Raw genomic sequence first — 57,671 nt, 5'->3', positions numbered from 1 at the left:
GCACCAGTACCTAAGCCCAGCACTACATTCAAGATGGCTTTCCAGAAAGTAAATGTAATTTTGTTCATGATTTGTCTCCTTTTTGAACGTTTTTAAACGACAGAGACAAACTCACCCCTACGGGGTAGTTGCCCCCGTCAGGGTTTTTATTTTTAGAGATGAAAGATGAGATGTACGTGTTGTACATCTCATCAGTCAAGTCTTTTGGTTGAGCTATACCCTTAAAGATCTACTTACCAAACCAGCGTTTTTCCTTTACGGATATACGTTGGAATTTCTAGATAAGCATATTCATCGACAGGTTTAGCCGGAGTCGGTTGTTCTTGAGCAGGCTCAGGAACAACAGCAGTCTGAACAGCTTTCGCTTTTTGTTCAGCTTTTTCTTTGATAACGGCCTGTACAGACCGCGCTTTGTTACTCGCTTTGTTCCAAAAGAACAAACCTAAGTTCTGGAACTGCAACGCAAGAAAAGTAAATGCTTTCGCAAATACCATTGCTCCTACGTACAATGCGCCAAGACTAGCTACGATAACAAAAACGAAAGTGATGATGTGCATGGTGTTACTCCTTATAAAACTAAGGGGAGCAACACCCTTGGTCGGGGTATTGTTCCCCCGATTGGGTTTTGAAATGCCATACGGCATATGATTAATGCTGATTGTTTGTGGAGACCAGCTATCTCACATAAAGCCGCAGAGCGACTAAAGAGTCTTTACTATAGCACTTCTCGTAAAATGTAATAAATCGTTCTATCTGCCCGTTCTGGGCACATTTGTAGCTAAGGATTCGTCAATAGACCTTTTATCCTGTATCTGCGTTTATCTGTATCTGTATTCAATTGAAGGAGAAAGAAATGACAGACTTAGCAGAAACCTCTTTGGAACAACAACCAACCAAAAAAGAGCGCAACAATGCGGACCTTTCTCGCCCTGTATTCAAACGAGTGCTGAAAGTGAACAGTCTGCAAGCTCAACGTGTAGTCGAACGCAGCTTTCAGCGCGTTTCCGATTCACTGTTTTCGATTGATGTTATTTTGCGAATCATTGGTGAACAAGATGAAATTGACCAAGTAGAAAGCATCATCCAGGAGCACATCGAGAAAGTATCCGTTGATCTTGATACCGCCACTAATCAGCTACAAAAGCTGATGGAAGACAACGGAATTGAAGGCGCTCCAGAATATACAAGCCCAAACCAGTACGATATCGAGATCAACTCACCACAAGTAGCTCAATTTGCTCACCTAGTGCGCAAGTTAGATAACTTGATGTTGTTAGTCGATACTCTATGGCTAAATAGTATCCTCACAAGCAAACAGCGCAAAGACGCCACTTATCAATGGCAACAACGCTTAATCAAACTTGCTGGCCGAATTATTGGTATTGAGAAGAGAGCTCGCATCTCAGCGCACTCCAAAGGCAAGAAAGATGAAGTTGAAGCAGCTGCTCCAACTCAAGAAACTACTGATGAAGAAATTGCATCCGAAGCCGACAATGCTGAATCTGGGGAAGATGAAAAGGCAGCTTAACGCTTTATGTCGGTTATCTATTGAGAGCCCTTCTACAACAGAAGGGCTTTTTTGTGTTTCTCACTTTCACATGTGAAAGTCAAAAATGTCATCATTAACTTTAACTATTCGCTATTAGCCACGAGTCATCTGGAATGTGACCATTGCGTACTGCGATTTTATAAAAATCGGTAATCGTTGTTACTCCACGTTGCAAGGCATACTCAAGATAGTCACCCGATTGTCTACTTGGAACATATTTGCTCATTTGTTCTGGAGTTTTAATGTAGTGACTCAGCTTGTAATCGACCCAGCCAGTCTCTGCGTTCGGCGTCAATGTCACTGTAACTACCGTGGACATACCTTTTAATCGGAAAGCATAACCTGATTGAATGGGCTCATAGTGTTCTATCGCTTCATTTTCAAACACACCATCAATTGTCCAGCCTCGCTGGTTGTTGCTACCCTTTTCTCCCGAAATCATCTTTAAAATTTCCGATGAGTATTTCAATGTACTGTTGAAGCCATTACCACGACTATCAATTCGTGACGATTCATCATTCATCAATCGTTTGTTAGGGTTTAACAATGCGTACAACAGATTTTTATCTTCTTCACTGTTCAGATCTCCGTACAACTTTTCAAGTGTGTATTCAGGATGACTCTGCGTGTGGAAAGTAATAAATCTATGATCTTTCAATCTCTCAGAGATATGAGTACGGCCAACGAGATTGAATTGCAATAACCAGTCACGGAAAACACACCAGTCATTTAGCACGTCAGCAGGGATCGTTTCCGCTCCCCAAACATCTAGTGAAGCTCTAATTTTCCAATTACTACTAGATGTATCACCTTTGGGCTTGAGATAAATCAATTCTACATCGCGGCGATTAGGATCTACCTTAAATGCTTTTAGGGCAGAATGTTCCATAAGTACTGCGTATACATTGAATGGTGATTCTGAAAAATCGAGCTTTAGAACAGGCACATAATTTTTTCGCGTTGCCGCAGCGTTTATTTCATCTCGTATTTTCTCGAATGACCCAGAAAAATACTTACTCCCTTCATCAAGCATCATAGGCAATTTTGCTTCTGGGTGAGTATTAGACAAAACCACTTCGGCGTCTTTCATTTCTAAACTTGCCCTTTCAATAATTTGAGGAGGTATATCTGGCATCTTTGACGAGAATGTTTGACTGATCGCAGTTCGAATGCTCTCGTGAAGAAAGCACCTTAAAGGTTCGCCTTGGTCGGCCTGCTTTCGAAACTGAGTCGATTGAAGTAAATCTGCGTGTCCTTTATAGCCTAAAGACTGAGCCAGCCAGTCATTACGTTTGAATGCGCTCAGAACTTTGGTTTTGGACTCTTTTGCTATAAGAGATGCAAATGACTTGGCGATATTTTTGAATGCATCCGTTTGAGACGGATAAATTGGGTATGGAGTATCCATAAGTTAATCCCTTCACTTGGCTTAAAATTTTTGCTACGTCCACCTCGCGCAAACACAGCCATTAGTTTCAGGTTAACTGGTTTGCGGTATCACGTTTTGGCACTGGTGGATGCCGAGGGAAACGCTCAAACCTCATGGATTTAATCTAACAGGTTCAGCGAATATTTCAAACAAGAAAAAAGGCGCTCAAAATGGGAGCGCCTTTAATGTGTATACAACTGGTCTTTTTAATAACCTGGAGCACCTGTATCTGGAAGGATGGAGTCTCCCGCATCTTTTCTTGTTTTATCGAGATCAGACCCCTTCAATCTCTCCTCAGCTCGCTCTTGAGCATTAAGTCGAGTTCCATCAACATTAAACGCACTACCAGATCCAGTAAGGCGGTCTAAAGTCATACCAGCAGGATCGTCAAAGTGACCATTAACTCTCAGCAAAGCTAACCATTCATCCAGATTTACCTGTGTCCAGTCAATCTCAGATAAACGATCCAGTGGAATACCATCGCACTGAGGAGCTTTTGCAGGGCCGAAGTTCATTCCTAACTGAGGTCTTACTTGCTCCTGAATAATTCGTGATAGTGGAGAGCTAAAACAGCAGTATGCTTCGCGTTTTTCGATACATGCTCCCAGCACTTTTGATTTGCAATATGAACCAACCTTAGTGCAGCTATTCAATGCTCTTTTTGCATTCAATTCAAACTCTTCTTCTTCACACTTCCAAACTATTTGAATGATCATCATAGCCACAACATAAGCGGTATACGCGGCCATAATACCACTTAGTACACTCGCTGCCTGTTGTCCTACCATTTGCTCCATCATACCTTCCGATGCGCCAGCTGGTACACCAGCGCTTCCTGATGCAGATGCATTCCCTAGAGCTTTACTGGTTATTTTGGTGATTTCATCTTTGAGAGCCTGAATTGCCTCTTTTGCCAAGTCAGTGATTGGTTTAGTAAAGTTGTCAATCGCACCTGTAATGTTCTCAATATATGAAGTGAACGGCTTGGTGATTTCGGTCCAACCACTAATGGCTGGATCACGGATGGCTTGATAAGCACCTTTAATTGCACTGCCGTTATCCAGTGACATAATGGCACCATCCAGTTTAGGAACTGACATCATAAGAGTCAGATAGTCTCCCATAGATAGGCCGCTTGGTTTCTCACAACAATCCTGAGCCCCCCCAACAGCTTTTTTACATTCACCTGGATCGCCACCAAAAGCCTTACAAATAACGTTTTCTGTACCTGTTGGGTTATCGTTACCATCAGTACCAGTACACGCCATATCTTGTGTCATAAACTGAGCAGCATTCAGCAGTGCGGCAGCTCTGGCAAAGTCGGTACTTTGTGTCTTATTAACGTCTAAGCACTCGTCACCCATGCATTTTATTGGCCCACCACATGTAAAGTTTGTTTCTTTGTCTAAAGTAGGTACATCAACATCCGTCCCGCAATCAAAGGTATCTTCTTGCACATAACATGTTCCTGAACTTCCCTGAGCACCTTCCACACACTTAGAACTAACAAAACCGCACTGCGGGTTATCTTCCAGAACCTTACATGAATCAAGGTTGCCACCTTGATTATTTGGGCACTGTATTTCTCCTTGTGGGTCAGTCCAACACTCCATTTGCCCCTTGTAGAAGTCATAGTCAGCTTTTACTCTGACTTTTGTGCATAACTTAGGTATCCCAGGCAAAGGAGGCTCACTCAACATGTCCTCGCAAACTTTAAATCCATTTTTTACTACACAACCAGACGCATTTACATCAGATGGTTGCTCAATACAAGAGAATTGACCAGAAGCAAAACCATCTCGGATACCTACAGCTGCATCGAGACAACTCTGCGGGGTCCATGTGTCTTTGAATACTGCTTTTGAACGATCGTACTTAATTTTTATCCGACCAAAACCTTCACCATTACCAGCAACAGAAACTCTGATTTTAAAACTAACCACATCGCCTGGTTTTGTGTTTTTAAAGTGAGACGTCACATCAGTGTTGGGGTTAGTTTGCCAACTTGTACTTAGCTCACATGCACCGGGAGTTTCTGGGGGGAAGTTACTATTCGGACCTTGCCATACTTTGTTTTCACTGCCAGGAGGACCTACTAATACTTGCATATAGTCATCCCACTTAGCATATTCTAGTGTCGCTGAAATGATTGCATCAGGATTATCAACTCTAACCTGTGTTGCCTGCTCATAGATTGTACACCAGCCTGACCAGTAGTTATCGCCAACTTTACCGATCCAAAGTTCAATACAATCATCCCCACACGGCTTAATGTTAAATGGGCCATCATGGTATTTTATGATTTCAGCGTCATACTCATGCAACACTTCACAATCGGCACTTTTATCCGTTACCCTTTCACAAGTTCTATAATCTGGTATATGCGTTGCAATTGTATTGTTGTTAATGATTGTTTCAGCAGAACAATCACCAAAACCTTCTGATATCACATCAATGTCTTCATAGGTTTTCTTACTAAGGTTCATCAAGGGGTCATTGCTGAAATCAGGCTTTGATTGGTTTGTTGCATCCAAGAGAACTTTGTAGGCTGCTCCTGATATGGTGGGGCTCCCACTATTAGCATCACTCCATAGAGAGCTTTTTGCATTACCACCAATAGAATCCATACCATTGTTGTCATTATAGACACCTTCTAGTTCACCTAAGTTCGGGTTTCCATCTGGGAAGTAATAACTTGAAGGGTCACTATTGGAGCTGCTTGTACCCGGAAATAAATCATTTACATTTATAGTTCCACCACCATTTTGAAATTGACCATTTTCAAGTGTTGGAAAACTAATATTTCCGTTGTTAACTCCTCCTGGAGCGGACTTGAACGAAGACACTAAATCATTTGCTAAAACTTGCGCTTCTCGTCCTGCCTCACTAGCGCTATTGCCGTTAGCATAGGCATGTATCGGCAAGAAAGGGGTTGTCACTATTAGCAGAGAAGCGACAGCCCTCATCAACCTTGTATAATTTCTCATTACTTTATTCCTGTAACCCGTTCTTATTACCCCTCAACATATATCGCCATGATAGTCGCCCGACCGAGTTTCTTTAGACTGTGGAACTGTCCATTTTGGACAACACTGGGGTCGTTTACCTACGCTGCTCATGTCCTCCATATAAAGAAAAAGCCCCAAAACGGGGCTAGTTATTAGTGATTTCTTTGTTGAGCTTTAGTTATTACAACAATCATTCCAGCGCCATATCGTGTAAATAGGATCTTGACCTATTGCTGGAATTGTTTTCCCTATCCCCCACGTTAACGTTGACTCTCCGATAACATGTGAAGAATTTGTTTCTGCGACTGGATGCAATAAGGTAAATTTGTATTGTGTTTTGGGTAATGTTGGGCTTATGACACCATTACACATTGCATCAGAACCCATCGTCTTCCATGACAAACCTCGACGATGCAAAGCTGTTAGAACACGGGTTGCAAGTAGACTACTGTCTTTGATCACCCCTTTTCCACCATTTTGGTTTCCACTTAAAGGGTAAATTGACCCCCAACTACCTGCACACCAAAACAACTGCTTGAGAGGCTTACCAATACTCGCAGCCGCAGCGTCAGCTGTACATGCTGCCGCTGCTATAGGATTAGCGACAGCAGCAGCTTCGGGATTAGTAAAAAATGCAAGTTCATCAGAGTTCCAAGTAGGGTCTAACTCGGACAGGTACATAATATCTAAATCAGAGTAACCATCAGCATTGCAGGTCTTCTTCACGAACAGTTCCAACATTGTCATAAGAGGAAAGGCGTAAAAGTGATAATGCATAAATGAGCCATCACCACCGTCCATCGTTCCTTCTCCATGATGACCTTGGAACGTTCTGTCAAAGGGGAATCTAGTTCCATTAAGCACAGAAGAGCACCCTGGAACTCGTTGAAATTCAACCAAACGAGCAGGTTCCCACATTGACGTAGTTACACCTGGTCGTGGTATCCCATTGTTATCTTGGCAAGCACACAAAGGGCTCCCAACTGCATCAGACGGATAAGAACCACCACCTCCGCTCATTGTTGCCCCTGCCACTCGAATCGGAAATATGCATGACCAACAGATATCAGTAAAAAGTTTAGGGCCAATGACTTCTGCATTCTGGCATCCTGGATCAGCTTTAGCAGTCCCCGCCAAGGCAAATAGGGCCACTAATAAAATTGAATTCAATATTTTATTCACGACATAACTCCAACTCTAACTGGCTCAGATACTTGTGCTTGTTTTATTAATGAGTTCACTTCAAGGTCGAACGTGACGGGTTTGCCATGCAAAAAACCTTGCTGCCACTCTAATCCAAGAAGTTTTGCCACTTCTGATTGAGCTACACTTTCAACTCGTTCTGCAATCGGTGTTATGTTGTTAAGACGACAATACTGAACCGCCGCGTTACCTGCCAAACCCTTCAATTGTCCTATTTCAACTTTGCAAAATTGCCAAGAGTAAGATGTTAGGCGACTAACTGATGAGTGATCTTCTCCAAAGTCATCCATAGCTAAAGCAACATTGAACTGACTAAGTAAGGACCATGCGTTATCCAACTGTTCTGGTGTTACCTTTTCCGTGATTTCTATAACTACTTGGAATGGGGCTTTATCTGTAAGCTCTTTCAACAATTTGAACCACTTCATTCGCATGTCTGAAAAGCTCAATGTCTGTGGCGATACGTTAATAAAAATACTGGGGTAAAGCCTTTCGATAACAGGGACAAGGGGAATCAGAGATTTCATTATCTCTAAATCCACCATACCCCAATTAATCGGTGTTTTGTGGTCTGCTGGACCATAGACTTGACCTTGATGGTGCCATCTAGAAAGTACTTCTGCTCCAACAGTATTGCTACCATTTGAGGTAATCGTCTGAAATGCAGGGATCAGGTTCATTCCACAGCCTCCTTAACATCAAATTCCCTTACCAAAAAGTTATTCCCTTGAGCTGTAATTACTGTTGGCGTGTACTCGACTTGGAAGCGATTAACTACATCCGGCGTAAGCAGATAAACAGGAGCGTCAACTGTGTCCGTAACATGTTTATATGAATCCCAACCACTATCGCGCTCAAACTGAGTAGCAATATATGTGACTCTTTGAACCCCACGTTCTTGCTGCACTTTAGGGACAAGTTCAGTCAACAGTTCCATTTGCTTTTTATCTAAAGGGTCGAAAATGATAACGGCCTGAGTAAACTGACGAGTTCCCGGCTTACACTCTTCGCCGTGAGCGCAAAGTGGATTTATAACCTCACCTTTACGAGCAAACACAACTCCCTCAGCGGTACTTATGTCCTTCGATAGGTATATGCTTGGGTCAAGCAATCGCTCTCTATATCGTGGTGCCCGTGGTCTTTCGTTGAACTGCTGGTTATGCCAAAACCGCTTTACTGCCTGATCTTTCTTTTCTTCCCAGTCAATACCCGCTAGTTGAGCTTTAGCTCTCTCGATAAAGTCTTGCTCCGCAATTTCAACTGCTGGACCTCGAACTCCGAAGTCGCCAGACTCACCAGCATCCACCTCTTTTCTTATCCACTCCAGCGTCGATAAACCTGTAACTTTTGCGAGTTCTTTGGGATCGTGTCCAGGCTTAGTTTCTTCTTCAAGCACGACTATTGTTGGTACTGACGTGACATTATGTTTTTGGAACAAAACAGAGTTGATAACGACATTAGGCACTGGGTCCATTTGCTCTGCTAATTTTTGAACAGCTTTGATGCCATCACCAATGCTCATACCATCCGGAATTCCACGGAAAACCACTACCACATCATCTTCACCTGATGCCGTATCAAGGACGTCTTTCAGCCCTTCTTTTCCCAATGAGTAAGATGCAAAAATAAGAGTGGAGTGCCCTGTGTAGACACTTTTTTCGGCCTGTCTTTCTGCCATTGCTTTCAGCGTGGGGTCAGATTCTTGTAATTGCTGAAAAAACTGACGTGCTTCTACCTGAGATTGATCTAGATTTTTATTCTTCGCCCAAACAGGAAGCTCTTCCATTTGGCGAGCCTTCTCTGCCAACTCTCTTCCTTGCTCGATGATAGCCATATCCTCGCTAGTTAGAGGACTGTTACTAGCAAAAACAGAACTTGAAATGAGGGCCGCAACTAATACAGACAATTTAGAAAAGCGGATATGCGCGGCCAATGATTTGCTCATCTTTTACATCTCCCCAATAGCGTGAATCAAAACTCGATATACTTTCCCCGAGAAACCAATAATGTTTCTCTGGAAGAACACCTTTCCCAAAGAAATGACTAGCAGGAACATTCAACTTATTAGCCAGTTGTAACCCTACTTGTTTAACCTCTCCGTTCACTACAACTTCCCAGTTTTTATTGACTTCAACAGTATCGCCTGGCATCCCGGAAAGGACTTTTAACATCCTTGTTCCATCATCATAAAGTGGCTCCATACCCTTTGCTGAAAAGGCGTAAATAGCATCTCTATGGAGTTCTTTATCTTTTAGGTCGATAAGGTAGACAGAATGATTAGGTAAACATCGCTCTAATTGAGGGTCATAACCGATTCGGTAACGTCCCGCAAAGGACGTCCCAGCAACCCAAAGAAGAGCAAGTACAATTGCAGCCTTTAAAGCAAATCGCTTCCAAGATTCTTTTCTAACAATGAGCTTCATTCCAGTATTACCTCCGAAGGTAAATAAATATCCTCAGGGGCACCTAAAGTAGCGGCACCATCAATAATCAAGTACCCCGCTTCTTTGAGTTTGAAGATTGCGTTGTTTGTTTTAAGCATCAATTGTTCGATCTCAGCCTCATCAGCTCCGGATGGGTATGAGCTCGCAATTTTCGTGAAATCCACAACAACTACTGGAGGCGTTAACGCTAATCGGTCATGAAGTGCTGCGGTTTCTTTGACCATGAAGTAATAAGAACCACCAAATCCACCAGCTGCACCTAACAACGCCGCAATTAAAATTGATTTAAAGTTCATCATCCTTTCCTTTTTAGTTATGCGGCCATGCCACGTTGATGCATTACTTGACGTATTGCGTCAGTGATATTTAAGCCCTGATCTACATACTTATTGATATCTCGGATGTCATCCGGGTCTGTTGAATAAAGTAGTTTTTGGAAATCACCTACAACCAAACGGCCAACACCAATGCCAGCTTTTGATTTAATGAAGATTTCTGAATAAGCACCTAGAATGGTGTGAACAGTTTTTAGGGTATGGAAACCACCTTCGGAAAGAGACAGACGGCCACTTCGTTTTACGGATTCTACTGACTCTTCTGTCTGACCAAGTAGGTACATGGAAGCTGAGTTCTCAGCAATAGCGCGACCCACAGGGTTTTCATACAGGTCGTTGATCGACTGAGTACAAATACCAATACTTCCACCGTACTTCCTTGCCTTACGGTATTGGTGTTCCATAAATGTACTAACTTCACCCTCTTTAAGCAGATCCCATGCTTCATCAATGATGACGACTTTTTTACGGTTACGTTCACCGAGGAACATTTCCTGCTGAATCTGGTAAATCATTTGCAGCAAAACAACCTGACGTAAATGCTTGCGGCCTTGTAGCTCATCAAGCTCCAGGACTGTAAAACGGTTTTGGAAGTTAACGTTATTCGAACCAGAGAAGTAGCTACCGTAACTACCCTTTGATGTGAATGCATATAGCTGTTGACCGATGTCTTTAATTCGTTGCTCATCAGACTCACAACACTTATCAGCGATGTGGTCTACAGTCATATCACGGCCAATAACTTCCCAGAGCTCGTTCATAATTTGCTTTAAACCTGCGAGTTGGTATTCATCCAACAAGCCTTTCTCGGATGCCATAGCTTTGACGATAGAGACAACACCATCCTCTTCTTCTTTCCAGTTCGTGATCAGTTCAAATGGGTTCAAACAAATGTTGGAGCCTTCGGCGAAATGCACAAAGTCCCCTTTCAGCAGTTCACACAGGTCTTTGTATGACTTACCTGCGTCTATAACCCAAACTTGAGCCCCCTCAGACAAGTAACTGAATATCAATTCGTTGGTAAGGAAACTTTTACCCGATCCAGATTCCGCTGCGACCACTAAGTTTTTGTTCGTGTCGCTATCATGCAAAGACAAGCTCATTAGCTGTCCGTTACGAGAAATCAATGCAGAGTGGAAAGTGCCAGTCCCTTTCCACTCGCCAAATACCGGTAATAGAACTGATGCCTGTTCAGTGGTCATGGTTTTATAACGAAACAGATCTTTTACGGCTTTTCGGTCGGTACAGAATGGCAAGCAATTGATAAACATTGGTAACGAGATAAATTTGTCTTCCATCATCTCGAAGCGGTTCTCGCGCCAGATGTTACGCGCCGCTGTTGCTGCTGCTTGAGCGCGTTCAGCTGTAGGAGCAAAAAGCACCAATGAGTAACTTACACGGACAGGTTTTGAGCCTTCTTTTAATGACTCATACAAAACATCAAAGTCATGCTTTTTGTCAGCAAGTACTGGAACAAATTTCAGCATAGGCCCGTATGCTTGGTTTACTGTAAACTGACGTTTTCTTTCAAGTGCATTCTTGGTGTTTTCAACCTCTGGGAAAAACAGGTTTGTCACGACCATGTAGTTTTCACGAATAGCTGAGTTGCCCCCACTGAGATCCCCAACAAAGGTGATTGCATCACCGAAATAGAAAGAGTCGGGCATTTTCTTCGCAGACATAACCTTAACGTGATAATCGCCTAAACGTAGACCGCTCTTATCAACTTCCAAATCTGTGCCGTAATCAAAAATTTGCTCACAAATGGGCTTGTCTGTTTCCCAATCGCAACCATCTGTTCGCCATGATGCCTCAGGCCCCCAATTGAGCATGGTATTCATTGTTCTGATGTAACCGACAGCAGTTAAGGGGACAGGGTGAACACCAATCGTTCTTAGTGAAGACTCAACTTTAGTCCGTAGGTTTGCCAGAGAGTCTAGTTCTTCCTGAGACGGTTCATTGGCATGTTTGATGGGCACTTTTACGGTGACGAACAGTTTTAGGTCGTGGATTAGACCAAGATCAAATGTTCCTTTCTTACATTTGGCAACCATTCTCTCGGTCGTATGTTTTTGAAGAAACTCCATTCGCTGCTCGATTGAAGAGGTCAACAGATCATCTCTGTAACCATCACGTAACCCCATCATTCGATACATTTCATGGTTTAAGTCAGGAGATCGAAACAAGATAAACTGCATGGTGGTTTTGGCCGGGTACTCCTGGTTCATAAAACCATTAACACGCTCTTGAATCTTTTCGTCAGCCCCGCATAGAGGATGGCAGTAGAAACCAAAGCCAATGCTTTTATCATCCATCAAGAAGGTGTAATCATCTTCTGAGTACGCAAGCACGGGGACAATCCCAGCAGCTCTTAAATGCTCTGGGATAAGCTTTTCTTGGAGCTTTTTTCTTATCGTAATAATGTTCATTTATCGCTCTCCAGCCATGTTTTCAGGTCCATATTCTGTGGTCGGCCAGCGTTGACTCGCCCATCAGGTGCAATCAAATAAGGAACACCTCGAATATTTAGTAACTGTGCGGTAAGCAGAGTGAGATCATGACGTTTACTGCTGCATGATGTTGGGTAGGAACCAAGCTTTCTTTGGCTAAGCGCTTCAAACGCTTTATCTTGGTCAGTTATGCAAGACAGAGCGCGAGCTAAACGGTTTGACTTATCACCAAGAATAGGTATCACGACAAACTTAAACGTGTATTCATCTTTAAGAGCTTTCGCCTCTTCCATTAGCTGGTGGCAGGCACCACACTGAGGGTCAACAAAGACCACTACTTCTTTTGGGCCAGTCCCAAGCTTTGCCACATTCATCGCATCTATATCGACATTCATGTCACGTAGCCTAAATCGGTCAGCGACATCGCGCATTTCTGTCAACGTACTGAGAGGCTTCTTTTGCCAGAGATCGTAGATTTGTCCTGAAATAACAAAGCGTCCATTCTCTGACAAAAACACGATTTGACCGTCACTTTCTACTGCATTGATGCCATAAATTGGCAACTCAACCATTCCAGTAATCTTTGCCTCTGCTTTCTGCACATCAGCAGCAGTAAAATCTTTCGCTGTTGCTACAGTACTAAGCAGCATGAGCACTGGTGCTATTGCTTGTTTCAACATACCTATCCTTTAACCGTCAGTTACTTTTTCATCAGTTGGCAGTTTATTCGGGATATGGATACAAGCCTGCATCTGTAGTTGCCCTGTTTGGTCAATTAGAGCGGAGAGACAAAAAAGCCCGGCGAGTGCCGGGCTTGGTTTAGATAGTCATACTTTTATTGAAGGGTCACAGGATCACTGCGACCACCAGCATCATCTATACCAGTCAAAGTAACTTCTGGCATTGCATCATAGCTGCGTTTGCTGATCGTCAATCTTCGTGATGAAGAGGCAACAGGTTCACCATTAAGCGTCCATTCAAATCCTTTCACACGACCATCGACATCATCACATGAGGCATACACAAGCCATGCGAATGTACTTTCTCTGTGGTCGATAGAACAAACCGGAGCTTGGTTTTCGATAACTTTTATCTTCAACTCTTTCTCCACTTCTTTGCCCATTTCAGACTTAATACGGAAGTTAATTGTGTGTTCTCCCGCGTCAAGCGTCATTCTTCCATAACGACCAGTGTCTTCAAGAGACTTCCCATTAACGGTGTACTGCATCACATTAATTCGGTCTCTTGGGTGTCCACCTTCAATATATGGACGAACCAAAACATCCAGAGGTTCACGATCTAGCTTATTTGAACCTGAGTATTCTAGTTCTACCTTATAGTTTTCAGCTTGACCTACCGTTATCGCTAACTGAGCTTCTGCTTCGTTACCACGAGCATCGCGCACAATGACCTTCACAAGGTGCTCGCCCGGCTCTGTGATTTCAAAAGAGCGAGACGTGTCTCGTTGATCTTTAAGCTTTGCACCTTCCGGTAAGATCCATTCGTAGGTAGGCTCTTCAAGCTTGCCTCGGAATCCAACAGGACGAACAGAAGCGCTAACAATAGCTGGTGCTACATCTGCATTTGCTCTGTAGCTGAGTGCAAACTCAGGCCAGACATATTGCCATACGCGAGCTTTGTATACCGTTTCCGATGTAGAAGACTCCTTGTAACCGTCGATCCATGCTGTGTATTTGATTTCAACACGAGCTTGATCCAAGTCTGCTTGATTTGGAACGTACTCAGCAGTGTTGCCTTCAATAATGGTTCCATCAGGAAGCGTGAAGAAACCCTTAACTTCGGCATCCAAATCTCGATAAGGCAGTCGAGTATCTGCGGTTAGTTTGTAAGTAAAGTCTTTCTCTACTAAACGAGGTCCATCAATACGAATACGCGGAGCTTTAACAGCTTTAAACTCTACGGTTTTCTTGGCCTGGCTATACGCATACGCATCATCTTCTGGAGCCATCGTCGAACGTACACGAGCAATTAGCTTAACTCGTTGTGGTTCTTCTCTGGTTAGCGTGATACGTGGAGCCGCAGTAGTGTAAGTCTTACCACCATCTTCTGACCACTCAATCACAGCTTTACTTGCATCAAATGCGTTCTCGCCATCCATAATGGTCGCTGAGTATTCAGAAGAACTACCCACCAAGAGCGTATCAGGACCAGGAACATCAACTTCAAGCGCTTCATACGAAACAATTTCTACATTTTCAGTGTACTTTTCTAAGCCCGAGTTTACGTTTACAACTTTAGCTCGAACTAGATATTTACCAACACCGAAACTCTCTACGAAACTGTACTTTCTACGCTCTTCTGTAGCATGTTCATTCCATGTCTGACCATCGTCATTACTCACTTCCCAGAAGACATCTCCAACTGAACGATAATCAAGCCGATCGACAATACCTAACTTAAAAGCGGCATTGAAAGGAGCTGCACCTGATAAACGACGAGTTGTAACCTCACCATCAATTTTGTTACCACGAAGAACCGTAGCAAAAATTGGGCTTGGAGATGCCTCGATACGTTCATATCCTTCAACTGGGCTAACAAGCTTCGCTTCTGCGGTAAATCGAATGTAGCTAGAGTCTACTTTCGACATTTCAACTGCTATTTCAGCTGAACCGTTTTCTGCATCCACCCATTCTGACATTGGTTCAATCTCTCCTGGAGAGATCTGACGAGACAGACGAACCTTCCACTGCCCCATAGTTGCTTCATCATATTCGTCGTTCCCACGGTACAAATCGCGTATATCGACTTTTACGTTCAGCGTTTGGATATCGAGAACAGTATTACCATCCATTGACAGCATTGGACGAATACCTTTGCTTGGCATTGCAATCAGTCGATATTCTTTAGTGCTCTTAATTTCAGGTACTTTTTCATATGAAGAGTCAACTTGGTAAGTTACTTCTTCCCACAGTTTGCGGTCATCTGTTCGAATACGACGATTCACCTTCATCGCTGTACCCATACCGGATGAATGCACTTCTGACTCAAGTGTTTCATTGTTCCTAGATATAGAAACCCTCAAGTCTGATGGCTTCGCATTCACTTGGACATCACCGAAATAATCACCAGTCATAGGAACGATGTAGATGTTGTCCTTGAAGTGATAATCGGTCATCAGATCAACTTGAGGAACCGCTGGGTCAACAACCTCGATGTTAAAGGTCTCATCCGCTAACGCTACACGAGCTCCACTACGAGAGAAAATGCTAACGCGCCAACTTAAAGGAACCGTTGCTTTTTCTGCCAATGAACCAATTAGTGTTGGTGTGTCGTATCGAGTATCTTGTAGCAGCCCTTCTGGAACTTCTTTCCACTCAAATAAGCAGCTTCTGTGCGCCGCTTCGGATACACGTCCACTCTCATCTTGCTTGGCTTTTTCAGCATCCATCGTCAGGATACAGCTTGGACCTGAGGTTTGTCGTAACTGAACATTTAAGTTCTGGATAACACGGTCTACTTGAGCAATATCTGACTCTGGTAAGTAAGTTACTGAACCCAAAGCAGAGACCACATTTAGCTTTCTGTTACCGCCGCCGATTTTTACCTTATCTTCGCCGTTAAACAGATATACACCATAAGTGACATCCTGTTCACCGATCTGCAATGCTTGACCAGATATACCAGCAACTCGATTACTGTTTACCACTTCGGCTTCATCTGGAATCTGCTCCCACTCAACAAAACATACAGGGTCTTTGATAGGATCTGATGATTGAGCTTCTTGCAGGTTCGTCGAATAGCGACATGGTACACCTGAGTCGGCAGAGACTTGGACATTGAAGTTGTCGATGACTTGTCGAACTTCCCAGGTATTGGCCGTTAAGCTTTCACTCGCTTTCCATGTTTTGATATTGGCTACCAAAACTGGTGAGTTAGGCGCTGTAGTCATAACCAAAAGGCTTGCTGTGCCAGCATCTGCACCATCAACAGCTCGAACTGGAATACTTAATCGTCCTCCAGTAGAAGCAAAGCTATGATTTTTCATAATGTCAGCAGTTTGGCCTGGTTCAACTCGAATACCGTTTACCACCAAAGGAATTTGAGCATCACTTCGCAATGTCACCATTACGTCGTATGAGCCAGTTACGACCGAACCATCACTTAACGTTAGAGGTTCAGTTTCGATGATGTTCTTACCGTCTGCATAGGTAAACTCATACGGAACTGCCGGAATAGCCATATTGCCGTTAAATCCGCCTGAAAGCGTAATTTCACGAGGTTTATAGTTAAACACTACGGCTTTTGTCGCTTCGTTACTCTGGTTATCTACAGCCTTTACGGTAAGAGTATAACTCTCACCTTCTGCCAGCGAAGGGAACATCACAGGGTATTCCAAACGGAATCGACCATTTGACTCTTCACGCCATGACAATTGAACAGATTCATCCGCCGGACCGCCGACTAAAGCAATCGACGTTACCTTCGGTGTACTGTCTAAGTTATCAGAAAGATTGATAACAACGTCATCCAAAGACTGGACATCATCAGTAACATTGACAGATAACGTTGGTGGCGTGTTATCGACTAAGATTTGCTCACCATAACTTTGCGTAGCACTGTTCCCATAGGTATCTATCGCTTCGGCAGACAGGGAATAGTTACCATCGGTCAGACTAGCAAAATCAAACGTCGCAATTTTAGTTTTATAGTCAGGTGAAGTGTACGATGAACGCGGCAGCTCGATCCGTTCTTCACCATTATCAGCATATGCTTTAAACACATTAGTGTCCCAATGACTTATCTGCCAGTTATTGACTCTATCATTATCAATAACCCGTACTGTCATTTGGCCTAATGTTTTATCAACAGAGACATTATCTATTGTTGGTGGATTCATATCCCAAAATGTGTACAGATACCCACCATGCACTGAAAATGATCCATCTTCTTTTGCTACATAATACTGAATTGGGCTGTATCCTCGCCCTGATGTCCTACTTACATTGACCTCAGCCTCACAAAACGTTTCATTTGCAGGGATCACACAAGCTCCAAAACCACTAAGCCAAGCTTTCTGGTTATATGGCCTTGCTTCTGAATGTATACGGACCTTATCCACCACGTAAGGGTGAGAGTAGCGTGGTCTTTCACTTGAGACCCACCCACCATCACTTAGATGATATTCAAGCTTTATTGGTTTAGGACCAAGAGAAGCCCCACCAGCTAGATTAAAATTAAAATCTGCGTAACGATGTGTTGAGTAACCACCAGCTTGGGTGAAGAAATGGAAATATGAGTATTTTTGAGGGTAGTTTAAACTTACATTTCGGTAAATAAATTCATTATCTTCCGAATCATAGGTTGTATCTCCCCATCCATATTTTGTTCCATTAAATGCAGTATGTTCCTGCTTTCTTCGTTTGTAACGAATTTGAACAGGGTTTTCATAAACATTCATACCCGATGTGTAGGGTTTCCAAATGCCTTCGGAACTATCGAATACTTCCGTCCAGACCTGGGGAACAACCTTATCAATCGTTGAAACTCTACTGATTTCTGTCTGGTTTCCTGCTTCGTCACTGATTGAAAAACCAAGAGTATACTCTGCTTGATTTTCAGGAGCCATCGAGCTACTGACTGCACTGCCGACAGGTAAAGATGCCACTCCCTGAACTGTATCCAAGGATGCGTTCGTTTCTCGTTTTTGCCCAGAAGAGTCGATGGTAAAGAATTTTGCTGACGATATACCGCTATCATCATCAATCCCTTCCAATCTCAACTCTTTACCCGCATAACCGTGGTTAAAGACATCAATACTACCCATACTAAAACCACTTCTGACCCACTGAATCTCCCCAGAAATAACAGGAGGTGTGATATCTACAATAATTGGGTATGTATCTGTTTGAACAGAATCTCCAACAGACGTAAGAATTTCTGCCTTAAATGAGTACTCGCCCTCCCCCGGAGCGGCTAGTTCTAACTCCGCACCATAATAGGACTTTCCATTAACTGTAATACGGTCTGCGCCTCCAAGCAGGTGACTCGTAGCCGAATTCACCACTGAACCGTCTGGCCTTACGATAGAGATTTTAACCTTACGGTCGATCCCTGCACTCAACGCGAACTTTATGTTCCCTGTTGGGTTGGCGTAAACGGTGCTTGGAGATAATGTGCGTTCTGCACCATCAGGTGTATTAAAGCTGTATTCTAACAATTCCGCTTGAGCTAATGGTGCAGCAATTGCGGCCATCGCACCAAGCAAGACTGGTAGCCTTAGCTTGAACTTATTCATAATGTTTTCTCCAATAGCTATTGAATAGGGTTACAAGAACCCAATACAGGAGGTTACTGGAGTAATCGGCTATACACAGACTGTGTAACTGCCCAATTTGAGCGTTTTTAAAGCGTTTTTCTGGGAGGGAAATCACTTGGCATTTTCTGACGACTGAAACCAAAAATGCCAAGTATAAAAGGAGGGGTTAAAGTGAGTATTGAGACCTTATAGCCCTAAGCCGTTACTGAACTGAATAGCTGCTGGAGCAATTTTTTCAGCTGACTCTAATGTAGCTGTCATAATCGCTTCTACAACCGTAGGGCTGTTGTATAGACCAACACCACCGCCGATACCCATTGCGAATGCCATGATACTTTGACGAGCGATACCACCAACGATACCTACCAAAATCATTGAACCAGCAATGATGCGACCCAGTGTACCTTGAGTCCAGTCGGTGATGGTGGTCCAAATGTCATCGAACTCTGTACCACCAGTACCAGCGTGAGCTTGGTTCGCAAACATAAGTCCAACGATCATTACTAAACCGACGTAGAAAAGAAGATTGGCTTTATTGTTAGCCTTATTTGTGATTTCCATGATTGTTTTCCTGATTTTCAATCTTAAAAAAGGCAGTTGAGATATTCAACTGCCCGTTATATCAAGTACTTACAAAGTACTGTTAGGTATGAAATCACATACCTAATCCGTTGCTTAGTTGAATTGCAACTGGGGCAACTTTGTCAGCAGTTTCAAGAGTTGCTGTCATGATAGATTCAACAACGGTAGGGCTGTTGTACAAGCCGACACCGCCGCCGATACCCATCGCAAATGCCATCAAGCTTTGACGAGCGATGCCACCAACGATGCCTACCAAGATCATTGCACCTGCGATGATTCGGCCAAGCGTACCTTGAGTCCAGTCAGTAATGGTGGTCCAGATATCATCAAATTCTGTACCGCCTGTACCAGCGTGGGCTTGATTGGCAAACATAAAACTGATCACCAGAGCCAACGCCACCCAGAACAAAAGGTTGACTTTATTGTTTGATGTGGATGTGACGTTCATTTTGCTAAGTTCTCCTATTTAGTTTCTGAATTAGCTTTGGGTTTTATCGTTTGCAAGGGTTTGAGCATAGGTACATCTTGTTGAGTCCCTTCCCCAATTACCCACTTGCGCGGTTCTATTTCGGTGTAAACGTACCCAGTCACAATCAAGTCACCATTGGTATCCTCCCAAGGGGCTACCCATATGCGCATGACCTGTGCTGGAGTACGAATAGGCACCGGACGATTCGGGAGGCGCGGTGTGACGTAATTGTCTATCACTGAATCTCCCGTCGATGATGAGTTGGCTATCTCTCCTGGAACAGAAACAGGCTCTTCTCCAGGCTTTACTGAGCGTGGGATATTGCCATCGTTTGTCGCCGCATAGACATCTCGCGCTGACATACACTGAACACCATCAGGAATACCTGAACAGCTATACTCATCACTGCCGATTGAGGTACAGCCTGATAGCAATAAAGCGCTGCCCAAAATCATCGACACTGTAGATTTTATGGGCTTAACCATTGGAAAGCCCCCTGTGAAACTGCCCTTTCTGGTCAGCTTTTGTGTTTTTTTCGTCATTATTTTGTCCCCTGCGATTTAAGTTTTAGTTGCTGCCCCTTGGTGATAATTACGTCAATTTGACGACCTGCATCGACCTCTATTACAGGGAACATTCCCTCAGCCATATCAAGATAAAACTGAGCAACCTTTTCCATCGCACTTGATGCGCCTTTTGATATACCACTCTGCATAGTGTTTTCATTGAACACGTGTTGATATACAGGTGTGTCTGTTGGATTAGTGTTGATAACTGGAACTGGGTTTGTATCAAGCGCTTGAGCAAAGCCACTCAAGAAACCAGCCGTCAAAGATTTGGCTATCATTGCACCTTGTTTAGATACTAAGCGGCCACGTACACCAGCTTTACCATCTTCACCCACTGCATATCCGTCCAAGCGAGACTCAATTACGCCGCCGTCTTCACGAACACAGGAAATAACCTCGCCTCGTAGATATGCCCTTTCTGAGCTCAGATCGCCGTAACCGGATACAATCAAGAAACACTCACGAACATCGGCTCTGAATCGGTTAGGTAAAATAGCTTCCTTCTGGAGTCGAATTGTTGCTGGGAAAGGGTCTTTTCTTGCTCCCTTTGCGGTAGGAGCATCCATACCAGTGATCGTTACACCAGTAAGAATTGAACCCGCAGGTAAGTAGATAGAGTTGTCTTGGTCCTCCTGCTCTTCCGCCGCTTTCTCTTCTGCTTCGTTGTATTCTGTGTAGTTAACAATTCGAATGCCCGGTTGAGCGGTAGGTTTACCTGATCTATCCGATTCCTTACCCGTTGGTTTGCTGTGAGAGTTAGCTGGTAGTGGAGCTTTCTTAAAGAACTCATTAGGGTCCTTGTAATCAAGCTTTTCGGTAGAGGTGAATCCACCAGCTTGTTGAGCGCCCTGTTCCTCTGTCAAACCAGTCTCAGCGCCACCAGCTGTAGGCTTCCCTGAACGTTTTTCAGCGTCTTTCTGAGCTTTTTCTAAATCTCGCGCTAAGTTTCTATTTTCTTGAGAAAGCTCCTTAACATCGCGTTTCAGCTGTTCGAGTTCCTTACCTATATCAACTGATGCACCAGCCTTCGACTTAGTGTTCTCCAGTTCACGTTTTACTTTGTCCAGTTCACGTCGCAGTTGTTCTTGTTCAGCTTTCGTTGTTTTAAGATTGCCAACCAATGCATCCATACCCGCTTCACGAGTGCCCTTGTCAGTTAATACGTGACGGATGGTTTCTTTACGACTTTTATTGCTGGAGTCACTTGTACCTTCATCAGAAAAAAGACTCACAGCCACAAACAGAACGAAAACACCACCTGCAACAGCAACCCAACGCTTTTTGTTTGGATCGAGCTCGTTCCACCAATTCATATTAATCATCGTTTACATTCCTCCGCTCAACAGTGAAGGACGACGAGTAGCCGATTCGGTTTTCTCGCGCTGTTTTACTGCCACGTACACTTCGGTTTTCTGACCTGGCTCAAGAACCTTATGCGGCCATGAAGTCACACCAGCAACACTCCAGTTTCCGCAAGATTGCTCTTTGAACTCAATAGGTTCACTTGTGACGTTTCGAGCAATACCTACAAATACAGTCAAATGATGCCCCATCATCATTTGTCCATTTGCAAAATTGACTGAAATACCAGGCTGCGCACACTGAGGTAATTGAACATTGCTTGGAGTTCGATTCATGGAGTAGCCATTAGGGATTTCACCAAGAGCCAGTTTTCTGAATACTGTTCGAAGTGTTTCGATATATGGCTGACTTTGCTCCCAGCTTTTAGCTTTGTTGTTTGCAAACATGCCAGGTATTAAGCTGTTATTGTCGAGCTTCAAAAACACTTCACGAGGTGGGATTCTTTGAGGAACCATTGTTAAACTCAGCGCACGAGCTTCTGAGCCCTTTTCTGTAATGAACATGGTTACTGGGTATTCTTTTGCCGTAGCCACATAGATAACATTCTCTTTGATGCATATTTCCCCACATTCACCTTTATTTTGCCCCGGCTGTAAGGATGTTGACGTCACTTCCGGCTTACCAAATGGAGTAACGATTCGGTTGGGATGACCGATAGCAATAGGGATGATCTGATTAACCCCAGGCTCCATAACCAGTTGTGAGTTTTCAGTGTAACCACCAGCCAAATTCGAGCTATTGGCCTGAGTAGTTGTAGCTCTTTGTTTTGCTACTGAATCAGGGATTACGGGGGCTGGAACGTTGTTCTTCATAACACTGACAGGAACAACTGGTATTTCATCATCTGATGCATTCACTGCACTTGAAACACCAAGCGCAATTGAAAGCGCCAAAACAATCGAATTAACCTTCATTACGCTTTCTCCGGCTCTCTTCTTTACGTTCTAATTTGTCTAAAACACTCTTCGTTCGAGGGCGACCTTCATACGTGGTCATATAATCAAGGACAGGCATATAGTTCGAAACGCGGAGCTCAAACTCGTATGTTCTGTCTGTACGTTGCTCTTTTGCGTCAAAAGCAGCCCCCTTAACAAAGGAGTGCCCATACACAAAAACCTTGTCAGTCGTTTCTTCGTATTCGACGAAACGAGGTTCGAATCGCATAGTGATTCGGTCTGCTTGAATCTCTTGCGCTTGGATTTCAAGTGCATCAATAAACTCTTGATAAATAGTCGGTGCTAGAATTGGCTCCATACGTTCTTTGATGAAGTTAACGTTGCCGGGAGTTACGTTACCCATCAGCGTTCCAAGAGCCCATCCCCACGCCTCTTTGTATGATTGAGAGGCATTTTTTTGTGATACCCAAGCTTCTTCATTCAAAGTCCAAGGCTGAACGGTCACAATGGTCTCTTTGCTAAACAACTTCACAGCTAGCAGCAAGACGGTGAAGATCAGACCGAGGACGAAGACTCGCCCCCATTTATTTTCAGCCTGAGTGCCCTCCCAGGTTTTTAAATACACCTTTAAATTCAAGGGAAATACCTCCGGATAAATGGGTTTTTCAAAGATTTTGCTTTTGTTGCGATGAATCCCCCCCAATACAGCATGTGAAGCATGTACCCATCAGGGTGGTTATCACGAAATCGACGATATAAATTGGTCACGGCCAAGCCGATTAAGAAAAAAATCAAGGCTTTGCCCATCATCACTCCGATGACAAGGCCAAGAAGCATAGGAGCCAGCTCATCTGCACTCCAGAGCAGCATGTGCGGCGGTTCGTCTATACGACGTGGGATTTTGACGGGCTTCATTCCATATCTCTTCCAATTTCCAATGTCGCCAATTCTGGAAGATTTTTTCAACAAACACGCCACGGGCTAACGCCCTTTTTGGGCAACTTGGGCGAAAAGTGGTCTTATAAAGAGAGAAACGGCATAAAGCCGTTTTTAGAGCGGGTAATGTGAAAGGTTAAAACAAGCGAACAAGATCGCCATACTGAATACCAAAAAAGAAACCTACGGCAAAGATTAACTGCCAAAGGATAATTTGCCCTACGCCCCATGATGCTCCAGAGCGTTCAGAGCTATTTGCTGTATGTGTATGAGAAGACATATAACCTCCAACTGATTGCTATTTAATTTTTCTTTATTCTCACCTGATCTCGTGCTCATTTCACAGCGCTGTATTTGTCCATTTGGGAAGCATTAAGACTTTCACATGTGAAAGTGAGTGACACAAAAAAGCGGCCAACAAATGGCCGCCTTTGCAATGTAATGTGACTTATCCGTTTTGCGCTTGCTTCTTCTGCTCTTGATATGCTGCTTTCATCGCGCTTTGGGTCTTTTCTACCCACTTCATTCCATCGTTACAGTCCACGTTGTCAGCGGCAGACTGAAAGCTAAGAGGTTTTCCATCTGGGTTCATGTTCCCCATAGCCAGAAGAAATGCATAGAGAGGATGTGTTTTCGTTACATTCTGAATATTTTCTATGGTTATCGGTTGATCGCACTTCTCTTCTAGTGTCTGAACCATAAACTCCGAAACTTCGGCGCAACTTTCACACATCAGTTCGAAGGTCTCAAAGAAAGTTTCCACTTCCTCCGTATAGGGTTTATCTGTCTTCGCCACTGCTGGACCTGCAAGCATGAATGCGGCAATGATTGTTAGAGCAGTCTTTTTCATATTGAATATCCTTTGGTTAAACTCGTTTTTGTAAATTGCCGAATGCAAGTCCCAACAACACACAACAGAGCATCATCACAGCGGGGATTACAATTGGATTTAGAGCTATGGGAGCAAAAAAGGTAATAAACAGCCCCATGCTTAGGAAGAACGTTCCTCGAATGCTATATCGGTGGACAACAGGGCTCGCATAGTCAAAGTTGGTTCGTTTGATCTTCCAACTCATCAAACCGTCATAAACCGCCGGGATGAACAAGATGAGCAGATACGGTGCCCAGGAGGACAAAAGTGCTAACCGCGTGTAGAACTGGTAAATTACATTGGTAAAGGCTTCAATTCGCCCCTCCACCCAAACGAACCATGCTTGGCCCATATTCTCCATTCCTTTCGACTTTCTACGTTCCTCTTCTGTTGGAATTAACGTGTGATACATAGCAGCATAAAAGCCAGAATCAAGCACACTAGTTTTGTACCAGTCCCCAGCTGTATCACTAATCCACTGTCTAGCTTCATAGCCTAAGTTCTGCTCCACCAGCTCTGATTCACGCTGAATTGTTTTATCTGTCCAATCACCAGGTACTAGCAAAAGAATCACCAAGACTTCAATGACTAGCAACCAAGCGACCAGCCACAACGGCTTCTTCATAATTGGTTCTCCTTAATACTGTTTTTACACTTTCGCTAGCGACTAACTGATACAAAGCCTTGCGAAGTTTGCATTCATTCTGATGTTGATGTGGAACAATGAATAATTCACCTTTATGGTCTGCAAGCCAGTGAGAAAAAGGCTCACCTTTCTCCACAGACCACTTGTTACCTAGTGAATCTTCAATCTCAATTTCTAGCGCTTTAGCTGTTTCAGTGATGATGGTTTCCAAGAAAACCCCTAGTCTTACCGGGTCCTCGTACTTACGTTTGTTCGCATGGAACACTACACCGCTATATTTATCTAATGCCTCTTCCAAAATCGGATAAATCACTGGCTCCTTATCCGATTTGATCCCATCAGTGATGAGACAACATAGTTGCTCAATCACATCATTGGTTGCAGGCCAATCAAAAAACAGCAGTGCCAGTGTGTGTGCATTTTTTCGATCACGCTTTCGGATCACGCTTAGTACTTTCTTGTGCGGATTCACATCAACCACTCTAGTAACCTCATAATTTTTATACTTATTCGCACTCATATTTCGCCATTAAGATGTCAAGATAGGTAGCCGTCCCTTGACTATCTTCCCCCCAGAGATTTTGGCTATGTACTCAAGGTTGGGCAGCATCCCCAGGAGTTGCGTAGAGAACAATTCAGCTTCTTCTTCCATAAGCCGTTCCCCTTGGTTGCCCCCATGCATAATCGGCTGCTCACCGTCCGTATTTTGGCCCTGCGTTCTCATGACGTAGTTCAAACGTGTTTTCGGTAAGTTGTCTGTAATGAACTTTTGTGTTTCAGGATCAATTACACGCAATGAGAATGTGTTGTTAATGTTTCCCAGAACCTGTAGTGCTTTATCTTTACTCCCCATCCGAGCGGCAAAGTCAGCGAATGTTTGTGTTGCAACAAATAGTCGAAGTTTCGCGCCACGACCTTTGTTGAGAAGCTGAATGAATGGGTCATTGATCACCTCTGCGGCTTCGTCCACAAAGATATTGACGGGCTTATTGTTGACACCAAAGTTGTATCTATCACCAGCAACAGCTGTTAAGTCAGATAAGAAAAGAGAGCCGATTGCAGAACCAACCATACTGTCGGTCAAACTATCCAGACCAATGTATGCAACCATGCCATTGTTTATTATTTTGGCTGAGTCACTTATTGGCCTGGAATCATCGACATCGCTTGAATCGGGAGACAGCATCTTTCCTAAATCACCCGAGGTAAGCATGTTCATGATAGGAAGCAGTGAAGCAACCATTTTCCCGAAGTGTGCCGAGTCATGTTGGAACATCGACAATAAGCCTTCCAAATCTGAGTGAGGGAACTCTGGTTGAATAACATCTTGGTAGAACTTCATCATGGCAAAGGCTTGCTTTTCTCTATTGCCATTTTTCACTTTTTCCAAATATGGTGCTGCTTTTGATTCCCAGTCTTCCATAACTCGTGCTGAATAAGCCTGTACGGCTTTGATAACCAGACCTGCGGCACCACCTTCCAAAAATCGTTTCAACAGAACAATGCTAGGACGTTCATAAGTCAGTACAAGACCTTGAGCGATATTGTTCAGTGCTTGCCAACCAAATGATTTGAATGGATCTGCACCTGCCTCCGAAGGTATCAACGCGGCCAAACGGCTCGCAATCTCCGTCACACGGCTAAAGTTACGTAAAGGGTCCAATCGCACGGATTCATCTGGGAACGCAGGGTGAAAGGAAACAAATCGCTCTGGATGGCCCATAGCTTCGCAAGCTCTCCTTGCATTGTCCCTCATTTCTTTATCACCCTTAGGGTCGATAATGATCACTGCTTCATTGCGCAAGATAGCTTGCGTGATCATAATGTCGAACATACGAGTCTTGCCTGAACCTGTTGTACCTACAATAAGCGTGTGGCCTTCTGTATGCTTCAACGGTTGCATCAACTTCTCTTCTTTTGGTTCAACACCGTGAATCCATGTTTGCCCCATTGGATCTTCTTTCTTTTTGCCTTTAAGGACGCGAACCGTCTTCTTGATTAAAGGCTCTTGAGCAGTAAAGGTGTGCCAGTCACGTTTGATGATTTCAAATACACGCTGAGCATGACGCTTTTCCCATACAAAACCATGACCAAGCCACATATCATCTTCTGAGCCAGCCATCATTTTTTCTAGCTCTTTTAAAGAGATAAATTCCAGTTCACGACCAAATAGATGCTTCTGGAGACGATGTAACATCATGGCTTTTGGGATTCGGGACATTGCCATAACACCACAAATACCAGTCATCCAATAAAACGGTTCCGGAGGCATTGACTCTGCCATTTGATTAACCGTCAAGGCCACACCGCTGGCAGCTGCCCACCCTAGCGCTGCACGACCTTCAAAATTTGGCCTCCACGGCATTTCATACCCAAGTGGGTCATAATCCATGCTCATCTATCTTTACTCCACCTCTAACCTTAAATTCCCCTGGCGAATAGTCATTCTTGGGCGTCGTTGCCCACTAGCGAGTAATGCTCTCAGCATAGATTTGCTAAGATTCGTACACTCACCAGTTACTTTCTCCAGAGCCTTATCGCTTGTTACCAAACACCCATCCTCCTTAATGACCGGACCGACTAACCATCGTCCTTTTTGGTTTTTTATCATTTCTTTCAGAAGCCTAATGGCCTCCTCTGCATCAATGTCAGACTGAGGAGGTAAAAAGTCCTCATCACTAATTTCTTTCGCCTTCTGAGGCTTTTTAGGTTCCTCGTCTTCTAGATCTATTTGCCCGACCACTTTTGTCATTGGCAGTTCTAAATCAGAATCGAAATCCAGACTCACTGGCCGCGTTTCTTTTGGTGGTTTATTTACCGTTGTCTTTGGTTTTTGGCGCTTAGGTAAACGTGACACATTTTGCTTTTCCTCATTAGAAGCACTGTTTTCACTCTCATTTTTGTGCTGTTCGGTTTGAGTTTTAGCTGCTGTGCCCTTCTTACTTTGTGCCGTTTGTTGTGCGATTCTTTTATTCTCAGATGAGCGGCCACCTGTTTGCTCTCCGGGCAGTAATGCCGAAATATCCATTGCAGGTTTAGGCTTTTTCGGCGTAGATTGGTTGGTTTGCTGGCTCTTTACTTTCTTTTCTGAGTGTGCCTTTTCAGCTTTCTTGCCAGATTGGCGTTTATCATTTAGCGCACTAACTTCACGAATTGGGTCAAAGTCTTTCTCAGCTTGTTCTATCGCAGCTTTGATAACATCTGAGATATCAGAAGAAAGTAACAACCCTTTAATGCCACTAAAATCATGAACCTTCCGGTTTGGATGAACTGGGTCAGGCACGATAGCGCCAGCGTCAAATAACGTGTTCAAGACTTCGGCTGGAGCCCCAAGCGCTCGGGCACCTTCTGGATAAAGGATCACTGCTTTTTTCTTCATAAAGCAAAGCACTTCACCTAATGTTTTGTGTCCATCCAGCACAGGAATAATGGCTTCTTTTAAAATACTTTCTGCCGCGCCGTATCCACTTAGAACATTCTCCAAATGACCACGCACATCAACATCACTCGATTTATCCTGCTGGCTGAAAGAATATGTCTCTGCATCTTGGAAATGTTCTGTTGGAACAAACTCTTCACGCTCTTCCATCTCATGGGAGTAGTCATAGGCATCCAAAGGGACAGCATCTATTGGTGCAAACATATCCTCTGGCGGCATTGGTGGGGCATCAAATATTGCGCTCGGTTCAGGGCCAAAAAACTCATTCGGTGACAAGGATGCTGCCGTGTTTGCGGATGCTTTAGGCTGACGCTTCTTGCCCGAGCGAATGTTGTCTATGCCGGGTAAAGATGTGTCTTCTTCGCTTTGTTCTGTTGGAACATTTGGCGTTTCAGCTTTGTCTTTTTGTGTTGTATCAGGCTCGGTATTGAGCCCAAATGCGTCGAATGGAAAATCGCAAACTCCTAATGCCCCACCAGCATCTTTCAGCCCTTTCAATGGATCGTCTAATGCTAATGGTGCTGCGGTTTGAGCGATTTCTTGTGCTGATGGTTCTTTTGGGGCATCAGCTTTATCGTCATTCTTGCTTGTTTTGGTATCGGTGGAAGTGCCACCTTTCGGTTCCGATGATTGAGAGTCCGTTGAGGGCGGTGCTGCCATAAAATCTGGAATTTCGAATCCATCATCAAGAGAACCAATAGGCTCTGGTGTAGCGGTGAGCGAATCAGAGTTCTCATCTCCATCTTCCGGTGCATCGTCATCAAGCTCACTGGCATCAAGTTCCTGTTCGTCCTCATCGCCAATAACTTCACCCGCGATGGCCGCAGGCGGTTCAGTGGTAAAAACCAACTCCGACGATTCAAGACGCAGCATCTGCATTTTGATTTTCCCTGTGACTTCTTCCCCTTCTTGAGGTAATTCAGGGATAACTTCCCAATAACGATAGAAAACATCTTTGCCATGCTCTGGTAATACGTTTTTCAGAGCAAAACCACGCTCAATTAAAATATCAGCCAAGGTATCTGGATCACGAGGAATGCCAGGAATTTTATCTTCCGTTAACAAGTCATAAATATCACTGGCTCCCTGCTTCCATGTAATGAACACACCCTGATGTAAATGCCACACCTTCGCGCCAGGCTCATTGACTTTCCATTTGCCCGTTTTAACCAATCGACGTAAAGCATCAAATACATAACGCTCAACAGGAACACCGTAAGCAAACTCATCGACATCTAGGCGATTCTGTTTGAGGTCACGAGAAACACTTTCACCATCAGCTTTAAGCATTAACTTTGTTACCGGGTCATTTATTCTAAGACCTGATATTGCCTGTAGCATGGATTCAACAATGTCTTTACCGGGATCAGCTAGAAACTCCAAAGCCTCTGGAGTCAAAATTCGTTCGACGGTCAGCAGCGAAAATTGCTCGTGCCGTTTGTGTTCTCTATCTCTCCAACGAAGAAAATAACGACTCACATTATGGCGCTTAGCCCAGTCAACCAGAGTTTCTGAATATGGGTTCCACGTTTTACTACCATCGCTGTTTGTGATCACAACATCAGACAATGGCTTACCAACGTCATGCAATAACCCTGAAAAACAACATGCCAAACGCCATCGCGGCTCATTGTTTCTTCGTTCACGAGGGGAGCCTGAAATTGAGAAAATAACTGACTCAGATGCCTGTGTCGCCCAAAAGGCAACCTCCAGCCCATGACGAAACAATCCACCAGCTCCCCGATGATGATGGGCTTCGGATGCTGGTAATAAATGAACAAACGCCGCGTAACGGCCAATTACAGGCATGACTAAACGGTCGTACTCTTCTTGAGTAAAACCTAAAGTGCTCCTGATTTTTTGAATAAGTTCGTTCTGTGTCTGCAACACTTTATCGACTGGGGCCATTGGTAGCCCTTTGGCAAACGGCGGGTATCGAGGTATCTCTTCGTCAGCTAAATCCCTAACCTGGGAAGCTACTACCTCTACTTTTTTCTCACCGCGCCCACCAAATAATTTTTTAAAGGCACTACTTATCATCTGGTTCTTATTTACCTGCGCTTTTTCCGTGCGTATATGCTCGCAGACCCTTTTGTCTTCTCATATCTCCCCTCCTGTCCATTTTGGGCAGTTTGAGGCGTCAGAGATGATTGAGTGACCAGATAAAATACACAGCATCATTATTTGGTATCAGGAGAGTTGTATGGAAAGAACATTGCCCGATGCTGCCTATTTGGCACTTGATGCTTTAAAGCGCCAAGCACAGGCAGTAACCGCTAACAACATGCAGGGAGACAAAGAGGCTTTGCATCAGGCTCAGTCTGACATGTCTCTTGTTAATAACTGGACAACAGCCATTACTCGTAAGCTTTTAAGCAACAGTGATGGCCGGACAATCGACACCATTGATGAACAATGGTTGGAGCAACAATTCAATGGGTAAGCAGATGATTAAAAAGCAATTAGTAGTACTTGTAGGGTTAGCTATTTTGGCTGGGTGTTCCTCAACCAAAGATATCCCACCAACAAACGCAGAATTGCACCAACGCTACGGCATTCCTCAGCAGCCGACAGATCAATGGATTCAAGAGAACCTTCCTATCTACGAAGCGAAGGCTGACAAACTGCTTGCGTCTGATGATGATGTCGATGCCTATTACTTCCTTTTGAATATTGCTGAAAATCGTGGCAGTGCTGATATCGAAGCACATAAGAAGCAAGATCGTGTAGATCGTGGTCTCAATGTTTCTTATGAAGATTTAGGACTGGGTGGAGCAGCATTTCGCAAACCCGATTACATCCATGTATTAGGTCCAAGTAGTCTCGGCGCGAATAATGAAAGCGCATTGATAAAACAGCAGAAGGATAAAAATGGTTCCAACATGGAAGATGCCATTTCCGCATACAAAAAACTTTCTTCTGGTGTGAAAGGCAAAGGGTACTCCTTATACGAACTATCACGCTGGGAGCGTTTCTGTGATAGCGGTAATGGCATGGATGAACGCGATTGGCAGTTCATCGAGAAAGAAAAAGGCGAAACAGGCAGTATCCCAAGCGATCTGGTTGGTCAGTGCAATCCGCCACAACACACTTACCAAGATTATCTCACCGCTTGGACGCAATTTTGCACATCACAAAAAATGACGAATGAACAGCGCAAGATCGTTCGCAGTTCTACTCGCCCATTTACAGTGGTAAACCCATGCAAAGCCATAAAGTAACCACCAGCTCATCACATACTCAGTTGACGGAAGAAGAGCTTCTCGTTCTTCAAGCTAAAGCTGAGCTCTTTGATGAGCTGAACATCATGCTGGTTGAGGCCGGACAACGTGGCACTCCGGAAGAAGCAGCAGTCGTTATCTCTGCCAACCTAGCTTTTATTGCTGGCACAGAGAAATCCCCCTTAATAGCCGATGCCTCCGAAAACTGGAAACAGCTGACCAACCTTTCTACGCAGCAAAACGGTATTCAAGACATCGCGCTCAAACCAAAGGAGTGCGCTTAAATGGATCTGTACATTTGTGAGAAGCCATCCCAAGCAAAAGACCTCGCAGCTGTGATGGGAGTAACTCAGCACGGCGACGGTTTTATTCATGATGGAAGTGGCCGGGCAATAACCTGGGCTCTTGGTCATCTATTAGAACTCTATATGCCCGATGACTATGACGAGAAATATAAAGCATGGTCCCTTGAAACACTGCCTATTTCTCCTGAATCATGGCGTAGCAAGGTGAGGCGTAGCTCTTCCAAGCAATATAAAGTGATCGAGCAGCTGGTGAAAAAAGCCAGCACAATTTATATCTCGACTGACTATGACCGTGAAGGCGAAGCGATCGCTCGTTCCCTACTCGATAGATTCCGATACCAAGGCCCCGTAAAACGAGTTTGTTTAACTGCTCTTGATGAAAGCAGTATCAGAAAAGCACTTCGAAACATCAAAGATGGCAAGGAGACGATACCCCTTTATTACGCATCCCTATCTCGCCAGCGAGCTGACTGGGTAGTGGGTATGAACATGTCTCGCTGTTATACAGTACTTGCAAGAGAGGTAGGCTTCGGGCAAACGCTCCATATAGGACGAGTAATCACCCCCACGGTCGCCCTTGTGTGCCAGCGAGACAGTGAAATAGCCAACTTCAAACCATCACCGTTCTGGACGATGGACGTCGGTGTATCTGTTCAAAACGGTCAATTCCTTGCTCACTGGGTGCCGCCAGAAGAGTGCTCTGACGATCAAGGGCGATGCACAAACAAAGCCTATGCAGAGCAAGTAGCCGCTCAAGTAAAAGGAGCGCAAGCACTTATAAGTAAGGCTGAAACAAAAGCTGGCAAGGAATCAGCCCCTCTTCCATTTGATTTGACTAGTTTACAGCAATACGCGGCCAAACGTTGGGGGTACAGTGCGCAAGAAACACTTGATGCAGCACAAGCTTTGTACGAAAAGCACAAAGCAACCACCTACCCCCGTACAGATTGCAGATACCTGCCAGAATCACAGAAAGAGGATATCCCCGATATTCTTCAAGCTCTGATTCTTTCGGATCAGCGTGTTTCAGGGCTGGTGGCTGGAGCAGACCAATCGAGATCATCAAGAGCGTTCAATGACAAAAAAATCACCGCTCACCATGCCATCATTCCAACTCCGGCCAAAACCAACATAAGTGCCATGAGCGAAAAAGAGTTCAATCTGTACGATGTAATTCGTCGTTTCTACATCGCCCAGTTCTACAGTCCTTTTGAATTCAACAAAACTACAATTGATGTTCAATGCGGCAATCATTCGTTCACGGCCAACGGCAAAACACATTTACGTCAAGGTTGGAAAGTACTATTCAACAATGATGCAGAATCATCCCCTCAAGATGAAGGCGATGATCTTGATGGACCAAAAGAGCAAGAGAAATTACCGAAAGTTAGCCAGGGTGAACCAGCCTTGATCAATGATTCGGTAATCACTGACAAAATGACTCGGCCATCACCTCATTTCACCGAAGCCACACTACTAAGCGCGATGGAAAACATTGCTCGCTTTGTCACAGAAGAAAAGTTTAAGCAAGTCCTAAAAGACACCGCTGGCCTCGGCACCCCAGCTACCCGTGCAGGCATTATTCAGGGTGCGGTCGATAAAGGGTACTTGCAGAGAAAGAAAAAGCTCCTTATCGCCACGGATAAAGCTCACGCACTTATTGCTGTCGTACCAGCAGCGATCAAAAGCCCAGGCATGACGGCGGCTTGGGAACAGGAACTGGAGAAAATAGCGACAGGGAACGGAAACATGTCCGTCTTTATGCAGCAAATCTCAGGTTGGATTGTTCAAATGATCCAACAACTCAAGCAGAATGCTCCAACCCTAACTCAACCAGAAGGCATCTTAGCTAAGGCTTTCAAAAATGCGGAAGGTCCTACTCATGATTGTTTCAATTGTGGTGGTAAGTTGAAGCGACTAAAAGGGAAAAATGGCTTTTTTTGGGGGTGTCAGAACGAGACATGTAAAAAGACTTTTCCTGACAATCGTGGGAAACCAGAAAAGCGTATTACTGCTGAGGATTGTCCTGATTGCCCTGACTGTGGCAAGCCAATGCGCCTACGTAAAGGCAAGGCTCCAGGTAAAAAGCGAGCTAGCTCTTTTTGGGGTTGTACCGGGTATCCTGATTGTAAATCGACGATGCCATACTCTCGGAAGAAAAAATCTCTGGAAGAGTTATTTGACTAACGTCTCGGGGCTTAGGCCCCGGTATATAACTGATAATCAAATAGGCTCACTGACACTAGAACATCCATTAAACAGAGTGATATTTAGCATTTTAAATTTTTAAGGGTCCATTATGTATTTGATCTACGTGAGCCATACTCGGTTCCTTATTATTGTTTCTTCAATTTAATCGCTTGCATTAGTGTGGTTAGGGCAACCCAAAGCATCGTAACAATGCATACAAACCAAATGATTCCAACAAATATGAGCCATACTGACTCACTACTTTCTGATCCATTTGGCATCGTTATTCCTCCCAACGCGGCAGCAGCGATCATAGCTATAAGACTTAACGCCCAGCGCTTTGAAAAATCTTTAGCGAGTGACTCCCATTCCTCATTTTGGGCTTTAAACCAACAAACCAAACCAATTACTAATGGGCCTATAAAGAAAAAATCCAGCATTAAAAACCCTTTTTTAGAAACGTACTACCGTAACATCAACATTATCGAGCAATACACCATCCATTAGACTTGGTGTAGTCACGACATTTCTCCTGTAGTAAGTGAAAGCTTCTTATCATCGCTAAAGAACATCCATTCTCCGTTAAATCGTTCGGCCAACTCTTTCGCAGTGATATCTCCAGGCATGAACATACAACCAGAAACAGAACCGCTATTCTTTGACAAGTATCTGTTTAAAGCAGACATACCTGCCGAAAGTAATGTGTCGTAGTGGCTATCGTCGTACTGTGAGATCTCCAGAGCTAACTTAACAACGGACTCATTGTGACTAGAATTCAACAAGGCTACGGTTTTTTTCTTGTTTCCCAACAAGTCGCGTACTTTCTCAACTGTTGGTTCATAACCTAAAACCAATTCAATAGATTCAACTATCCGAGCTGTAAACTCTAAGAACGCGGGATCAGACTCTTTTGAAAGTTGTTTTGTAATAACGCTCAGTGCATTGCTCATAGCCAACTCCTGTAATTTTTAGTGTTTTATCAGTATTTCATTTGGTTGGATTTCTAAAGAACCAAGATCGCACTCAAACTGTAATGAGATTCCCTGATCGTGTGCGATGGCTATCATGTACCTAGCCATACATGAGAGTGCCTCTTGTGTCCCAAGCTCTACCGTTGCCGCAGCCATCTGCTCACAGAATGCCCAGTTCTTTTGCTTATTCATTATCGGAGCCTCGCTACTTTTTTAGATACAAGGGCAATCATGTCCCTACCTACGCTATATACCAATGGGAGTAATTGCCCTTTTCTGTACAAACTAGCGGGTATTTTCAGGATTGATCAAAGCCAATCGCGCAGACAGACTTGAACTCATTTTTTGAATAGTGTTGTTCAATGTAACAATCAGATTTGAACTCGTAACGTTTATTAACGACTTGCTAACCCCATAAAATTCTGGATATTTTTCAGGGTTTAGGTTTTCTAAATGAGCAACCAGTCGCATTGCTTCACCTTTGCTCATACAGCTCAGGTTTATCACATGGGCTTTTGCTATAACGTGTAGCAACTTATCTTCAAAGTCCCGGTAAAATTGGCTTTCTTGCTTCAATTCTGAATCCATTATCAGTACATCTCCTATTACTCATTGACCTTGATTGCGAACACGCTAACGGGAGCATTACCAAAATGAGGGTGAGTAATAACCATCTCCTCAAAACCTTTCCACGGTCGAACTAAAATCTTCTCGGTATCCCCAGATTTTGGATAGCCAAGCTTGATATGCACCTCATCATACTCGCGGCCCTCCAGTCGTTTCCGCCAGTAATCCGTTTGAAGACGATATTCATACTTCTTTTCCCCGGTTTGCATTTGTCTGAAATACAGAGCTTTCACAGGGAGATGAAGAACTTTCATTTGAGACCTCCAAAAAACTAAAGGAGCTACCTCCTCAATATTACAGTATCATTTTATAATACTTATAAAGTTTTAAAAGTCTACAGGCATAAAAAAGCCCCGGCGCAATGCCAGGGCTAATTTGAGGTTGGATATTACAATCAGAGCTTTCCGTGCCGCAAGATGAACTTCTCTCGGTCCAAAATACCCCAGTCCGTTATCATATAGTAGCCTGTAGCTCCTCGCTCTCCCCTCGATTCACGGATGAATATAATTTTCATATCAAACTCATCACGAAGCATCGCCAGTTGGCGTTTAATAGTGGACTCAGGAATCTTGGTCTCTGAATGGAGATCGTGCAAGCTGGGCTTATCTAACTTAGACAGCGCATTTACCAGTTCAAACTTGCGACTCATATCCTGAGATAACTTCATCTAAATCCCGCGAGAAACCCCGTCCTTCTAGGGCGAGGAGGGATAGAGGTTGCTCCGAAGGAGCAAAAACTACCCGATTGGTTAATGTTAATATTTACTTTCACAAAAACAACTGTATTCTTGTGAACTATGAAAGAGATCGCTATTAAACAACGCTTTTACCCAACGACTGAACAGGCTCAATTGCTTGCGCAGACTTTCGGCTGTGCGTTTCGTTTACAACGCGATCCTTAAATGGCGTACCGACGCTTTCTACAACGAAAGCAAAAAGGTTAACTACAACACGGCAAGCTCTAAGCTGACCGAACTCAAGAAGCAAACTGAGTTTGAATGGCTTAACAGCGTGTCGTGTGTACCGCTCCAACAATCTTTGCGCCATCAACAAACTGCGTTTAAGAACTTCTTTGAAGGAAGGGCGAAGTATCCAGCCTTTAAGAAGAAGCGCAGCAAGCAAAGCGCAGAATTCACGAAGTCGGCGTTTAAGTTCAAAGATGGCAATATCTACATTGCCAAGTCCAAACAGCCGCTTGATATTCGCTGGTCGCGTGAACTTCCTAGCGAACCAACTACCGTCACTATCTCGAAAGACAGTGCAGGCCGCTACTTCGTGTCTATGCTGTGCCGCTTCGAGCCTAAACCACTGCCTGTTACCAAAAAGACAACGGGTATTGATTTGGGTTTGACCGACCTTGTGATTACCGCTGACGGGTTTAAATCTGGCAATCCCCGCCATACTGCAAAGTACGAGAAGAAATTGGCTCAGGCGCAACGCCGCCTTTCCAAGAAGAAGAAAGGAACTGCCAACTTCCACAAAGCCAGAATCAAAGTTGCTCGCATTCAGGCGAAGATTGCCGACTGCCGCCGCGACTTTACCCACAAACTCACCACTACGTTGATAAACGAAAACCAAGTGATTAGCTGTGAGAGTTTGAGCGTTAAAAACATGGTCAAGAATCCGCGACTTGCTAAGGCCATTGGTGACGCCAATTGGGGCGAAATGGTTAGGCAGCTTGAGTACAAAGCAGAATGGCGCGGCAGAACACTTGTCCAGATTGACAAGTGGTATCCGTCTAGTAAGCGTTGTAATTGCTGTGGTCACGTAGTTGATTCTCTACCGTTACATATAAGGCATTGGACTTGTCCAGCGTGTGAAGCGCGCTTAGACCGTGATACCAATGCCGCTATTAATATCAAAGCCGCTGGGCAAGCGGTGTTAGCTTGTGGAGCGTAAGTAAGTCCCGATTGTTCTAATGAACTTCGGGCATAACGCCTTGAAACAAGAATCCCCTTCTAGGGAGGGGAGCAGTCAATCCATACTTACCTTACTCAACGCTTACGAGCTCGATGTCAGTCACCGCTACTTTAATTGGCTTTACTTCCTTTTTCTCACCAACAAGAGTCTTAACCCAAACCACATTTGGTTCAGTAGCAATACGATCTGTCATCAGTACACCACGCTTATTTTCACTCTCACCGATAATGTTAACGGTGATGACTAACTTACCTGGGTCAGCCCCTTTCCAGTCTTTACCTTTTGCAAGAGGAGGTTCAATGCCTTCTTCTTCGGCATCATCGGTTGAATCATCACTTTCATCAACCTGCTTATCACCCGGCGCGTTTGTATCGCCTTGAGATGAAGCATCATCAGAAGTAAATTCCTCTCCCGTAGCTTGATGAACAACATTATCACCCGTTGTATCATCAGAACTTTCCATATCACTTTGTGTAAAGTTGCCACCCTTCTCTTCACCCAATTCTGAGTCAGAATTCGAATTATTATCCTGCTCAGAGTTATTGGTTACTGCACCATCTTCATTTGAAGTTGGTTCATCACCATTCTTGATACGTTTTGCATCATTCAACAACTCACGACTTTGCTTACGTGTCATGCCATCACTCATAGCAACGGCACAGACAGCCCGGCATCGCTCTTCATTCAGTTCGAATAGCAAACGTAAGTTATTGAGTGTTTCCGTATCAGCTGTAATGTCATTATCGTATAATTCTCGAACGCAGTCAGGCATTTTTAATAATGAAAGGTGCGTTGAAACAAAAATTGTGTTCTTACCGATACGTTTTGCAACGTCTTTTTGCTGCCACCCTTTATCAATGAATACTTGTAAAGCATTAGCAATTTCAAGTGCAGTCAAATCATCGCGCTGAATATTCTCTATCAATTCTCCCGCTGTTTCGTCCAAGTCCGTTTGTTCTTTTTCGTTAACAACGATGTCAATTGTTGGAATATCTTTGGCTTTACATGCTCTCCAGCGACGTTCGCCTTTTTGAATGACATATTTGCCGTCTTCATTTTTCGGGTAGACCACAATCGCGGATTGCTGGCCTTCTTCCAAAATTGAATCACCCAGTTCCTCGATATTACGGAACCGTTTACGAACCTGTTCTTTTGAAATAACTTCATCAACAGGAACCGTCAGAATTACCTTACCATCTGGCTGCTTTTTTTGGGCGGCTTGAGCTAACTGGTTGAGGTTTTTTAGGTTATTTAGTTTCATCTTAACCTACCTTCTCTACAATCTCGTCCAGCACCGCTCGCACTTCTTTTGCTGCTACATGACCATAGCGAAGAGACCATACTGGAACTCCATCTGTAGTTGCAGAATCAAGCGGTGGACGGTGTTGAATAATGTTACTAAAGATCAACTCTGGGATAGCTTTTTTCAGCTCAGTAAACGATTTGTTGTGGTTCACTGAACGATCCATATCGTTGATGACAATGCCCAGGATTTCTAAGTTTTGATTGTGCTGTTGCTGAACACCGATAATGGTCGTCAGCAAGCCCTCTACACCATCAACCGCAAAGCCAGATAGTTTTACAGGACATACAACATGCGTCGCAATCATCAGTGCAGCAACCAGCTTACGTCCAAGACTCGGTGGGCAATCAATCAACACGTAATCATAGTCTTTGATTAGTTCTTTTAAATGTCGAGCTGGGTTCATTGCTTGTTCCAATGGCACTGCCTCCATCTCAAACAAATCCGGATCGTTTTTGGGCGTGTAAATCAAATCAACACCACATGGACACTCCGTTACTTGAATGCTTGAGCAGTTATCAAGGAACAATTCAGCTACTTTAGTACCGCTATATACTGGCTCGTAGCTGCCATCTTCCAACTCCACACGAGGAGCCAAACGTGAAGATGTATTACCCTGACCATCGAAATCCAGTACCAGGACTTTTTTCTTTTTTTCTGCCAAATCGAAGGCTTGCTGGATACAGATAGTACTTTTACCCACGCCTCCCTTCTGATTGGCATAGGCGATAGCTTTTGCCATGTTTACCTCGCTCTCCGATTGCAAATGAGATTCCTAGTGACGAAACATCGGCACTTTCACATGTGAAAGATTCTAACACTCACTTTATGATACTGCAATGTCATATCGTGGTACTAACATAACAATTACAGATAAAAAACGGCCTCAAAGGGCCGCGAGAAAAATCATCAATGTTTAGGTGAGCTGTATCGACAGAACAATGTGCATCCTGTCTCAATCCAATATTACCTTGCGCTTGTTTTTTTTCGGTTAGCAAGTCTTCTTTATTTTCTTGGTTCTGTATTGGATTATTGTCAGCCAAATCCTCAATAGCTACTGGGATCTGTGGAATTACTGGGCGTCTAGACCTGACGTAATACTCCCTTGCTAGTTCAATATCAGCGACAGGATGCAAAAGTTAAAGTTTGATCATTTTTAAGGTGCATTGTTACCAGAAGCACTGTGGAAATGACAAAGGCTGCTCAATCTCTAGCAAACTTTTGGACAATTATTGGTTAGAGTTATCACTCTATTAAAATCTAACTACCTACAAAAATTGATTACTTATGCACAAGTAGTCAATTTTGAGAGCTTAGAAATTATGTTTTGCCTAATAACTCCAGTCTTCATACGCCAGCGGTAAGCTATTGAGCAAACTTCTCCGTTCGCGCCAATCTTGTAAATGCTCATCCATCAGCGCTCGGAAACGGTCGTTGTGGTGACGTTCTAATAGATGGGTAAGCTCATGAACTAGAATGAACTCCAAGCACTCTGGCGGCTTTTTAGCTAGCTCAAGGTTCAGCCAGATACGTTTGTCTGTGCTATTACAGCTACCCCACTTGGTTTTCATTTTCTTGATGCCCACATCATTGGCTTCAACCCCCAATTTTTCTTGCCACAAAGGTAAAAGCGTAGACAATGAGGCTTTGATTTCAGACCGATAAAACTCATTAAGCAACTTTAAACGATTCTCTGTTGTAGTTTTACTCGCAACACCAAGCTCAATACGATTACTTTTTACCGCAACGTGATGTTTACCTGGTGCTTCTACAACTCTCAGCAAATAACGTTGCCCCCAAAGGTAGTGACTCTCACCACTGATCATTTCCCTAACGGATTGACGACGCTGACTTGCAAAATCCGCTTGTTGCTGCTTGATCCATGCAAGCTTATTAATCACAGCTAAGCGAATGGCTTGATCACTTGTTGCGACAGGCACGGACAGTCTCACCGCGCCATTGGGTGGCAATACGCTTAAGTGAATGTTGGTTATCGCTTTACGGTTAACGGTGAGCTCAATACCAGCAATGGTTACCTCAAAACTGTCGGTCGTAGCCATCAATGGTATTCTCTTTGCGCCTTGATGATATCCATCATACGGTCCAACTGTTCATCAATTGCATCATCATCGTCCATCCCAAAATCTTTAGTGGCCTCTAGAATGGCATTTTCAATTTTGCGCTCTTTGAAAGTATCACCAAGCCAATCAGCCTCTTTGTTCAACCGAACAGCTGTATCGACTTGTGTAGTGAGCACCTCATCATTACCAAAATTGTCATATAGCGCTTGTTTTGCAAGAGTATCAACGGAATCTGGATAATTGTAGGCTGTGTTACTTGTCGGGTTGACGACTTTTTTGGCTAATGCTCGTATTTTCTCTAAATACTCTTGATAGCTAATGACTTGTTCACGTCTCTGCTTAATCAGCTCATCAAGCAGCGTCGCCATACTTTCAAAGTATTTAGGGTTTACTGGGTTTTCATCGACAATCGTCTTGCGAACGTTGTTCTCTATAGCTTCTGCCATTGCCTCTTCGTTTTTACGAATGTCTTCAGGCAATGAATCCAACCCCTTACCGCCATTATTTACCACTAAATCGATCAACCCAAACTCTTCAAAGTCCATCAGAGTTTCACTGTCATCTGCACGAATATACATGTCGAGCAATTGACGCATCGCGGGCTCAAAGCGCTTCATTTCCAGTAAGTCGCCGCTACTCAACTTCACTTCATCCCTAACTTTTTCAAAATAGGCGACTTCTTGTTTGATACTTTGTGCTTCCTCAGCGGTATAGCCCGCTTGCGCCATTTCGTTGGCTAGATTGGTATAGGAGCGGATAAGCTTTGCGACCGCTTGGTATAGGGTTAATCGCAGTGCTTCCTTTTCACTTCGCTCATCTTCATTGGTTGATTCAGCACCCGACTCACCAACAAAATAGTGCATGAAGGCTTGAGTATCCCTAGGGGCTTTCACTGGCTCACAGAGGGCTCGCGCCACTTCTAGTGCATTATCTAAGTCAGTTCTTGCTTCCTTGAGTCGGTCTTTTAAAAGACCCGCTACATCTTCATCGTCATAGCCGTCAAAAGCCTCGGCGGTATAGTCTTTAATCGCTTTATCCAGAGAACGGAACAGATCTTTATAATCAACAATATAGCCATAGTCTTTATCGTCCCCATCCAGCCTATTTACACGACAGATTGCCTGAAATAAATTGTGGTCGGCCATTTTTTTATCGATGTAAAGGTAGGTAGCCGATGGTGCGTCAAACCCTGTTAATAGTTTGTCAACGACGATCAACAAACGCATTTGACCAGGCTCTTTAATAAAGCGCTCTTTCACTTTCAGCTCAAACTCTTCAACCCGTTTTGCCGCTTCCTCTTCACTTTGCTCAAAGTAATCTGCAAGCATTTTGCGGTAGGTTTCATATTTAAACAGCTTTTCTGTTTGACCCTCGCCAGACTCTTCGCCTTTGCTCGAGCTTGCCGTCGGTTGGTAACTGGTGACAATCGCACATTTACCCGCAAGATCAGTTTTGCTAAATAGATCGAATACAACACAAGCTTGATGAACACTGGCACAAACCAACATAGCATTGCCTCGACCAGAGAGCAGTGCAGGCTTTCGCTTCATATCCAGCCAAATATCCATCACAATACGTTCAAGCCTCGATTTGCTCGAGAGGACCTTCTGCATCGTGCCCCATTTCTCTTTGAGTTGTATCTTAGCGAGGTTCGAGAGCCCCTGAGTGTTGGTATCAAACCAAGTATCCACCCCTTTATTCGATGTTAAGTGCTGATCAATATCGCGGGCTTCATAACGTAAATCTAGCACCACACCATCGCTCACCGCCTCATCAAATTTGTAGGTATGAATATAAGGACCAAATACCTCTAGAGACTTTTTCTTGTCCTTTTTCATCAGTGGCGTACCTGTAAAACCAATAAACATGGCCTCAGGTAAAATTGCTTTCATCGCCTCATGAAGCTTTCCAGACTGGGTTCGATGACACTCATCCACCAACACAAACAAGTTACCCTTTGCACTAAAATCATCTGGCAAAGCACCTTTTAAGTCCTTGAGAAACTCATCAGTAGTCTCGTTTTTTTCGCTTTCAGTTGGCTCTTCACCGTTTCGGGGGTCAGTTCACGAAACGGAAAAAATTGTACGCTAAGCCTTTGGCATCAATGATATCGACACCATTTTTTCCACAATTCATAAAGTTGCGCAGTAATTAGTCGACGACTGGCCCTTGCTAAATAATTTTCATTTCAGCATGAGTTGTGCTTTAAAAATTCAATTCTGCAACTACACTCATTGGGCGAACAGAGCGAGAAATCCGCCGTTAATTCCAATAGCGGGTACGCGAATGAATATCAGCTCTTAGGGGAATATTATGTTAAATTGTCTATTCACCGCTGAAGAACTAACCCCCCAATAACCCCTGCGCAAAATGCCCAGTAGCAAACGCCAGCCCCGCTGCGGCCGTACCCATGATCAAAGTCCGGAGTCCTGATCGCATTGCTGGTAAGCCATAGACGATACTTTTAAGCATTCCGATACCCAAGAAGACGACGCCTGCCAAACCAAGACTCGTCAGGAACTGAATCTGACTCTCCATACCCGGGATGGCATAAGGCAGTAAAGGTAAAGCACCAACCGACAAAAATGCGGCGAAGGTAGTCAACGCGGCTCGGCGTGGGCTGAGTCCGGCACCCGAGAGTCCGTACTCTTCTCGCAACATGGTTGCTACCCACACATCGGGATTACGACTGATAGCCTCCACTACTTGCTCCAGCAATTCGCCGTCGAATCCCTTCGCCTGAAACAGCTGGCGAATTTCCTCACGTTCACCTTCTGGCACAGCACGGATATGTTCACGTTCTGTGCGTTCAGCAAATTTGATCTGATTCAACTGCGCCTGGCCCGCTTCGTAATTACTTACCGCCATGCTGAAGCCGTCTGCAATCAGGTTTGCAAAGCCGAGTACCAACGCAACCTGTGGCGAGAAACCTGCGCCGAACGCACCCGATACAACCGCAAACGTTGTAACGCAGCCATCGATGCCGCCAAGCACAGCATCTGGTAGCGTCGAGGCCTTAACGGGACCAGCAAGCCGTGCACGAACGGCATTAGGCTGGTGCTCGCTGAGCAGTCTTTCATTTTCTGTGGATGGCATCTTTCAGCTTCCTGTTCAGGACGCGATTTGGTGCTTTGGGATTATAGGCTCAGTTCGACCTTGTCACTTTATCTGTCAATATACATCTTCAAGATAACGTCCCTGGCCTCTCAGAGTTTCAATATCGATGTGCAAGGGTTTGAGAATGTCTTCTATAACCTGCCGCACAGCCGCCGCCATATCCCGGCCACCACAGACCAGTATCTGCGCACCGGTGTTAACCATCTGTCGCACGGCTAATTCATCCTGTTTGAGCTTATCCTGCACGTAGGCGCGCTCGTCTGTTCTTGAGAAGGCTGTGTTCAGCCCGCTCAGTCGATGATCCTCAAGATAGCGCCCAAGCTCAGGTTGGTAGAGAAAATCTGACCTGGCATCGCGACCGCCCCAGTACAGATACATAGGGTTGCAACTGGTATTGTTTCTGATGAAACCGGTTAACGGACCAATCCCGGCACCTGCACCGACAAGAATCACTGGTCGGTTACCGGTAGCTGGCCGAAAGCCTGGATTGGGGCGGATGAAGCCATCGATACAATCACCCGGCTTGAGGTCATGCAAATAACCGGAGCAAAGACCGCCGGCCTGCTTACGGACGCATATCTCAACAATTTCGTCATTTGCCGAGGACGCGAGCGAGTAGAACCGCGGGGGTTGACCGTGTGGGGGAATAACCCCCAAAAGGTCTCCCGCCTCGAACGGTGGCAGCGCTTTAAATCTTCTTGGAGAAGCCGTTAGCCATCCGCCCTGCTCCGCCGGTTTGAACCGGAAGATACTGGTGGGCGCCTGAACCGCAATCCCGTAATCCGCCCTTTCTACCAGTTCCAGTTTGACCGTTGCTGGCTGCAATGCACAGTAGTTCAAGAAAAGCGGAGTACCGATAACCTCACCAACCCGGTTTCCCCACTCACTGAATTGCGAGGCAGAACACCGATCAATCAGTTCAATGGCGTGCAAACGGCTGACGCCTTTACCGGCGAGCGCAGCATCCACCGACAAGGCAAACTGACAGAAGTTCGGAAACTGCCGGTCACCAAAACCCAGTACCGTGTATCGCAGGTTCTTCTCAGCCCGGAATTCTTTGAGCCTGGCCATAAACTGCCGGGCCGATGCGGGTGCATCACCATCACCGTATGTCGAAGTCAGCACGAACAGCCTGGAAGCCTGCGGATACTGCTTAGCCAGGGCATTCATCTCGCTGCAATGCACGCGGAAACCGGCCTTATTCAGGCTGCTATGGAGTTCCTGGGCAAATCCCCAGGTGGCATTACCTTCGGAGCCGACCAGAATAATTGTATCCGCCTGAGCGGCATCGGCGTTGTCAGGAAGCTGCCCTGAAGACCGGCGACGCTGCCACCAGATGGTTGCACCTGTTATCGAGAGAGCTGGCACAGTCAGTGCCGCAGCGCCAAGAATCAGGCCAAGCCACCATAGGCCTTCACCGGTGTGCAAACGTACAATCCAGTCCTGCAATACGCCGCTGTCAGAGCGCGGCTGGAACTGCAGCAACTCGCCCGTAGCCTGGTCCACGAATCCGGAGCCGCCGGCGGTTGACAGCGAATAGACGTCCTGCGGATCACCGGGATAGGGAAACACCAGTTCCCGGAGTTCGCCAAGATCGAAATTGCCTAGCGCTTTTAAGGTGCCCACAGGCGATGGTTGCCCGCCCGAGACCTCAGCCGGAAACCCTGGCCCTGTGTCAGGCGCTTCCGGCAGCAAACCAAAGCGCTGTGCCGACATATAGCTACCGGTCAGTGCGGATAACAGTAGGCCGAGCACGGCAAACCGGGCCAGCTCGGCATGGATTCGTTTCCCGCCTGAGCCGGAAAGCGGTCTTAGTATATTCTTCCAACCCCCGGTACGCCGGGCTATCAACAATATTCCCGAAAGACACAGAAGTACCATCAAAGCAGCTAATACGCCGGCCAGCGCTCTACCGGCATCATCCAGCATAAACGCACGGTGCAGGTCCTTGACCCAGCCAAAAAATGCGGAAGGTTCGTAGGGTGCGGTGCCCTCACCTGTTACCGGATTCACCAGATCCGCACCGGCCTGGCCGTCACGGCTGTAATAGACAATGACCTTGCCAGAAGGCTCTCGCACGATCTGCTCAGTCCCGGGATAGTGAGCAACGACCCGGTCTGCCAGCTCGGCAATACTGACTTCACCGGAAGCCGGAATGACCGCTGACACTCTATCCAGCGTCGGAGCCAAAGCCAACACAGCTCCCGTGACCGAGAGAACGATCAGGAACACGCCTGCAAGCAAACCCGGTAAACTGTGGAACTTGCGCAACATAATAGTCGATGCTCCTGGTGAATTATTGAAGCTCGTAGGTCAGAGCGCGCACGTAACCACGTCCTGAAACCGGCTTTCCGGACCCTTCGGTGGTCAGGGGGGCTATCACATCGGCTCTGATATCGCGCATATCTTCAACAGCAGAGTCGACTCGAACCTCATAGCCGTTGTCGATCAGCGAATCATCGAGGTTCAGAGTCACTTTCAGCGTGCGGCCACTGGTAACACTGGCGCCAGTCAAGCCGTCATACTCTGCAGGATCAAGCCCACTGCCCCGGGCCCAGCCTCCCAGGTGTTTGTAGTATTTAGATTTCTTCCCGGAAACCCAAAGGGTACCCTGATACTCTCCGGCGGCATCGGTAAGATACAGAGCCAGATAGGCTCCATCGCCACCGTAATTCTGTAGTTCCGTAGTGAAGGTCACGTCACGGGCCTGGGCGAATACCGGTAAAGCCAAGGCGGCGAAAAGGCTGCAAGTGAGAACAAACGTTTTCATAAATGGTCTCCAAAAACCTGATGAACGTTAAAGGAACAGGGCAAATTCGCTCAGTTACTCAACGGTAACCGTGGGACGCCCCTTGACGATGCCGTTGCGTGGCGCCTGACTTTTGGGATTGTCCTGTCCATTTTTCCTGTTGCCGCGGTCCCTCTCCTCATCGTCACTGTCTTCACGCTCCCATTTCATCATGGTCAATGAAGCGGGCGCGAAAGAGGCTTCTGCCCTGACCCCATCGGCATCGAGGCCCCGGACTTCATAACAACCGTCGTCAACCTTTATTCGGTGAACTGTCCAGCCTTCGGCTTCCAGCTTTTCACGCAGATTTTCACGGGGCTGCCAACTCGCCACCGGATCATCGCAGTCGTCATCGGCCAGTGCGGTGCCGCTCAGAAGTAACAAAGACAGGCTCAGAATAATGGGTTTGGTCTTCATGGTGTCTCTCCTGCTGGTTGTGTTAAATCCACTCTAAGGCGCTAACCTGACAACGACCTGAACAAACGAGGCCATTTCAGCGGAACTGAAAAGCTTCTTTATGGAAGCGAGTCAGGCGGAAGGGTGCTGCCCGCAAGCCGTTTCTAATGGCTTCCCCCAGCCCTGCCGGGCCGCAGAACCAGACCTCTGCGCCTGCTGCCGAGCGTCCGTTGGTAGACAACGTCTCGGCAGACAACCCCTGCCCCTTGCTGCTGTCATGAATCTCGAGATGTATCCCGGGAAAGCCATCGCAAAGCGCCCGAAGTCGATCCACCATGGAATCCTGGCCGGCGTTGCGCGTGCAGTAATGCAGATCGGCTTCAGGCACGGTGGCGTCGGTGGCGCTGCTTAGAGCTTCGAGCCAGGCCAGAAACGGCGTGATCCCGATGCCACCGGCTATCCAGATCTGGTGGGATTTGCGGTTGCGGCGATCGAAGTTAAAACAGCCGTAAGGGCCTTCTATATTTACGGTTTGCCCCACGCTGATTTTCTGGCTCAGATTGCGGGTAAAGTCTCCGAGGGATTTGATGAGGAAGGTAACAGTGCCATTTTCCCGATCCGCACTGGCGATGGTGAACGGGTGCGCACCCTCAATCCGGTCGAAGGTCACAAAGGCGAATTGCCCCGCACGGTGACCGGGCCATGCCGGCCCCATGTGGCAGGTAACTTCGGTGACGTCCCGGTCTGGAGTTTTGATCGCGGTGACCATACCGCGAACCTGGCGACGACGACCAACTCTGCCGGTCAGAGATAGCCCGCTGGCGATGCTCCCGCCAAAGAGCAAAATGGCCATCAGTAGTCCGATTGGCTGCTGCCACCATTGCAGCGGAGTCAGCCACGCCGCGTGGAAAGCGAGCAACAGATAAAGCACCGGCATGCCGCGATGCAAATAACGCCAGTATTTGTAGGGAAACTTGCGCCACAAAGTGATCAACAGCATGGCGAACAGCAGATAGACGGCGAACTCCCCTACCTCTTCCGCAGCATCGCGCATGGTGTCGATGAACCCGGAATAATCCTGATCGTGCAGCCTGCCGGCCTTTCCGAAAATCGACTCTATAACATCGTCACCCATTTCAATCAGCCAATGAGCTGCCGCGAATACCACTGCCAGAATGCCCGCCCATTTGTGGGTGCGATAGATCTGATCCAACCCGCCCAGCGGTCTCTCCAACCAGGCTGGGCGCAGAGCCAGCATCATGGTCAGTGACATCAGAGCAATGGATAACAGCCCACTGAGCAGCAGGCTCTGGTCATAGACTGCCCAGGGAGAACCGGCCCCAGGACCTGCAAAGAGGTTCCAGGCCCATAGGCCCAAAACCAACACAACGAAAGGAAAAATCATCCGCATCATCACATCTCCTGCGATCGGTACCTGGAATATTCCCCCGAAGGCTAGCGCCCAAACCTGACAGCCAGCTGAAGGTCGGTGAAGAGAGATCGAAGCGTTATTGACCATTCAGCTGGCTGTCAGGTTTGAGCTGTAGTATCTTGATTCCAGGGCTGGGTCAGAGGTGAACGATGCGGGTACTTTTGGTGGAGGATACGGTGGGATTGGGCGAGGCGGTCCGGGATCAGATTGCGGACGACGGCCACGCTGTGGACTGGGTGCAAACGCTGGGCTTTGCCGAGGCGAGTGTCAGGACCACACCCTACGACCTGATTCTGCTGGACCTGATGCTCCCCGACGGTCATGGCTTGGGCTTTTTGCGAACACTCCGGGCTACCGGAAAAACAACACCGGTGATCATTCTTACTGCCAAGGATCAGGTGTCTGACCGGATTGAAGGATTAAATGCCGGTGCTGACGACTACCTGGTCAAACCCTTTGATCTTTCGGAGCTGTCGGCCCGCGTGGCCGCGGTGGCTCGCCGATATCGCGGCAATCCAAGCCCGATTATACAAGTGGGCGAGCTGATGATTGATCTTGGCGATCACCGCATCAGTCGCAACGGCCTGCCGGTAGAACTTACGGCACGGGAGTGGGCATTGTTTGAGGGCTTTATCCAGCGACCCGGAATGCTGTTATCGCGATCGCAACTGGAGGATCGTCTATACGCTTTCGGGGCCGAAATCGAAAGTAACACCATCGAAGTTTATGTCAGCCGTCTGCGTAAAAAGCTCGGGCGGGACGCTATCGTAACCGTCAGGGGAATGGGCTATCGCCTGGAAACACATGACCACTAGAACCAGCCTGCAAAAAACACTCGGTATCGGCCTGACACTCGGTGTCACCCTACTCTGGCTGTTGGGCGTGACCGCTTCGGGACTGGTGGCACAGCATGAAATGAACGAGGTCTTCGACAGTGCCCTGGAAGAAACCGCCCAGCGCATACTGCCACTGGCGGTCACCGACATCCTGAACCGTGAGAACGGCGCGGGCAATCAAAAGGCCCCAGCCCTGAAAGACCATGACGAATACCTGACCTATCTGGTACGGGACGAAGCTGGAAATATTCTGCTCCAGTCCCACGATGCCGACCCTGGCGTGTTTAGCAGGACCCCCGCGGAAGGGTTTTCAGATACTCTGACCCACCGGCTATATGGCGTATCTGCAGTCAGCTATACCATCTATCTTGAAGTGGCCGAACCCTTGGCGCACCGGCGTGAATCCGCTCTGGAGGCGGGATTAGCCTTACTGTTGCCTTTACTGGTGCTGATTCCGGTCAGCCTGTTGGGTGTCTGGTGGATTGTCCGGCTTTCCCTTCGTAAGGTGGTCGATTTTCAGCAAGACATTGAATCCCGCGGCGCGGGAGATCTGTCCCCTGTTGTAGAAGAGCAGTTACCCCGTGAATTTGAACCAATCGCCGGTGCCATCAACCGGCTGCTTGAGCGTTTGCATCGTGCTCTCGAATCAGAACGCAGCTTTACCGCCAACAGTGCCCATGAACTGCGAACTCCCCTGGCAACAGCGCTTGCCAAAGTGCAGCGACTGAAAACCAGAATGCCCGATGATTATCTCAAGAATGATGTTGCAGAAATTGAAGAAGCGTTACGCAGTCTCTCGGTGCTGTCCGGAAAACTGCTCGAGTTGGCAAAAGCAGAAGGTGGCGGTGCACTCTCACAAAGCCAGCAGGATCTTGTGCCCATCCTCGCGATGATTGCCCGGGATTTTGAGGCCCAGGCACCCGGGCGAGTTGTTTTATCCCTGCCGGAGCGCGAAGTGAACTCCTTTCTTGATCCCGATGCCTTCGCCATCCTGGTGCGTAACCTGATCGAGAATGCCCTTAAGCATGGTTCCCGTAGCGAGCCGGTGAAGATCAACCTGAACGATAATGGGGTTTTAAGGGTCTGCAATGGCGGTGCAAGAGTGCCACCGGAACAGCTCGCTCTTTTAAGAAACCGGTTTGCACGCGCCAAAACGGACGCTGCAGGTTCTGGCCTGGGCCTCGCGATTGCCGATGCGATTGCTAAAGGTGCCGGCATGACCCTGCATCTCAGATCGCCGGCAACAGGACGGCAGGATGGTTTTGAAGCGGAGCTGAATCTGGTATGTATCTGACACTCACCGACATTGTGCTGCTGACGAGCATCATTCAATCGCTGGCTCTTGCCGTTTTTCTCCTACTTCCATCCAACAGTGGGCTCATATCTAACCGACTCCTGGTTGCCACTCTGGTGTTCTTCGCCGCCGGGCTGGGAGAGATCTTCCTCTATGGCAGCGGGCTTGCGCTCCAGTACCCAAACTTCGCCTACCTCGGAACACTCATCGGACTTCTACAAGCCGGCACGCTCTATCTATATGCGCAATCGCTGATGTATCAGAATTTCCAGTTACGCGGGAAGCATCTCGTGCACACGTTGCTCTTCTGGGTGGTCGGCGCAATTTTTCTGATTGAATATTATTTACAGCCAAGCGAGACCAAAGTTCAGATTCTGCTTGAACGGGACCACCCGGGCGTACTTACCTCTCCCCTTCTTGCAGTCGCTATTCACGCGGTCTTTCTGGGCTACCTGTACGCGACTATTCGTGCGATTAACCGTTTCGGCCTTGGTATTCGACAGATTTTCTCGAGTATTGAAAACAAACAACTTGCGTGGTTACGGACGCTTCTGATCGGCTATGCAGTGGCTTGGACCGTGAGCATGATGTACTGCCTTACAGCGCATGTGTTTAGAAGCGTGCCCGGAACCGAGTGGGTGGCCGGCGCTGGCGCTGTAACGGGCTTCATTTTCATCAATTTTCTGATGATAAACTCTCTTCGCCAACCCGTTGTTTTCTCTGGATTGGCAGCAGACCAGGCCGCCTTGCTGGAAGAAGAGCCCACGCCGCAGTTTGATCAAACTTTAAAGGTCAGGCTCCAACAGTTAATGCACCAGGAAAAGCCCCACTTGCACCCCAACCTGACCCTGGAACAACTTTCACGGAAATTGGGCGCCCCTTCAAGAGAGGTTTCACGGGCCATTAACCAAGGCTTTGGCTGCAATTTCTTTGAGTTCGTCAGTCGCTATCGCATCGACGAGGCGAAATCGCGCCTGGCCGATGCAGCCAATCAGGCAAATATTCTGCAGATCATGTATGACTCTGGCTTCAACTCGAAGTCCGTATTCAATACTGCTTTCAAGAAAGAGACAGGATTTACCCCCAGTGAATATCGCCGACGAACCCTGCAGGGCGATATTCGCCCCGAGCCTCCATCCTGAACCTGGCAATCAGACGTTCGAGTACGCTCCCACCCGATACTGAAATCTCTAACTAACTGAATTGTTTATTTTTATTTCTAAACCATGGAATCGGTTCGGTTTCGTACTTGCGAACGCTTCTTTGGCCTGCCTTCCGTACTCTGATTGCCAAGCGTCACCAAACCCGGTGCTCGTGAAGCTCAACGCAATATGAAGAGGTCATGTATGAAAACCAAATTACGCAAAACTGCTGTTCCCGCAGTGGCCGCAGCAATCTTCAGCCTGATGTTTGCCGGTAGCGCCCAAGCTCATTGTGATGCTCTGGACGGTCCCGTGATTACCGAAGCCCGTGCGGCACTGGAGTCAGGCAATGTTAAGCCCTTGCTCAAATGGGTGCCGGCAAAGGATGAGGCCGAAATCAAAAGGGTATTCGCCGATGTGCGCCAAGTCCGCGGGCAAAGCGAAACTGCGAAAAACATTGCCGATCAGCATCTGTTCTCGACGCTCGTTGAGGTGCATCGTGCCTCCGAAGGCGCACCCTTTACCGGCATCAAGCCTTCCGGACAGATTGATCCGGGTTTAATGGCGGCGGATGCGGCGTTGGAAAACGGGCAAATTGATCGCCTCGTGGCAAATATAACCCGCAAGATCGAGAACGGTATTCGTGAGCGTTATCATGAGGCTCAGCGTGCAAGGGCCATGGCTGATCAAAGCGGCGATAAGGGGCGTGCCTTTGTCGCTGACTACGTCAATTACATGCACTATATAGAGGGCGTGCATGGCGCTGCTGGAGGGCAGGGGCACCAGGGGCACTAATTCCTATCTTCACGCAGACGCAAAGCAGGCTGACGGCCTGCTTTGCCGTTGTATTCATTTCCAGTTTCGCCTTCGGCTGAATTGGTACCATCATTCTATTAAGGCGCATCAAAAAACATAAATGAAGCCAACACCAATCTCCGCTTCATAATCATTCCGGGATATCGGGCAGCCATATTACTAACTGAGGGGCGTGCTGTGTTTTATCTAATTTCGGTATTTCCGCAATTAGAGAAAAAAATTCCAAGCGCCAGGTATGGAAGGCGTATCAGCGCGTTAAATCAAATCGAGGTGCGGCCGGTGTAGATGGCCAGACGATTCAGGACTTTGATCGAGACTTAAGTAAGAACCTCTATCTAATTTGGAATCGGATGTCGTCCGGCAGCTATTTCCCACCGTCCGTCAAAGCAGTTCCAATTCCGAAGAAAAGTGGAGGAGAAAGATTGCTCGGGGTACCCACGGTTAGCGATCGTATAGCGCAAACTGTGGTTACTATGACGCTGGAACCTATCCTGGAACCTGTCTTTCATGTGGACTCGTACGGGTATCGGCGCGGGAAATCCCCGCATGATGCGCTTGCGATCACGCGAAAGCGGTGCTGGGAAAGGGACTGGGTGCTGGAGTATGACATCCGTGGCTTGTTTGATCATATTGATCATGAGCTATTGCTCAAGGCCCTTGACCACCATTGCTCTGAATCCTGGGTGCTGCTGTATGTGAGGCGCTGGCTAACGGCACCGATGCAGACGAAAGATGGTAAGCAGGAACGACGGAACGTTGGCACACCACAAGGTGGCCCGTTATCGCCAGTTCTGGCAAACCTGTTTCGGCATTATGCATTGGATCGTTGGCTGACCGTTCGTCATCCGGATATCCCATTCTGCCGATATGCAGATGACGGAATACTGCGTTGTCGAAGTGAGCGTGAGGCTCAGTATCTGCATTCCCAGCTAGATATGCGTGAGGTGGACCCAATAGCTATTCACAGAGATGCCCAACAAACGAGTATACTGGCCTGTGTTTGTCCAGGCTGCTCGGATAAATCACCATCAGCTCCTTGCTAAGGCCAGGCTCACTCACGGGAATAGCCACCAGACTTCCATTTTGGACCTCCTCCCGTACAGAACTTTCAAGCACCAACGATGCGCCAAGTCCGACCTTAACCGCTTGCTTGACGGCTTCGGTGCTACCCAGCTGCATAGATACCGTCGGAAATGGCCCATGCTCACCGAAGTAGGTCGCCAAAAGCCGGCCAGTGCCGGTGCCGGGTTCGCCGCCGATCAGAGCCATGTTAGACAGCGTATCGCGGTCGATATCGGTTCGACGGGCTAACGGGTGACCAGGCGGAACGATTAGAACAACGGGCTCGTTACGCCACGCCTGAGCATGGAATCCGGGTAGATCATGCCACCACTCCATAATCGCCACGTCCAGCTCACCGTCCGATAAATGCCGTGCAATAGTCGGATTGGAATCTATTACCACATCCACCTCGGGCCCTACGCCCAGCTCCTTGTAACGACGGATGTAGGGCTGGAGCATATAAATCCCAATATTGGAGCTCGCCCCAACGCGAAGTCGAGCCTCCATAATGGAAGATCTCGCCTGCTCCTCCAGCCGGAGCAGACTTCGGGCAAAAGGCAACAAGGTTAAGGCAGCCCGGGTTGGCTCACAGCCAGAGCGCCCCCTGTGGACCAATAAAACGCCAAGTTGGTTTTCGAGTTTTTGAAGGTGCTGGGACAGTGTGGGTTGTGCGATGTCCAACTGGCGGGCTGCGGCCTGAAACCCGTTGTGGTCCAGCACCGCCACGAAACTCTTCAGCCAGACAAGATTCAGCATGGGCCGCTCTCGCGGCCACTGGGATCATTGATCGCATCACCCGGCCGCTCACCCCGAAGCACTTGCAGAATGTTCCGAGCAGCGCGTTGCTCGATAGCCAGACGCACCTGGCTGACTGCCGATCCGATGTGAGCAGTAAACAGCGTGTTGGGGTGGGCCCTGAGCCCCTGGGCGATCTCCCTCGGACGATCTTCTCTCGCCCAATCTTCCATCTCAAACACATCAGCGGCGTACCCCCCCAACTGACCGGATTGAAGCGCTTGCAGAACACTACCCTCATCCACCACAGATCCACGGCAGGGATTGATAAGGAATGCGCCCGGTTTCATTCCTGTTAGCGTTTCGCGATTAATGGTGTGGAGGGTTTGCTCATTGAGCGCCAGTGCCAGGATCACAATATCTGACTGGGCCAGCAGCATCTTGAGGGGAGTATGGGACAAACCCAGTGCCTGCTCATGCTGCACGGGTAAACGTTCCGGCTGGGAATAGATTAAATCCGCTCCCCATCCGTTCAGGCGCTGCGCCACCGCTTGGCCGATGGCCCCCATACCCACAATACCAATCCGTGAGCCTTCGATCCCCTGCCCATAGAAGCGTGGTGTCCAGCCAGTAAATTCACCGGATCGAACGAAGTGGTCCGCCGCCTTGACTTGTCGGGTGAGACTGATCGTCAGCCCGACCGCTAGCTCTGCAGTAGGCACGGTTAGCAAATCCGGTACAAATGTCAGCCAAACCCCATGACGCGTGCAGGCATCCACATCAAAGTTGTCATAGCCTTTCAGGGCTGCACCAATCACCTTCAAGCGCGGACACCCCTGTAGGAACTCCACTCCAACTCGGTCTGGCATGAACGCCATCATCGCATCAGCGTCTGCAACGCGCGCAGCCACTTCCTCCTGGGGCAACGTGGCGCCGGATTGGTTGGTGACCAGCTCGCAATCTTGGGCAAGTTCATCCAGAACACTGTCATGGATCTTATGGGTTATCACAATCTTGGGTTTCATAGACGGTCCTTATTTGAATTTCTTACGAAGGCGGCCACTGAGACTGTCCACGACGGTGACCATCAACAAGATGACAATGAGAATGGCGCTGACTTCCTGATACTGCATGATTCTCAGCGAGCCCATCAATTCGAAGCCAATACCACCGGCACCCACCATGCCCATTACGGTCGAGGCACGGAAATTGTATTCCCAGCGATAAATGGACACGTCCGCGAATTGAGGAAGTACTTGTGGCAGCACGGCGTGATAGAGCACCTGCAAGCGAGTAGCGCCGGCAGCATCGGCCGCTTCCACTGGCGCCTCATCTACATGCTCAATCGCTTCGGCAAAAAACTTTCCAACCATGCCAATGGAGTGAAGACCGAGCGCCAGTACGCCAGGCAACGCCCCAAAACCAACAGCAGCCACGAAGATGATGCCCATGATTAGTTCCGGGACTGAACGCAAACCGTTTAAAAGGGTTCGAGTTACTTGGAACACCACCGGATGTGGAGAGGTGTTGCGCGCAGCCAGGAATGCCAGTGGCACAGACAAGGTTACTGCAATGGCAGTACCGGCAATGCTCATCGCAAGCGTGTCGATTAACGGCGACACCCAGCTGGCCACATTGGTGAAGTCAGGTGGAAGAGATTCGCCAATGAGTGTGCCTATGGCTGGCACGCCATTGGCAAGTGTATTGAAATTGAGCAGCCCTACGTGCCAACTTGCGACAAAAATGATGAGCAGCACTAACAGCGACTGTCCGAGTTTTTTCCGCCAGCCTTTCGCGTGCTCATCCAGCACGGAGGCCGACGGGGCCGGCGACAGAGTCGCCGGTTCCTTCGTTGTATAGTTCATGGGGCACTCCTCACATTTTTGCGAAATCAAGATTGAGCAGGCCACCCATAGCGCGGATGACATCGTAATCTTCGTCGGTAATTGCCGCGAATCCCTCAGCCTTCAGGTTGTCGAGAATCTCCGGGTCATCGATCTGCAGAAAGGCTTTCTGAATGTTGCTCTTCAGCTCAGGGGCCAGGTTCGAACGCATGGCCCAGGGGTATTGAGGAAAGTCACCGCTGTAGCCCAGCACTTTGACCTTGCTCCGATCAATCAAACCGCTGTCCATCACATGCTCGAAGATAACTTCGGACAACCCTCCGGCGTCGGCATTGCCATTGGCGACGTTAACCGCAACAGCGTCATGGCTACCGACGAAATGAGCCTCATAGTCCTTTCCGGCTTCGAGCTCTGCCTTCTCAAGGAGTACGGTCTTGGGGATCAGGTGGCTGGAAGTGGATGCGCGGTCACCGTAGGCCATTTTCTTGCCTTTGATATCCGCGAAGGAGCCAACGCCAGAGTCCGCATTGGCAATAATGATGGAGCGATAAGTCGGCTTCCCGTCTACCACCATGGCGGCAAAGGGTTCAATGTCACTCTTACTCTTGGCCATCACATAGGACAACGGACCAAAGTAAGCCAGGTCAATTCGGCCAAAACGCATGGCTTCGATCATGGAGGAGTAATCGGTGGTAACAATCAGTTCTACTTCCTTACCAAGAGTGGTTTCCAGGTAATCCTTCAAAGGTTGGTTTCGCTTGATCAGTTCTGACGCGTTCTCATCCGGCAGCAAGGCAACTTTCAAAAGATCAGGGTCTGTATCTGCGGCATGGGCTGACCAATGGATGCCGAGCATCATTATCAGAGCCAGCAAAGAGTGAATCATTGTCTTCATTGTGCTATCTCCAGTACGTCTGTCGTTATCGGGGTGGTCTTAGGTTTATGGATGGCTGGTTTGCCTTCCGCAGCTACCACGCTGGGTGAACGGTGGTAAATCTCGTGTCGCTGAACAACAAAGATTGAAACTTTTCTGTTACGCGGGGCAGATTGCTACGTGACACTATAGCAAAGAACTGACAATAAAGATCAAAACTCAATTTCACTCAATAGGCCAACTCAAAGCAAGA

56 protein-coding genes and 1 pseudogene (1 of these 57 running past the window's edge) are annotated in these 57,671 nt (G+C 46.6%); 12 read left to right on the top strand and 45 right to left on the bottom strand.

Translation table 11 applies throughout. The features are described from left to right. Together DI392_RS13090 and DI392_RS13085 are read right to left on the bottom strand one after the other, a co-directional pair. Positions 1 to 68 carry the beginning of a hypothetical protein gene (locus DI392_RS13090; RefSeq protein WP_014386733.1) on the bottom strand. The gene continues 154 nt to the left of window position 1, outside the view, so the window shows 68 of its 222 coding nt (coding positions 1-68); its start codon is at positions 66 to 68; its stop codon lies beyond the left edge, outside the window. Positions 69 to 233: 165 nt separating this feature from the next. Next, positions 234 to 557 carry a hypothetical protein gene (locus DI392_RS13085; protein WP_014386732.1) on the bottom strand — a complete coding sequence of 108 codons (324 nt, stop codon included), beginning with the start codon at positions 555 to 557 and terminating at the stop codon, positions 234 to 236. 296 nt (positions 558 to 853) lie between these two features. Here DI392_RS13085 and DI392_RS13080 point away from each other — a divergent pair, with 296 nt between their 5' ends. Beyond that, a complete protein-coding gene (locus DI392_RS13080) occupies positions 854 to 1,528 on the top strand; it encodes a DUF1845 domain-containing protein (RefSeq protein ID WP_014386731.1) in 675 nt (224 codons plus the stop codon). 100 nt (positions 1,529 to 1,628) lie between these two features. Here the strand turns inward: DI392_RS13080 and DI392_RS13075 are convergent, their stop codons facing one another. The 23 genes from DI392_RS13075 to mobH all read right to left on the bottom strand — a co-directional run bounded on the left by DI392_RS13075 (position 1,629) and on the right by mobH (position 30,505). Next, a complete protein-coding gene (locus DI392_RS13075) occupies positions 1,629 to 2,957 on the bottom strand; it encodes a hypothetical protein (RefSeq protein WP_014386730.1) in 1,329 nt (442 codons plus the stop codon). Between the two features lie 227 nt (positions 2,958 to 3,184). Then, positions 3,185 to 5,965, bottom strand: a complete 2,781-nt coding sequence (gene traN, locus DI392_RS13070; protein WP_014386723.1) for a conjugal transfer mating pair stabilization protein TraN — start codon at positions 5,963 to 5,965, stop codon at positions 3,185 to 3,187. Positions 5,966 to 6,160: 195 nt separating this feature from the next. Beyond that, entirely contained in the window at positions 6,161 to 7,168 is a 1,008-nt protein-coding gene (locus DI392_RS13065; RefSeq protein ID WP_014386722.1) for a TraU family protein, read from the bottom strand. After that, positions 7,165 to 7,869 (bottom strand): EAL domain-containing protein, encoded by a 705-nt coding sequence (locus tag DI392_RS13060; RefSeq protein WP_014386721.1) that lies wholly within the window; start codon positions 7,867 to 7,869, stop codon positions 7,165 to 7,167. Before DI392_RS13060 ends, DI392_RS13065 begins: the two co-directional genes overlap by 4 nt. Continuing rightward, on the bottom strand, positions 7,866 to 9,134 hold the full coding sequence (locus DI392_RS13055) for a TrbC family F-type conjugative pilus assembly protein (protein WP_041154750.1): 1,269 nt from the start codon (positions 9,132 to 9,134) through the stop codon (positions 7,866 to 7,868). The genes DI392_RS13060 and DI392_RS13055 overlap by 4 nt, the downstream gene beginning before the upstream one ends. Then, positions 9,097 to 9,612 carry a S26 family signal peptidase gene (locus tag DI392_RS13050; protein ID WP_041154751.1) on the bottom strand — a complete coding sequence of 172 codons (516 nt, stop codon included), beginning with the start codon at positions 9,610 to 9,612 and terminating at the stop codon, positions 9,097 to 9,099. The genes DI392_RS13055 and DI392_RS13050 overlap by 38 nt, the downstream gene beginning before the upstream one ends. Next, positions 9,609 to 9,929: a hypothetical protein gene (locus tag DI392_RS13045; protein ID WP_041154752.1), complete on the bottom strand. Its 321-nt coding sequence runs from the start codon at positions 9,927 to 9,929 to the stop codon at positions 9,609 to 9,611. Before DI392_RS13045 ends, DI392_RS13050 begins: the two co-directional genes overlap by 4 nt. A gap of 17 nt (positions 9,930 to 9,946) precedes the next feature. Beyond that, positions 9,947 to 12,397, bottom strand: a complete 2,451-nt coding sequence (gene traC / locus DI392_RS13040; protein WP_014386717.1) for a type IV secretion system protein TraC — start codon at positions 12,395 to 12,397, stop codon at positions 9,947 to 9,949. Next, positions 12,394 to 13,098: a DsbC family protein gene (locus DI392_RS13035; protein WP_014386716.1), complete on the bottom strand. Its 705-nt coding sequence runs from the start codon at positions 13,096 to 13,098 to the stop codon at positions 12,394 to 12,396. The genes traC and DI392_RS13035 overlap by 4 nt, the downstream gene beginning before the upstream one ends. A 155-nt stretch (positions 13,099 to 13,253) precedes the next feature. Continuing rightward, positions 13,254 to 18,674 carry an Ig-like domain-containing protein gene (locus DI392_RS13030; protein WP_101905925.1) on the bottom strand — a complete coding sequence of 1,807 codons (5,421 nt, stop codon included), beginning with the start codon at positions 18,672 to 18,674 and terminating at the stop codon, positions 13,254 to 13,256. A gap of 207 nt (positions 18,675 to 18,881) precedes the next feature. After that, the gene (gene traA, locus DI392_RS13025; RefSeq protein WP_109320306.1) at positions 18,882 to 19,256 is read right to left on the bottom strand and encodes a TraA family conjugative transfer protein; all 375 of its coding nucleotides are present in this window, start codon (positions 19,254 to 19,256) and stop codon (positions 18,882 to 18,884) included. A gap of 94 nt (positions 19,257 to 19,350) precedes the next feature. After that, on the bottom strand, positions 19,351 to 19,725 hold the full coding sequence (gene traA / locus DI392_RS13020) for a TrbC/VirB2 family protein (RefSeq protein ID WP_014386714.1): 375 nt from the start codon (positions 19,723 to 19,725) through the stop codon (positions 19,351 to 19,353). Positions 19,726 to 19,739: 14 nt separating this feature from the next. Next, the gene (gene traV, locus DI392_RS13015) at positions 19,740 to 20,288 is read right to left on the bottom strand and encodes a type IV conjugative transfer system lipoprotein TraV (protein WP_014386713.1); all 549 of its coding nucleotides are present in this window, start codon (positions 20,286 to 20,288) and stop codon (positions 19,740 to 19,742) included. After that, complete coding sequence (locus DI392_RS13010; protein ID WP_052481499.1) at positions 20,288 to 21,637, bottom strand: TraB/VirB10 family protein; 1,350 nt, start codon at positions 21,635 to 21,637, stop codon at positions 20,288 to 20,290. Before DI392_RS13010 ends, traV begins: the two co-directional genes overlap by 1 nt. A gap of 3 nt (positions 21,638 to 21,640) precedes the next feature. After that, entirely contained in the window at positions 21,641 to 22,591 is a 951-nt protein-coding gene (locus DI392_RS13005) for a TraK domain-containing protein (protein ID WP_014386711.1), read from the bottom strand. Next, positions 22,581 to 23,210 (bottom strand): TraE/TraK family type IV conjugative transfer system protein, encoded by a 630-nt coding sequence (locus tag DI392_RS13000; protein ID WP_014386710.1) that lies wholly within the window; start codon positions 23,208 to 23,210, stop codon positions 22,581 to 22,583. The genes DI392_RS13005 and DI392_RS13000 overlap by 11 nt, the downstream gene beginning before the upstream one ends. Continuing rightward, entirely contained in the window at positions 23,207 to 23,488 is a 282-nt protein-coding gene (gene traL / locus DI392_RS12995) for a type IV conjugative transfer system protein TraL (RefSeq protein ID WP_014386709.1), read from the bottom strand. The genes DI392_RS13000 and traL overlap by 4 nt, the downstream gene beginning before the upstream one ends. A 157-nt stretch (positions 23,489 to 23,645) precedes the next feature. After that, positions 23,646 to 23,789 carry a hypothetical protein gene (locus tag DI392_RS19620; RefSeq protein ID WP_153274586.1) on the bottom strand — a complete coding sequence of 48 codons (144 nt, stop codon included), beginning with the start codon at positions 23,787 to 23,789 and terminating at the stop codon, positions 23,646 to 23,648. A gap of 168 nt (positions 23,790 to 23,957) precedes the next feature. Further along, positions 23,958 to 24,359, bottom strand: a complete 402-nt coding sequence (locus DI392_RS12990) for a hypothetical protein (RefSeq protein ID WP_014386708.1) — start codon at positions 24,357 to 24,359, stop codon at positions 23,958 to 23,960. Between the two features lie 16 nt (positions 24,360 to 24,375). Then, positions 24,376 to 25,005 carry an IncC plasmid conjugative DNA transfer DtrJ family protein gene (locus DI392_RS12985; RefSeq protein WP_014386707.1) on the bottom strand — a complete coding sequence of 210 codons (630 nt, stop codon included), beginning with the start codon at positions 25,003 to 25,005 and terminating at the stop codon, positions 24,376 to 24,378. Beyond that, a complete protein-coding gene (locus DI392_RS12980) occupies positions 24,962 to 25,546 on the bottom strand; it encodes a hypothetical protein (protein ID WP_014386706.1) in 585 nt (194 codons plus the stop codon). Before DI392_RS12980 ends, DI392_RS12985 begins: the two co-directional genes overlap by 44 nt. 9 nt (positions 25,547 to 25,555) lie before the next feature. Further along, the gene (gene traD / locus DI392_RS12975; RefSeq protein WP_041154754.1) at positions 25,556 to 27,418 is read right to left on the bottom strand and encodes a conjugative transfer system coupling protein TraD; all 1,863 of its coding nucleotides are present in this window, start codon (positions 27,416 to 27,418) and stop codon (positions 25,556 to 25,558) included. A gap of 12 nt (positions 27,419 to 27,430) precedes the next feature. Further along, on the bottom strand, positions 27,431 to 30,505 hold the full coding sequence (gene mobH / locus DI392_RS12970) for a MobH family relaxase (protein ID WP_041154755.1): 3,075 nt from the start codon (positions 30,503 to 30,505) through the stop codon (positions 27,431 to 27,433). Between the two features lie 163 nt (positions 30,506 to 30,668). Here mobH and DI392_RS12965 point away from each other — a divergent pair, with 163 nt between their 5' ends. The 4 genes from DI392_RS12965 to DI392_RS12950 are packed head-to-tail and all read left to right on the top strand — an operon-like array spanning position 30,669 to position 34,178. Continuing rightward, positions 30,669 to 30,908: a hypothetical protein gene (locus tag DI392_RS12965; RefSeq protein WP_017085216.1), complete on the top strand. Its 240-nt coding sequence runs from the start codon at positions 30,669 to 30,671 to the stop codon at positions 30,906 to 30,908. Continuing rightward, the gene (locus tag DI392_RS12960) at positions 30,901 to 31,686 is read left to right on the top strand and encodes a hypothetical protein (protein WP_041154756.1); all 786 of its coding nucleotides are present in this window, start codon (positions 30,901 to 30,903) and stop codon (positions 31,684 to 31,686) included. Before DI392_RS12965 ends, DI392_RS12960 begins: the two co-directional genes overlap by 8 nt. Then, positions 31,668 to 31,970, top strand: a complete 303-nt coding sequence (locus DI392_RS12955) for a hypothetical protein (RefSeq protein ID WP_052481500.1) — start codon at positions 31,668 to 31,670, stop codon at positions 31,968 to 31,970. The genes DI392_RS12960 and DI392_RS12955 overlap by 19 nt, the downstream gene beginning before the upstream one ends. Next, positions 31,971 to 34,178, top strand: a complete 2,208-nt coding sequence (locus DI392_RS12950) for a DNA topoisomerase 3 (protein ID WP_041154757.1) — start codon at positions 31,971 to 31,973, stop codon at positions 34,176 to 34,178. A gap of 149 nt (positions 34,179 to 34,327) precedes the next feature. Here DI392_RS12950 and DI392_RS12945 read toward each other — a convergent pair whose 3' ends face one another. From DI392_RS12945 to DI392_RS12920, 6 genes are all read right to left on the bottom strand, one after another. Continuing rightward, positions 34,328 to 34,621 (bottom strand): hypothetical protein, encoded by a 294-nt coding sequence (locus tag DI392_RS12945; protein WP_041154758.1) that lies wholly within the window; start codon positions 34,619 to 34,621, stop codon positions 34,328 to 34,330. A 78-nt stretch (positions 34,622 to 34,699) separates the two neighbouring features. After that, the gene (locus tag DI392_RS12940) at positions 34,700 to 35,131 is read right to left on the bottom strand and encodes a hypothetical protein (RefSeq protein ID WP_041154759.1); all 432 of its coding nucleotides are present in this window, start codon (positions 35,129 to 35,131) and stop codon (positions 34,700 to 34,702) included. Between the two features lie 18 nt (positions 35,132 to 35,149). After that, positions 35,150 to 35,344, bottom strand: coding sequence for a hypothetical protein (locus DI392_RS12935; protein ID WP_041154760.1), 195 nt, complete (start codon positions 35,342 to 35,344; stop codon positions 35,150 to 35,152). 93 nt (positions 35,345 to 35,437) lie between these two features. Beyond that, entirely contained in the window at positions 35,438 to 35,740 is a 303-nt protein-coding gene (locus tag DI392_RS12930) for a hypothetical protein (RefSeq protein WP_041154761.1), read from the bottom strand. Positions 35,741 to 35,757: 17 nt separating this feature from the next. After that, positions 35,758 to 36,033 (bottom strand): hypothetical protein, encoded by a 276-nt coding sequence (locus DI392_RS12925; RefSeq protein ID WP_041154762.1) that lies wholly within the window; start codon positions 36,031 to 36,033, stop codon positions 35,758 to 35,760. A gap of 140 nt (positions 36,034 to 36,173) precedes the next feature. Beyond that, positions 36,174 to 36,446, bottom strand: a complete 273-nt coding sequence (locus tag DI392_RS12920; protein WP_014386681.1) for a helix-turn-helix domain-containing protein — start codon at positions 36,444 to 36,446, stop codon at positions 36,174 to 36,176. Between the two features lie 129 nt (positions 36,447 to 36,575). Here DI392_RS12920 and DI392_RS20025 point away from each other — a divergent pair, with 129 nt between their 5' ends. Next, positions 36,576 to 36,680 (top strand): helix-turn-helix domain-containing protein, encoded by a 105-nt coding sequence (locus DI392_RS20025; RefSeq protein ID WP_243750269.1) that lies wholly within the window; start codon positions 36,576 to 36,578, stop codon positions 36,678 to 36,680. Further along, the gene (locus DI392_RS12915) at positions 36,652 to 37,677 is read left to right on the top strand and encodes an RNA-guided endonuclease InsQ/TnpB family protein (protein ID WP_245884058.1); all 1,026 of its coding nucleotides are present in this window, start codon (positions 36,652 to 36,654) and stop codon (positions 37,675 to 37,677) included. Before DI392_RS20025 ends, DI392_RS12915 begins: the two co-directional genes overlap by 29 nt. A gap of 91 nt (positions 37,678 to 37,768) precedes the next feature. On the opposite strand, the gene DI392_RS12910 is transcribed toward DI392_RS12915, so the two are convergent. The 9 genes from DI392_RS12910 to DI392_RS12870 all read right to left on the bottom strand — a co-directional run bounded on the left by DI392_RS12910 (position 37,769) and on the right by DI392_RS12870 (position 48,797). Then, a complete protein-coding gene (locus tag DI392_RS12910) occupies positions 37,769 to 38,959 on the bottom strand; it encodes a ParB/RepB/Spo0J family partition protein (protein ID WP_041154763.1) in 1,191 nt (396 codons plus the stop codon). Between the two features lies 1 nt (position 38,960). After that, a complete protein-coding gene (locus DI392_RS12905; RefSeq protein WP_041154764.1) occupies positions 38,961 to 39,743 on the bottom strand; it encodes a ParA family protein in 783 nt (260 codons plus the stop codon). 589 nt (positions 39,744 to 40,332) lie between these two features. Beyond that, positions 40,333 to 41,061: a M48 family metallopeptidase gene (locus DI392_RS12900; RefSeq protein ID WP_041154765.1), complete on the bottom strand. Its 729-nt coding sequence runs from the start codon at positions 41,059 to 41,061 to the stop codon at positions 40,333 to 40,335. Further along, complete coding sequence (locus tag DI392_RS12895; protein ID WP_198300698.1) at positions 41,061 to 43,061, bottom strand: type I restriction endonuclease subunit R; 2,001 nt, start codon at positions 43,059 to 43,061, stop codon at positions 41,061 to 41,063. Before DI392_RS12895 ends, DI392_RS12900 begins: the two co-directional genes overlap by 1 nt. Before the next feature lie 364 nt (positions 43,062 to 43,425). After that, the gene (locus DI392_RS12890; protein ID WP_011784790.1) at positions 43,426 to 44,178 is read right to left on the bottom strand and encodes a VIT1/CCC1 transporter family protein; all 753 of its coding nucleotides are present in this window, start codon (positions 44,176 to 44,178) and stop codon (positions 43,426 to 43,428) included. Positions 44,179 to 44,253: 75 nt separating this feature from the next. Beyond that, entirely contained in the window at positions 44,254 to 46,473 is a 2,220-nt protein-coding gene (locus tag DI392_RS12885) for a PepSY domain-containing protein (RefSeq protein ID WP_041154766.1), read from the bottom strand. A 22-nt stretch (positions 46,474 to 46,495) separates the two neighbouring features. Beyond that, positions 46,496 to 46,969, bottom strand: coding sequence for a DUF2271 domain-containing protein (locus DI392_RS12880; protein ID WP_011784788.1), 474 nt, complete (start codon positions 46,967 to 46,969; stop codon positions 46,496 to 46,498). Between the two features lie 54 nt (positions 46,970 to 47,023). Then, positions 47,024 to 47,404 carry a PepSY domain-containing protein gene (locus tag DI392_RS12875; RefSeq protein WP_019677800.1) on the bottom strand — a complete coding sequence of 127 codons (381 nt, stop codon included), beginning with the start codon at positions 47,402 to 47,404 and terminating at the stop codon, positions 47,024 to 47,026. 76 nt (positions 47,405 to 47,480) lie between these two features. Further along, a complete protein-coding gene (locus DI392_RS12870) occupies positions 47,481 to 48,797 on the bottom strand; it encodes a ferredoxin reductase family protein (RefSeq protein WP_105934530.1) in 1,317 nt (438 codons plus the stop codon). Positions 48,798 to 48,964: 167 nt separating this feature from the next. Here DI392_RS12870 and DI392_RS12865 point away from each other — a divergent pair, with 167 nt between their 5' ends. The 5 genes from DI392_RS12865 (at position 48,965) to DI392_RS12845 (ending at position 53,946) form a co-directional block, all read left to right on the top strand. Beyond that, positions 48,965 to 49,630, top strand: coding sequence for a response regulator (locus DI392_RS12865; RefSeq protein ID WP_109320305.1), 666 nt, complete (start codon positions 48,965 to 48,967; stop codon positions 49,628 to 49,630). Beyond that, complete coding sequence (locus DI392_RS12860) at positions 49,620 to 50,945, top strand: ATP-binding protein (protein ID WP_041154767.1); 1,326 nt, start codon at positions 49,620 to 49,622, stop codon at positions 50,943 to 50,945. The genes DI392_RS12865 and DI392_RS12860 overlap by 11 nt, the downstream gene beginning before the upstream one ends. Beyond that, entirely contained in the window at positions 50,936 to 52,087 is a 1,152-nt protein-coding gene (locus tag DI392_RS12855) for a helix-turn-helix domain-containing protein (RefSeq protein ID WP_041154768.1), read from the top strand. The genes DI392_RS12860 and DI392_RS12855 overlap by 10 nt, the downstream gene beginning before the upstream one ends. A 204-nt stretch (positions 52,088 to 52,291) precedes the next feature. Continuing rightward, positions 52,292 to 52,882, top strand: a complete 591-nt coding sequence (locus DI392_RS12850; RefSeq protein WP_041154769.1) for a DUF6448 family protein — start codon at positions 52,292 to 52,294, stop codon at positions 52,880 to 52,882. A gap of 371 nt (positions 52,883 to 53,253) precedes the next feature. Then, positions 53,254 to 53,946: a reverse transcriptase domain-containing protein gene (locus DI392_RS12845; RefSeq protein ID WP_084735639.1), complete on the top strand. Its 693-nt coding sequence runs from the start codon at positions 53,254 to 53,256 to the stop codon at positions 53,944 to 53,946. Here DI392_RS12845 and DI392_RS12840 read toward each other — a convergent pair. The 5 genes and pseudogenes from DI392_RS12840 to phnD all read right to left on the bottom strand — a co-directional run bounded on the left by DI392_RS12840 (position 53,861) and on the right by phnD (position 57,439). After that, positions 53,861 to 54,424, bottom strand: a complete 564-nt coding sequence (locus DI392_RS12840) for a LysR substrate-binding domain-containing protein (protein ID WP_245884065.1) — start codon at positions 54,422 to 54,424, stop codon at positions 53,861 to 53,863. The genes DI392_RS12845 and DI392_RS12840 overlap by 86 nt on opposite strands. 123 nt (positions 54,425 to 54,547) lie before the next feature. Then, positions 54,548 to 54,721: pseudogene (locus DI392_RS19770) on the bottom strand (helix-turn-helix domain-containing protein); the annotation flags it as partial. Then, the gene (locus tag DI392_RS12835) at positions 54,715 to 55,725 is read right to left on the bottom strand and encodes a phosphonate dehydrogenase (RefSeq protein WP_041154770.1); all 1,011 of its coding nucleotides are present in this window, start codon (positions 55,723 to 55,725) and stop codon (positions 54,715 to 54,717) included. The gene DI392_RS12835 and the pseudogene DI392_RS19770, both read right to left, overlap by 7 nt. Before the next feature lie 9 nt (positions 55,726 to 55,734). Further along, positions 55,735 to 56,565, bottom strand: a complete 831-nt coding sequence (gene phnE / locus DI392_RS12830; protein WP_058579627.1) for a phosphonate ABC transporter, permease protein PhnE — start codon at positions 56,563 to 56,565, stop codon at positions 55,735 to 55,737. Positions 56,566 to 56,575: 10 nt separating this feature from the next. Further along, positions 56,576 to 57,439, bottom strand: coding sequence for a phosphate/phosphite/phosphonate ABC transporter substrate-binding protein (gene phnD / locus DI392_RS12825; protein ID WP_041154771.1), 864 nt, complete (start codon positions 57,437 to 57,439; stop codon positions 56,576 to 56,578). Between the last annotated feature and the right edge of the window lie 232 nt (positions 57,440 to 57,671).

Origin of the sequence: Vibrio albus, assembly GCF_003144035.1 — a bacterium.
Taxonomy (GTDB): Bacteria; Pseudomonadota; Gammaproteobacteria; order Enterobacterales; family Vibrionaceae; genus Vibrio; species Vibrio albus.
The sequence above is the reverse complement of the archived record's forward strand: the minus strand, read 5'-3'. Positions and strand labels throughout refer to the sequence as shown.

Excerpts from the sequence above, each read along its gene's own strand:
- DI392_RS12910 (WP_041154763.1), bottom strand. The coding sequence starts at position 38,959 with ATGAAACTAAATAACCTAAAAAACCTCAACCAGTTAGCTCAAGCCGCC.
- mobH (WP_041154755.1), bottom strand. The coding sequence starts at position 30,505 with ATGATAAGTAGTGCCTTTAAAAAATTATTTGGTGGGCGCGGTGAGAAA.
- DI392_RS12875 (WP_019677800.1), bottom strand. The coding sequence starts at position 47,404 with ATGAAGACCAAACCCATTATTCTGAGCCTGTCTTTGTTACTTCTGAGC.
- DI392_RS19620 (WP_153274586.1), bottom strand. The coding sequence starts at position 23,789 with ATGTCTTCTCATACACATACAGCAAATAGCTCTGAACGCTCTGGAGCA.
- DI392_RS13085 (WP_014386732.1), bottom strand. The coding sequence starts at position 557 with ATGCACATCATCACTTTCGTTTTTGTTATCGTAGCTAGTCTTGGCGCA.
- DI392_RS12950 (WP_041154757.1), top strand. The coding sequence starts at position 31,971 with ATGGATCTGTACATTTGTGAGAAGCCATCCCAAGCAAAAGACCTCGCA.
- DI392_RS13055 (WP_041154750.1), bottom strand. The coding sequence starts at position 9,134 with ATGAGCAAATCATTGGCCGCGCATATCCGCTTTTCTAAATTGTCTGTA.
- traL (WP_014386709.1), bottom strand. The coding sequence starts at position 23,488 with ATGAAGCCCGTCAAAATCCCACGTCGTATAGACGAACCGCCGCACATG.
- DI392_RS13030 (WP_101905925.1), bottom strand. The coding sequence starts at position 18,674 with ATGAATAAGTTCAAGCTAAGGCTACCAGTCTTGCTTGGTGCGATGGCC.
- DI392_RS12860 (WP_041154767.1), top strand. The coding sequence starts at position 49,620 with ATGACCACTAGAACCAGCCTGCAAAAAACACTCGGTATCGGCCTGACA.
- DI392_RS13035 (WP_014386716.1), bottom strand. The coding sequence starts at position 13,098 with ATGTTGAAACAAGCAATAGCACCAGTGCTCATGCTGCTTAGTACTGTA.
- DI392_RS12980 (WP_014386706.1), bottom strand. The coding sequence starts at position 25,546 with ATGAGTGCGAATAAGTATAAAAATTATGAGGTTACTAGAGTGGTTGAT.
- traC (WP_014386717.1), bottom strand. The coding sequence starts at position 12,397 with ATGAACATTATTACGATAAGAAAAAAGCTCCAAGAAAAGCTTATCCCA.
- DI392_RS13045 (WP_041154752.1), bottom strand. The coding sequence starts at position 9,929 with ATGAACTTTAAATCAATTTTAATTGCGGCGTTGTTAGGTGCAGCTGGT.
- DI392_RS13075 (WP_014386730.1), bottom strand. The coding sequence starts at position 2,957 with ATGGATACTCCATACCCAATTTATCCGTCTCAAACGGATGCATTCAAA.
- DI392_RS13080 (WP_014386731.1), top strand. The coding sequence starts at position 854 with ATGACAGACTTAGCAGAAACCTCTTTGGAACAACAACCAACCAAAAAA.
- DI392_RS13060 (WP_014386721.1), bottom strand. The coding sequence starts at position 7,869 with ATGAACCTGATCCCTGCATTTCAGACGATTACCTCAAATGGTAGCAAT.
- DI392_RS12920 (WP_014386681.1), bottom strand. The coding sequence starts at position 36,446 with ATGAAGTTATCTCAGGATATGAGTCGCAAGTTTGAACTGGTAAATGCG.
- DI392_RS12955 (WP_052481500.1), top strand. The coding sequence starts at position 31,668 with ATGCAAAGCCATAAAGTAACCACCAGCTCATCACATACTCAGTTGACG.
- DI392_RS13050 (WP_041154751.1), bottom strand. The coding sequence starts at position 9,612 with ATGAAGCTCATTGTTAGAAAAGAATCTTGGAAGCGATTTGCTTTAAAG.
- DI392_RS12855 (WP_041154768.1), top strand. The coding sequence starts at position 50,936 with ATGTATCTGACACTCACCGACATTGTGCTGCTGACGAGCATCATTCAA.
- DI392_RS12905 (WP_041154764.1), bottom strand. The coding sequence starts at position 39,743 with ATGGCAAAAGCTATCGCCTATGCCAATCAGAAGGGAGGCGTGGGTAAA.
- DI392_RS12865 (WP_109320305.1), top strand. The coding sequence starts at position 48,965 with ATGCGGGTACTTTTGGTGGAGGATACGGTGGGATTGGGCGAGGCGGTC.
- DI392_RS12900 (WP_041154765.1), bottom strand. The coding sequence starts at position 41,061 with ATGGCTACGACCGACAGTTTTGAGGTAACCATTGCTGGTATTGAGCTC.
- DI392_RS20025 (WP_243750269.1), top strand. The coding sequence starts at position 36,576 with ATGAAAGAGATCGCTATTAAACAACGCTTTTACCCAACGACTGAACAG.
- DI392_RS12985 (WP_014386707.1), bottom strand. The coding sequence starts at position 25,005 with ATGAAGAAGCCGTTGTGGCTGGTCGCTTGGTTGCTAGTCATTGAAGTC.
- DI392_RS12890 (WP_011784790.1), bottom strand. The coding sequence starts at position 44,178 with ATGCCATCCACAGAAAATGAAAGACTGCTCAGCGAGCACCAGCCTAAT.
- DI392_RS12835 (WP_041154770.1), bottom strand. The coding sequence starts at position 55,725 with ATGAAACCCAAGATTGTGATAACCCATAAGATCCATGACAGTGTTCTG.
- phnE (WP_058579627.1), bottom strand. The coding sequence starts at position 56,565 with ATGAACTATACAACGAAGGAACCGGCGACTCTGTCGCCGGCCCCGTCG.
- traA (WP_014386714.1), bottom strand. The coding sequence starts at position 19,725 with ATGAACGTCACATCCACATCAAACAATAAAGTCAACCTTTTGTTCTGG.
- traD (WP_041154754.1), bottom strand. The coding sequence starts at position 27,418 with ATGGATTATGACCCACTTGGGTATGAAATGCCGTGGAGGCCAAATTTT.
- DI392_RS12880 (WP_011784788.1), bottom strand. The coding sequence starts at position 46,969 with ATGAAAACGTTTGTTCTCACTTGCAGCCTTTTCGCCGCCTTGGCTTTA.
- traV (WP_014386713.1), bottom strand. The coding sequence starts at position 20,288 with ATGACGAAAAAAACACAAAAGCTGACCAGAAAGGGCAGTTTCACAGGG.
- DI392_RS12840 (WP_245884065.1), bottom strand. The coding sequence starts at position 54,424 with ATGCTCCAGCCCTACATCCGTCGTTACAAGGAGCTGGGCGTAGGGCCC.
- DI392_RS12845 (WP_084735639.1), top strand. The coding sequence starts at position 53,254 with ATGTCGTCCGGCAGCTATTTCCCACCGTCCGTCAAAGCAGTTCCAATT.
- DI392_RS13010 (WP_052481499.1), bottom strand. The coding sequence starts at position 21,637 with ATGATTAATATGAATTGGTGGAACGAGCTCGATCCAAACAAAAAGCGT.
- phnD (WP_041154771.1), bottom strand. The coding sequence starts at position 57,439 with ATGAAGACAATGATTCACTCTTTGCTGGCTCTGATAATGATGCTCGGC.
- DI392_RS12930 (WP_041154761.1), bottom strand. The coding sequence starts at position 35,740 with ATGGATTCAGAATTGAAGCAAGAAAGCCAATTTTACCGGGACTTTGAA.
- DI392_RS12965 (WP_017085216.1), top strand. The coding sequence starts at position 30,669 with ATGGAAAGAACATTGCCCGATGCTGCCTATTTGGCACTTGATGCTTTA.
- DI392_RS12940 (WP_041154759.1), bottom strand. The coding sequence starts at position 35,131 with ATGAGCAATGCACTGAGCGTTATTACAAAACAACTTTCAAAAGAGTCT.
- traA (WP_109320306.1), bottom strand. The coding sequence starts at position 19,256 with ATGGAAATCACAAATAAGGCTAACAATAAAGCCAATCTTCTTTTCTAC.
- DI392_RS13005 (WP_014386711.1), bottom strand. The coding sequence starts at position 22,591 with ATGAAGGTTAATTCGATTGTTTTGGCGCTTTCAATTGCGCTTGGTGTT.
- DI392_RS12960 (WP_041154756.1), top strand. The coding sequence starts at position 30,901 with ATGGGTAAGCAGATGATTAAAAAGCAATTAGTAGTACTTGTAGGGTTA.
- DI392_RS12945 (WP_041154758.1), bottom strand. The coding sequence starts at position 34,621 with ATGCTGGATTTTTTCTTTATAGGCCCATTAGTAATTGGTTTGGTTTGT.
- DI392_RS12885 (WP_041154766.1), bottom strand. The coding sequence starts at position 46,473 with ATGTTGCGCAAGTTCCACAGTTTACCGGGTTTGCTTGCAGGCGTGTTC.
- DI392_RS12850 (WP_041154769.1), top strand. The coding sequence starts at position 52,292 with ATGAAAACCAAATTACGCAAAACTGCTGTTCCCGCAGTGGCCGCAGCA.
- traN (WP_014386723.1), bottom strand. The coding sequence starts at position 5,965 with ATGAGAAATTATACAAGGTTGATGAGGGCTGTCGCTTCTCTGCTAATA.
- DI392_RS12925 (WP_041154762.1), bottom strand. The coding sequence starts at position 36,033 with ATGAAAGTTCTTCATCTCCCTGTGAAAGCTCTGTATTTCAGACAAATG.
- DI392_RS12935 (WP_041154760.1), bottom strand. The coding sequence starts at position 35,344 with ATGAATAAGCAAAAGAACTGGGCATTCTGTGAGCAGATGGCTGCGGCA.
- DI392_RS12870 (WP_105934530.1), bottom strand. The coding sequence starts at position 48,797 with ATGATGCGGATGATTTTTCCTTTCGTTGTGTTGGTTTTGGGCCTATGG.
- DI392_RS12990 (WP_014386708.1), bottom strand. The coding sequence starts at position 24,359 with ATGAAAAAGACTGCTCTAACAATCATTGCCGCATTCATGCTTGCAGGT.